Here is a 42,651-nt window from a genome sequence, read left to right as displayed (position 1 = left end):
ACCCACCCCCACCCGCCCCCCCCCACCCCCGACACCACCCCAGCCCCGCCGGCGTTTGAGGCGCCCGGGGACGGAGTCCCCGGCAACGGCGCCGCACCCATCCACCACGAACAGGAGTTCCACCATGGCCCCCACCCCGGAGGACGAAGTCCTCCACCGCTTCGAGAGCGGCGTCTCCTGGATCACCCTCAACCGCCCGGAGGCCATGAACGCCATCACCTGGGACCAACGCGAACGCGTCATCGCGCTGCTCGCCGAAGCCTCCGCCGACCCCGACGTCCGGGCCGTCGTCATCACCGCCACCGGCAAGGGCTTCTGCTCCGGCGCCGACCTCCGCGGAGCCGGAGCCGCCCCCACCGAGCGAGTCGTCGGCGACATAGCCCGCATGATCCGACTCAGCGCCCAGCGCGTGATCACGGCGGTGCTCGACTGCGAGAAGCCGGTCATCGCCGCAGTGAACGGCACCGCGGCCGGCATAGGCGCCCACCTCGCGCTCGCCTGCGACCTGGTCATCGCCGCCGAACCGGCCCGTTTCATCGAGGTGTTCGTCCGCCGCGGCCTGGTCCCCGACGGCGGAGGCGCGTACCTCCTCCCCCGCCTCCTCGGACCGCAGAAGGCGAAGGAGCTGATGTTCTTCGGCGACGCCGTCCCCGCGGCCGAGGCCGAGCGGCTCGGGCTGGTGAACAGGGTGGTGCCCGCAGAGGCCCTGCAGGACACCGCCCGGGAGTGGGCGGAGCGCCTCGCGCAGGGCCCCACCCGCGCCCTCGCGCTCACGAAGCAGCTGGTCAACGCCTCCCTGGACAGCGACCGCGCGACGGCGCTCGCCGCCGAGGCCACCGCCCAGGAGCTCAACATGAGCACGGCCGACGCGAACGAGGGGGTCGCCAGCTTCGTGGAGCGCCGCACCCCGAAGTACGTGGGGCGCTAAGCGGAACTACATCCGCGGGTCCGGCGTGAGCAGAGCGAACACCGCTCCCGTCGGGTCCGCCGTCCACGCCATCCGCCCGACGTCCGGAACATCGGCGGCGGGCATCAGCACCGAGCCCCCGCTGCCGCGGATCGCGGCGACGGTCGCGTCCACGTCGGCGACGTTGAAGTACGGCACCCAGCGCGGGCGTTCGTCGCCCACGCCGTCGCCCTGGGGCGCGACCCCGCCGAAGGAGCCGTCCTCCTGGTCCCCGTCGGCGATGCTCAGCACCCGGTAGGTCATCCCGGGTGCTTCCATTTCGGCGGAGCGCCACCCGAAGAGGCCGGCGTAGAACTCCACGGCCGCGACCGGGTCGGGTACGTGCAGTTCCGCCCAGACCAGGGTGTTCACCTCGGAGGCCCGCCCCAGCCCGGCGGTCTTCCCGGGCTGCCAGCACGCGAACTCCGCGCCCTGCGGGTCGGTGAACTGGGCCAGCCAGCCCTCCCCCATGACGTCCCCGGGCTCCATGCGGACCACTCCGCCGCCCGCCTTGACGGCCGCCGCCGTCTCCTGGATGTCGGGGGTGTCGAAGTGCAGCATCCAGGCCGGGGTGGCGCCCTCCTCGGTGAGCGGCCCGAGGGCGGCGACGGTCTTCCCGTCGACCTGGAAGAAGCCGTACCCGCCCGCCTCCGGGCCGAGGGAGAGGAACTCCCACCCGAAGACGCCGGTGTAGAACGAGATGGCCCCGTCGGTGTCGGGGCTCCCGAGGTCGAGCCAGTTGGGCGATCCCTTGCGGAATTCGGTGCCGAGCATGAGGTCCTCCTGTATGCGCTGCGCTGCTGCCTCCGGTCCCCCGCCACGATGCCGAGCCCGTACGGGACCCGCCCTCCGGGGAACACCGCACGGCGGTGGAACCACCCGTACGGCCGCACCCGTGTCCGTATCTGTGGGATACACGGCCCGATGGCCATGGCGGGAGGGTGCCCGGCAGCGAAAACTGGTGGTGATCCGCAGGAATCCCACGAGGGGACACCAGCCATGACAACAACGAGCACCACCGGCACCAGCACCACGACCACCACCACCCCGGTACCGGACTCCCGGCTGGCCAAGGAGGCCACCGAGCTCGCCCGGGACAGCCTGAGCGAGCTGCTCTACGACCACTCCCGCCGCGTGTACTTCTTCGGCCGCCTCCAGGGCCGCCGCCTCGGCATCGAGGCCGATCCCGAGCTGCTCTACGTAGCCGCGATGTTCCACGACCTCGGCCTGACCGAGCCCTTCCGCGCCAGTGGCCGCCGCTTCGAGGTGGACGGCGCCGACGAGGCCCGCCGGTTCCTGCGCGGCCACGGAGTCCCGGAGGACGCGGTGCGCCGGGTGTGGACGGCGATCGCCCTGCACACCACCCCGGGCATCCCGCGGTACATGGAGCCCGAGGTGGCGCTGGTGACGGCGGGCGTGGAGTACGACGTGCTCGGCATCGGCTACCACGACCTCTCCGAGGCGGACCGCGCGGCGGTCGTCGCCCTGCATCCGCGCCCGCGGTTCAAGGAGCGCATCCTGCGCGCCTTCGCCGACGGCGTGGCGCCCAAGCCCGAGACGGCCTTCGGCAACGTCAAGGCCGACGTGCTCGCGCACCACGTGCCCGGTTTCGAGCGCGGAGACTTCGTCCGCGTGATCCTGGACTCCCCGTGGGCCGAGTAGCCCCGCACGCCGCGGACCGGGCAGCCCCGCACCCCGCGGACCGGGCGGCCCCGCACCCCGTCGTCATCGTCGCCTTCGACGGCGTGCAGCTGCTCGATGTCACGGGCCCCGCCGAGGTGTTCGGCACCGCCAACCTCCACGGTGCCCGCTACGAGGTCCGGATCGTCTCCCCCGACGGGAGCGACGTACGTACCTCCTCGGGCGTACGCATCGGCGCGGACGGCGGCCCCGACAGCCTGCCGGCCCGCCCCGGGACGCTCGTCGTCCCCGGCCGGAGCGACTGGCGGCGGGCCGTGGCCGATCCGGCCCTGACGGGTCTGGTCGCCGAGCTCGTGCGCCGCTCCCGCCGGGTCGCCTCGGTGTGCGCCGGGGCCTTCGTCCTGGCGGAGACCGGGGTGCTCGACGGGCGGCGGGCGGTCACGCACTGGCGGCTGGCGGCGCAGCTCGCGGCGGCGTACCCGCGGGTGCGGGTGGAGGCTGATCCGCTCTTCGTCCAGGACGGGCACGTGGTGACCTCCGCCGGGGTGACCTCGGGCATCGACCTCGCGCTGTCCCTGGTCGAGGAGGACCACGGGCCGGCGATCGCCCGGGAGGTAGCGCGGGAGCTGGTCGTCTTCATGGCCAGGCCGGGCGGCCAGTCCCAGTACAGCGCCCGCCTGACCCCGCGCGAGGCGCGGCATCCGGTCCTGCGCACGGTCATGGACGGCATCGGGGCCGATCCCCGGCTGTCGCTCGACGACGCCGCCCGGGAGGCCGGGGTCAGCGGCCGCCACCTCGCCCGGCTCTTCCGCTCGGAGACCGGGATGACGCCGGGGCAGTACCTGGAATCCGTCCGCCTCGAAGCCGCCCGGGCCCTCCTGGAGGCGGGCGACGACCCGGTGGACACGGTGGCCGAGCAGGCGGGCTTCGGTTCCGCCGAGAGCCTGCGGCGCGCCTTCCAGCACGCCCTGGGCATCGCCCCGACCGCCTACCGCGCCCGCTTCCGCAGCACGCGCACGTCCCCGCCGTCGGGGTCTCCGATCAGCACGAACAGCTCCGGTTCCGCCACCGTGCCCGCCACCTCCCACGTCAGTGAGGCGCCCTCACCGCACTCCGCTACGGCGAGGACCACGCCCGCCCGGTAGTAGCCCTCGTCCGCCTCCCGGAACTTCCACGTGCCGGGGCCCGAGCAGCGGTCGACCAGCTCGAAGCCATTGTCCACCGGCAGCTTCTCCGCCATCGCCGTGCCCTGCGCGTCCAGTTCCAGGCGGATGCCGTCGCCGGTCCACACGCCGACGTAGTCGCCCTGCGACAGGACCGGCGGCCGGTACGGCCCGGACTTCGACGGCCAGGCCGAGCCGCCGATGAAGGACCCCACGACCGCGACCGCGGCCACCCCGAGCGCCCACCGCCGTACCGAGGACTTCGTCCACTGCCGCATCCGCGCGGACACGGCCACCGCCACCGGGAGCACCCCGGCGGCCGCGAGCCAGCCGCACGTGGCGGCGTACGGGGCGCTGGTCAGCAGGGCCACCGGGGCGGCGTAGGCGGCGCTGAGCGCGGCGAGGACCGGCAGGGCCCACCAGGGGGCGGGGATCCGGGTGCGCACACCGGCCGCGTTCGAGAGCCGCAGCACGGGGAGGGTGACGAGCGTGCTGTGCAGCCAGCCCAGCGCGAAGGCGAGCAGGGGCAGGACGAGGCAGAGGAAGACCAGCAGGAAGAGCGCGCCGATGCCGCCGCCGTAGCCCCGGCCGTAGGGGTCGTCCATCACCGCCGCGGTGGTGGCCATCTGCCAGAACACCCCGGCGGCCAGGAACTGCCCCGCGGCGACGGTCTCCGCGCCCGGTGCCAGGGCGCTCCATGCGCGGCCCTTCGGCTGCGCCACGACCACGCCGTTCCACGTGCCAGTCCCCACGGCGATCCCCCCGGATCTGTATTGAACACGTTCAACTCATGCCGGAGCCTACACTCCCCTTCCCATCTGACGCACCGTCAGCTTCAATCGGAGTTGTGATGGGACACGCAGGGATGGCGGCCACCGTCGTCCGATACCTCAGATCAGTCGGTTCCCTCCCCTCCGCCGCCGCGGAGCCCGGGGCCGAGCCCGTCGAAGCACTGCCCCGCCCCGATCTGCGGGCGGTCGGCGAACACGAGCGGGCGCCCGTCAGCCCCGCCGAATTCCGGGCCGTACTGGGGAACTTCGCCAGCGGGGTCACGATCATCACCTCCCCGCCCGGCGAGGGCGAGGAGGGTCCGGCCGGCTTCGCCTGCCAGTCCTTCGCCTCGCTCTCCCTCGACCCGCCGCTGGTCACCTTCATGGTGGCCCGTACGTCGACCACCTGGCCCCGCATCGCCCGCAGCGGGGTGTTCTGCGTGAACATCCTCGGCGCCGAACAGGGCGACCTGTGCCGGGCCTTCGCCGTCAGCGGCGCCGACAAGTTCGCCGGTGTCGCCCACACCCCGGCCCCCGCCACGGGCTCGCCGCAGCTCGACGCGGTGCCGGCCTGGATCGACTGCCGGATCCACGCCGTGCACACCGGCGGCGACCACCTCATCGTCGTCGGCAAGGTCGAGGCGATGGGCGCGGCCGGCGAGGGCGATCCGCTGCTCTTCCACAAGGGCCGCTTCGGCCGCTTCACCGACTGACGGCCCACGGTCCGAGCCCGCCCGCCCCGCCGCTGTCCTGCGGATCTCGAACGGGCGGGGCCATGGGACGCCGGTCGGCCACCGCGGGCGTGGCCGAGCACCCCTTCATGACCCGCGCTGCTCGGCTCCCCCGTCGCCGCCTTCTTCGGCCTGCTGGTCTTCGGCGTCGCGGCCGCCATCACCAAGTCGCACATGGACCGCCCGGACATGGTCAGGCGGCGGTACTGAAACCCGCCGCGGCCGGCCCCGCTCGGGGGAGCGGGGCCGGCCACCGGTCGGGCTGGCGGGCCGGCGGGGTCAGAACGTGAGGACGCCGCGCGCCACCCGCCCGTGGTGGGCGTCGTCCACGGCCTTGGCGAAGTCCTCGACCGGGTAGACCTCCGTGACGAGTTCGTCCAGCAGCAGCCTGCCCTGCCGGTAGAGCTCCGCGTAGAGCGCGATGTCCCGCTGCGGGCGCGAGGACCCGTACCGGCAGCCCATGATCGTCTTGTCCAGGTACATGGACGAGACCTGGAAGGCCGCCTCCTCCTTGAAGCCGGGCACGCCCAGCAGCACCGCCTGCCCGTGCCGGTCCAGGAGGTCGATGGCCTGCCGGATCAGCTTGACGTTGCCCACGCACTCGAAGGCGTGGTCCGCGCCCGTGGGCAGGATCTCCTTCACGGCCGCCGAGGAGTCCGCGACCGCCGAGGCGTCGATGAAGTGCGTGGCGCCGAACTGCCGGGCCACCGCCTCCTTCGCCGGGTTCGCGTCGATCGCCACGATGGTGGTGGCGCCCGCGATCCGTGCGCCCTGGAGCACGTTGAGGCCGATGCCGCCGGTGCCGATGACGACCACCGTCTCGCCGCGGTCCACCTTCGCCCGGTTCAGCACGGCGCCCACGCCCGTCAGGACCCCGCAGCCGATCAGGGCCGCCGAGGTCAGCGGGATGTCCTTGGGGATCTTCACCGCCTGCACGGCCCTGACGATCGTCCGCTCCGCGAAGGCCGAGTTGGACGCGAACTGGAAGAGCGGCTTGCCGCCCCGCGAGAACGGCTGCCCCGGCATCCCGATCGCCTTGCGGCACATCGTCGGCCGGCCGCGGTCGCAGTCCGCGCACGCCCCGCAGTTGGCGAGCGTGGACAGCGAGACGTGGTCGCCGGGCGCCACGTGCGTGACCCCGGAGCCGACCGCCTCCACCACGCCCGCACCCTCGTGCCCGAGCACCACCGGCGGCGGGAACGGGATCGTCCCGTCGATCACCGACAGATCGCTGTGGCACAGCCCGGCCGCCGATATCGCGACCAGCACCTCCCCCGGCCCCGGGTCCCGGATCTCCAGATCGTCGACCACCTGGGCCTGCTTGCCGTCGAATACGACGCCTCTCACCTGGACTCCTTAGGCAGGCCGAGCACGCGCTCGGCGATGATGTTGCGCTGGATCTCGTCCGAGCCGCCGTAGATGGTGTCGGCGCGGGTGAACAGGAACAACCGCTGCTCCTCGTCGAGTCCGAGTTCGTACGGGGTCCCGGACGACCAGGTCCCCGGCCCGGCCGTGGCCACCGCCCCCCGGACCTCCACGGCCAGCTCCCCGAGCCGCCGGTGCCAGCCGCCCCACAGCAGCTTGGCCACGCTGGGCGCACCGGGATCACTGCCGGAGCCGCCCGAGCCGCCCGGGCCGCCTGCGGCTCCCGCGTTCGCCGCTCCCAGCGTCCGCAGCGCGTTCCACCGCATCGTGCGCAGCTCGGCCCACTGCTTTACGAGGCGTTCGCGCAGGACCTGGTCGCCCGCACCGGCGGCCACGTACGCCCGGACCACCCGCTCCAGTTCGGCCGCGAAGCCGATCTGCTGGACGAGCGTGGAGACCCCGCGCTCCAGCGCGAGCAGTCCCATGGCCACGGACCAGCCGTTGCCCTCCCCGCCCACCACCTCGGCGGCCACGGCCCCGTCGAAGAACACCTCGTTGAACTCGGAGGTGCCCGACATCTGCCGGATCGGCCGGACCTCGACCCTGCCCGGCTGGTCCATGCGGACCAGGAGGAAGGACAGCCCGCGGTGCCGCCGGGACCCGGCTTCGGTGCGCGCCAGGACGAAGCACCAGTCGGCGTCCTGGGCCAGCGAGGTCCAGATCTTCTGCCCGGTGACCCTGAGCAGTCCGTCGGCAGCGTCCCGTACCGCCGTCGTACGGATTCCCGCGAGGTCGGAGCCGGCGCCCGGTTCGGAGTACCCCTGGCACCACAGCTCCTCGCCGCGGGCGATGCCGGGCAGGAAGCGGGCCCGCTGCTCCGGGGAGCCGTAGGCGATCAGGGTCGGCGCGAGGAGGTTCTCGCCGATGTGGCCGACCCGGGCCGGGGCGCGCGCAGCCGCGTACTCCTCGGCCCACACCACCTGCCCGGTGAGGGAGAGCCGCCGGTTGCCGTAGGCGTCGCCCGGCGCGGTCTCCCAGCCCTGGCCGATCCAGCCGGCGCGCCCCAGCTCGCGCTCCCAGGAGCGCCGGACCTCGACCCCCTCGTGCTCGCTGCCGGGGCCACCGAGGCCGACGGCCTCCTCGTACGGCCCCGTGAGGTGCTCCGCCAGCCACTCCCGGGCGTGGCTGCGCAGCTCCTCATCCTCCTCGTCGAAGGCGAAGTCCATGGTCGGTGCCCCCTCGGGTCCCTCGGGTCCTCTCCGGCCGCTGCGGCCGGGCTCTCGCGCCGTGGCACGCGTACGCGCCCCTCCACCGTGAACGACCGGCCGGGGCCTACGCGTTGGGGCGGTCCTTGGCGGCGGCTGCCTTGGCCATGGCTTCGAGCTGGGCGAGCATCGGCATCGGGTCGGTGCCGACGGTGCCGGGCAGGAAGTCGGCGATCTTCTCGGGGGTCCAGGACCCCTCGGCGTAGCCGGCGCGCAGTTCGCGGGGCTGGGCCCAGACGGCGATCTTCGGGCCGGCGATCGTGTAGACCTGCCCGGTGATCTTCTCGCCGCCGACGGCCACGGCCTTGTCGGAGAGCAGGTAGGTCACGAGCGCGGCCACGTCCTCGGGCTCGCCGATCTCCTTGAGCTCCATCGGCACGTTGGCCGACATCCGGGTGCGCGCGACGGGCGCCACGGCGTTGGAGGTAACTCCGTACTTGGCCAGCCCCAGGGCCGCCGACCGGACGAGCGAGATGATCCCGCCCTTGGCGGCGCTGTAGTTGGCCTGGGCCACCGAGCCCTGGTGGTTGCCGCTGGTGAAGCCGATCAGCGTGCCGGTGCCCTGGCGGCGCATGACGGCGGAGGCCGCGCGGAACACGGTGAAGGTGCCCTTGAGGTGGGTGGCGACCACCGGGTCCCACTCCTCCTCGGACATGTTGAACAGCATCCGCTCGCGCAGGATGCCGGCGACGCACACGACTCCGTCGATGCGTCCGTACTGGGCGAGCGCGGTGTCGACGATGCGCTGCCCGCCCGCCATGGTCGAGATGTCGTCGGCGACGGCGACGGCCTCGCCGCCCGCGGCGACGATCTCCTTCACCACCGCTTCGGCGATCTCACTGGTGGGCTCGTTGCCCTCCATGCCCACGCCGTAGTCGTTGACGACGACCCTGGCACCCTCGGCGGCCGCGGCGAGTGCCACGGCCCGTCCGATGCCCCGGCCGGCGCCTGTGACGGCGACGACTTTGCCTGCCAAGAAGTTCCCCACGTCCGGCCCCTTCCCGCGTTTTCTGACGGTCCGTTAGATTCTATGTTCAGTCAGATGCGGGAGCACAAGCCCCAGTTCGCCACCGCAGCCCATTTCCTCCTCAAGGAGCTGATGAGATCCATGGCCATGCCCGCCGAGTTCCACGACATCGCCAAGCGCGTCAACAACTGGGGCCGGTGGGGCGCCGAGGACGAGATCGGCACCCTCAACCTGATCACCGACAAGGTCGTCCGCGCGGCCGCGGCCGAGATCCGCACCGGGCGCCGCATCCCCCTGGCCCTCCCCCTCAAGGAGGACGGGGTGCAGTCCGGCATGATCCCCGGCCGGATCAACCCGCTGCACACGATGGTGCAGATCAACCAGGAGCTCTTCGGCCCGGGCACGGTGGCGTGCAGCGACGACGCGGTGACCTTCGGCCTCCAGGCCGGCACGCACTGGGACGCCCTGACACACGTCTCGCACTCGGGGAAGATCTACAACGGCCGCCCCGCCGGCACCATCACGGCCCACGGCCGCGCCGAGTTCAGCGGCATCGACAAGGCCGGGCACATCGTCTCGCGCGGGGTCCTGCTCGACGTGGCCCGCGCCAAGGGCCTGGACCGCCTCCCCGGCGGCCACGCCGTCACCCCCGAAGACCTCGACCAGGCAGCGGAGTTCGGCGGGGTCACCGTCCGCGCGGGCGACATCGTCCTGGTCCGCACCGGCCAGGTGCAGGTCTACCTGGCCGGCGACAAGCACGGCTACGGCTACCCGTCCCCCGGCCTGTCCGTCCGCACGCCCGAGTGGTTCCACGCCCGGGACGTGGCCGCCGTCGCGAACGACACCCTGACCTTCGAGATCTTCCCGCCGGAGATAGAGAACCTGTGGCTGCCGGTGCACGCCCTGGACCTGGTCGAGATGGGCATGCACCAGGGCCAGAACTGGAACCTCGAAAAGTTGTCCACAGCCTGTGCGGAAGAATCCCGCTACTCGTTCCTCCTCTCAGCCATGCCAGAACCCTTCGTCGGCGCAGTCGGCACCCCGGTGGCCCCGATCGCCATCCTCTGAGCGTTCAGGCGGCCCGCCCATGCCCGCACCTCGGCTAGGTGACTCGGGTGGAGACCCTTGTGAGGATCAGGCTGAACAAGCAGCGTGGGAAGGCCGCGGGCCATGCGTTCGGCGGCCCACGCGTGGTCGAGGGGGGTGAAGTCGTCGTCGATCCAGACGACCGGTTCGCTGCCGAGCCAGGGGGCAACGTGGTCACGCTTCCAGAGGTACCCGTCGGGATGGCTGGTGGTGATCTGTGGGCGGGGGAGGTCGAGGTAGGGGAAGTCCGGCAGTCCCAGGAGCGGCCCGATGATCGTGGTGGCGTCCTTGCGCCAGCTCGAGCACCAAACCGGGGTGACGAGGCCACTGGCCAGGAGATCGGCGAGCATCGGGCCATGGCTGGGGTCGAGCCCGATGGGGACGGGATCGTCGGGGTGCCGGCCAGTGGGCAGGACGGTGTGGCGGACGTGGGTGGGCGGGGTGCTGCCATCTGCCGCCGGGAACGGGATGAGGACGCCGTCGATGTCCAAGAGCAGGTAGGGCAGGGTCATCGGTGCCTCCGGGGTCAGCGTTTGCGGGCGGTGATCAGGAGGGTGGTCGGCCATGGGTCGCGGCGAGGGTGACGCAGCTCCAGTGCTGAGGTGATGCACAGGCCGTTACGCGAGAGGTGTGCGCCCCAGCGGCGGGCATCGAACTCCCATCGGGCGATGGGTAGTCGGGTGTGGTCGGACATGGTGACGTAGTCCTCGCGCGGACGGTCGTCCGTGGATGGATGTCTTCCGGCCCGTGCCGGGTGCGGGACGGAGAAAGCCAGCACTCCAGCTGGCTTGAGGCGGCGGGAGATCGCGGCGAGCAGGAGCTCGGGGGCGACGAGGCCGACAGCGCCGAAGACGGAGTAGATCGCGTCGAAGCTCTGGCCGGTGGCCTGCAGGTGGTGCAGCGCGTGCCCGGCGGCGAAGGTGGAGCCGTCGAGGTGGCCGTAGTGGGACCGGGCGCGGCGTATCTGGAGGCCGATGAGGTCCACGCCGGTGACGCGGGCCTGGTGGTGCTTGGCGAGGTGGGCCACGTTGTGGCCGGGGCCGCAGCCCAGCTCCAGAAGGCGCTTGCCGCGCAGGTCCCGTCCCAGAATCTCTGCTCCGGGACCGAGGCCCTCGTGGGTGCTCCACTCCATCCGGGCCGGTGCGGTGAGCGCACGGGCGGGGGAAGCGGCTATGCGCTGGGCGGCGTGGGTGTACCAGGGGGAGACATGGGCGAGCACCTAGACCTCCAGGAGTTGGACCACGTCATTCAGGTGGCGGCGGACGACAGGGATGTACGCGGGGTCCTTGGCCGGGTCGTTGATCCAGCGGACGGCCTGCTCCATGAACCACTCCACCGCCCACATGCGGTGCCAGCCCAGGGCCCACGCCTCGGCGGCCAGGCCGCCCCGGGCGGCGAGGGCGTCCTCGTGGCCGCCTGCGGCGACGTACTGCTCCAGGAACACGCGCAGGCGGACGGGGCTGGGCGCGTCCGTGGTGCCGTGGTAGGAGGCGAGGTCGATCAGGCCGGGGCCGGTGAAGGCGCGGGCGAAGTCGAGGAGGTGCCATCCGTTCTCCCCGACGTGGACGCTCGTGGGGTGGAACTCGGAGTGGACCCAGCCGAACGGGTCCAGCATCTCCTCAAGCAGCCCCACCACTGCGTCGACCTCGTCGAGGGTGCCCTGTCCCGCGGTCTCGGCCACGTCGACGGCCAGACCGAAGCCCTCCTCCACATCACCCACGCCCGCGCTTACGCCGCCACCGGCGAGAACCCTTCGGCCGCACGTGCCCTCCTCGCCGCCGAAGACGCCCTCCTACGCGAGGACGGGCCTCAGCCCAGCTTCTCCCGCGTCAGCGGCCCCGCGGCCGGCACCGTCACCAGCCACACGGCCCGCACCCTGACCGACCTCGCCGACCACGTCGGCACCGAGCAACAGCACCGCGACGCCCTCACCCGCTGGGACCCGGAGAAGTACAAGCGCGTCCACGCCCTCACCCACGCCGACCTGGGCGACAGTCTCGCCGCCCAGGCCCGCGCCGACGAAGCGGTCGCCGCCTGGGCCCAGGCCCTTGTCCTCATGGAGGGAATGACCTCCGACCGCACCCGCAAGGCGATCACCTCGATCCGCTCCACCCTCGCGGTCTACCAGCGCCGCCGCGTCCCCGGCGCCGCCGATCTCGCCCGCCGCACCCGAGAGGCCCTCGCCTAGCATGCCCAACAACCCGCCCGACGAAGGGAAACCCGTGCCCCAGCAGACCGACGACCGCTCCCAAGCCCTCAAACCGGCGCTCGACTCGATGACCCTGCTGGTCGCGGCCGTCATCGTCCACGACAAGGCCACCAACCGCGTCGTTCTCCTCCAACGCGGCGAGAACGCCAAGTTCGCCCAGGGGATGTGGGACCTCCCCGTCGGCAAGAGCGAACCGGGCGAGCCCATCACCGAAACCGCGGTCCGCGAGCTCTACGAGGAGACGGGCCTCACGGTGAATCCCGAGTCCCTCAAGGTCGCGCACATCATCCACGGCGCCTGGGGAGTCGAAGCCCCCAACGGCTTCCTCACGGTCGTCTTCGCCGCCCACGAATGGACCGGCGAACCCGAAAACCGCGAACCCCACAAGCACTCCCAAGTCTGCTGGGTCGACGCCGACGCAGTCCCCGACGCCTTCGTCGACACCACCGCCAGCGCCCTCAACCAGTACCTACGCAACGGAACGCCGGTCTCTCTGAGCGGGTGGTGACGCCCAGAGGAACCGTCCACTGCCTTCGCAGCCGGCCCGGTGGTCAGCCCTTCGCGCAGATGACGTCGTACGGGCGGCCCACCGCCATGGTGAGTTGCATCGGGTCGGTGGTGCCGGACGGGCACTCGGGCTTCGTCTTGACCAGGCCGAGGACCTTGTACGTGCCCGAGGCGCACGGGACTTCCTGGGCCTGGTCGGTGACGCAGTCGCCCTGTACCAGCTGGCCGCCGCCGGCGCCGGCGTCGCCGGGGTGGTCGCCGGAGAGGTTGCGGCCGCAGACGGTGTTGGTGGGGATGCCGCCCGACTTCGCGGAGCCGTAGGAGATGCTCACCTGGATCATCAGGTCGGTGCCGGGCGGGCACTGGATGGCCCCGGGCAGGATGCTGGCGTCCTTGATGTCGATCGCCTTGAAGGTGGCGCCGGACGCCGAGCACTTCTGCGGCCGGTAGCCGTCCGGCGGGTTCTTCGGGTCGGGGCCGCCGCAGTCGCCCACTGCCCACGTGCTCGACGTGTCGGAGGAGGACTCGGGGTTCCCCGGGTCCTTGGACGACTGCTGAGCGGAGGGCGAGGCGGAGGCCGAGGGCTTGGCGTCGTTCTCGTCGGCGTCCTTGCCGAGCCACTGGGAGGCTCCGTAGACGGCTGCGATGAGCAGCACGAGGACGAGGAGGCCGGGGAGCTTGCCCCCGCGGCGCCTCGGGGCGGGCGGAGGCGTCACCTCGTAGGGGTTTGCCATGCGCTTCTCCTGCGGTGAGGGTGGACCCGGACTTCCGGGTGGGACGACGCGCCCCGCACAGAGACACGTCATGGACACCTCATGGTTCCACGCCCACCAACCCTCATGCACAGGGCACTGGTTCGACCTCCGTGGGGCGGAAGGTGATCGTGAGGTCCGGGGCGTGGCGGACGAAGCGGGCCTCGTCCGCCGAGACGAGCACCATCGTGCCCGCCATGTACGGGTTCTGCCGGACGGCCCCGTCCAGGGCCTCCTCCGGCACCTCCGGATCGGCGTGCCACCAGCGGCCGGCGAACTTCGTGTACCGGATCCCGCAGTGCAGGTACAGGTCATGGGCGTACGGGACCCCGGGCGCCGGGTCCGTCTGAACCGCCGGCTCCGTCGCGGCCGGCTGTTCGCTCGGCGGTCCCGCGGTCGCGGCCGGCGGGGCCGGCATCCGGGACCCGTCGCCCGGCGACCACTGCGGGACGAGGAGGGCCAGCCCCGCAACGGCCACCACCAGCCCGGCCCCGGCGGCCCGCCGGCGCCCGCGGATCCGGGCCGCCGCCCGGACGGCGGCCTGCGGCGACGGCGCCGCCACCGGCACCGGCGGCCGGTCCGCCAGCGCGTGCAGGGCGCTGCGCAGCTCTTCTTCGGGGAACCCGTTCATCGCGCCTCCGCCTCGCTCGTGGTCGTACTCAGGTCGGGATGCGACCGCAAGCGGGTCAGTGCCCGTGCGGCCAGACTGGTCACCGTGCCGTTCGGGCAGCCGAGGATCTCCGCCGTCTGCTCGACGGTCAGGTCCTGGTAGTAGCGCAGGACCAGGACGGCCCGCTGGCGCCGCGGGAGGCCGAGCAGGGCGCGTTCGAGCAGGTCCGCGGCGGCGACCGCCTCGGCCGCGGGCTCGACGGAGCCGCCCGCCGCATCGGGCAGGGCGGCGTGGGGCAGCTCGTGGTGCCAGCGCCTTCGGCGCCAGGTGCAGTACGTGGTGACCATGACCTTGTGCGCGTAGCCGACCGGTGCGTCGTACCGGCCCGCGCGGGCCCAGCGGTCGTACACCTTGGCCAGGGTCACCTGGACCAGGTCCTGTCCCAGGTGCCAGTCGCCCGTCAGCAGCCGCGCGGTGCGGAGCAACGGGAGTCCTTGCGCGGCGACGAACTCCGCAAACGTTTCTTCGGATGGCTCCACCCGGCAACACCCCCTCACCCTCAAGACGACCCGGGGGTGCCATCGCATTGCACGGCGGCGGTACGAACACACCGGGAGGGCAATGGAAGGACGGCGGAAGGGTGCTGCGGGTGGCGGCGGCGCGCATGCACGCCCCGAGCGCGGCACGGCGGCCGCCACCCCACGACCCGCACTCGTCAAGGCAGGACTGACCCTTGGCGTCCCCTCGCGACGAATCGTTCAACACAAGAGTGATCACCAGTTGACGAACCGTCAACACCTCGTTAGAGGTACACGCGCGGTTCCCGGATCGCGCCCTGGATTTCCGGCCCGTCCGGGGATTCCCCGGCCGCCTGGTCCACGAGCCCCTCCGCGGTCTTCTCCTCGCGGTCGATCTCGCACCAGATCCGCTTCCCGGCGCCCTCGCGCTGCCAGCCCCAGCGGTCCGCCAGCCCGTCCACCAGCTCCAGCCCGCGGCCACCCGTGTCGTCGCCGGCGGCCTGCCGCGGGGACGGTGCCCGGTCGCTCGCGTCCGCGACCTCCACCCGCACCCCCGGCTCCCCGAAGAGCATGCGCAGCACGGCCGGACAGCCGGTGTGCACGACGGCGTTGGTGACCAGCTCGGAGATCAGCAGGATCAGCGTCTCGGCGAGCGGCTCGTCATCCCCTATGCCGCAGCCCGCGAGCCGGGAGCGGGCCCATCGGCGGGCCCGGCCGACCTCGGCGGGGTCCGGTCCTACCTCCAGCTGAACCTGAAGCACCTGCACCGCTCACACCATCCGAACCGGCGGACACTTCGCCTCGCGACAGGACGGGGTCACCGAGTGTGACCCCGTTGCGGAGCAGCATGGTTGACATACAGTCACCGCGACAAGCGCTTCGGGCATATTCCAGCGCGAAGGAGTAGGCGTGGTGCATACTGTGCGGCGCTCCCGCCGCTCAACCGCTCGCATTCCCGGGAGCGTACCGGAGCGGCCCCCCGCTTCCGGGCCGCAATGAGTCGGGCGAAGGACACAAACCGATATCAACTCTCTGTAATCGGACATGCGTCCCGCGCCGTCCCTCCCGCACCCCTCCGTCACAGCGAGCGAGCAGCCACAGCCCGGACGCCCCCTACTCCGCCCCCGCCAGCAGCTCCGCCGCCAGCGCCTCCTCCGCCTGCGCCGCCGTCCGCCACTGCTCCGCCCGCACCCAGGCCCGCTTCAGGTGCAGGTGCACGTCCGCCTCCCAGGTGAAGCCCATCCCGCCGTGCACCTGGAGGCAGTCCCGGGCATTGCGCACGGCCGCCTCGTCGGCCAGCAGCTTCGCCCCGGCCACCTCCGCCGGATCGGCCGTCACGGCGGCCGCGTAGACCGCCGTACGGGCCACCTCCGCCCGCACCAGCATCTGCGCGCACAGGTGCTTGACCGCCTGGAACGCCCCGATCGGCTGCCCGAACTGCTCGCGGTCCTTGGCGTAGCTCACCGCCAGCTCCACCGTACGCAGCGCGCTGCCGAGCTGGAGGGCCGCCGTCAGCAGCGCCCCCTCGTCGCGGTACCTGCCCGCCGCCACCGGCCGTGCCGGTACGGAGACCCGTGCCAGCGGGGTCAGCGGGTCCGCGGAGCGGACGGGCTCCCCGGCGTAGACCTCGACCGGTTCCCCGTCCGCACCGAGCACCGCGTCGGCCTCGCCGAGGTGGGTGACCAGCGGGCCCTCCAGGTCGAAGGCCGTCACCACCGCTTCGCCCTCCGCGGCCCCCGCGACCAGCCCGGCGGCCAGGTGGGTGGCGACCAGCGGGCCGGGCAGCAGGGCCCGCCCGGCCTCCTCGAAGACGAGGACGGCCTCCGGCAGCCCGAGCCCGACGCCGCCCTCGTCCTCCGGGAGCCGCAGCGCGAAGAACCCGGCCTCGCCGAGCTCCCGCCACAGGGCCCGGTCCACGGACCGGCCGGTGGCGGCCGCCCCGTCGACCGAGGCGCGCAGGGCCTCGCGGTCGTAGCGGCCCGCCAGGAGGTCCCGTACGCCCGCCCGCAGGTCCCGCTGGTCCTGCGTCGGCTGGAAGTCCACGGAATGCTCACCTGCCCTTCGGAAGGCCGAGGATCCGCTCGGCCACGATGTTCTGCTGGATCTGCGAGGTGCCCGCCGCGATCGTGTACGAGAGCGAGGAGAGCCGGTCCAGGGTCCACTCCTCCTCCAGCGAGAGGGACCCGGCCCCCAGCACCTCGGCGGCCGTGTCGTACAGCTCCTGGCGCGCGTGCGAGTACGCCAGCTTGAAGACGCTGCCGCCGATGCCCGGGACCCCGCCGGAGCGTTCCGACTCGCTGACGTTCCACTGGGTGAGCCGCCACAGGGCGCCGAACTCCCCGTACAGCCGGCCCAGCCGGCGCCGCAGCACCGGGTCGTCCCAGCGGCCGTTGGCCTTCGCGGTGCGCGCCAGCTCGCCGAGGGTGCGCCGGCAGGCGACGACCTCGCCGACGAAGGCGGTGCCGCGCTCGAAGGACAGGGTCACCATCGTGACCCGCCAGCCGTCGTTCTCGGCGCCGACCCGGTTGGCGACCGGGACCCGCACCTCGTCGAGGAACATCTCCGCGAACTCGGTGGACCCGGCCAGGGTGCGCAGCGGCCGGATCGTCACCCCGGGCGCGTCCATCGGCATGGCCAGCCAGGAGATCCCCCGGTGCTTGGGGGTCTCCGCGCTGATGGGGTCCGTGCGCACCAGCAGCTCGCACCAGTCGGCGATCTCCGCGTGCGAGGTCCATATCTTCGAGCCGGTGATCACGTACTCGTCCCCGTCGCGGACCGCGCGGGTGCGTAGCGAGGCCAGGTCGGAGCCCGCGTCCGGCTCGCTGAAGCCCTGGCACCACACCTCGTCGCCGCGCAGGACGGGCGGCAGCCAGCGCGCCCGCTGCTCCGCGGTGCCCTCGGCGGCGATGGTCGGGCCGGCGTGCAGCAGCCCGACGAAGTTCGCGCCGACGTACGGGGCGCCCGCGCGCTCGGTCTCCTCCAGGTAGATCAGGTGCTGCGTGGGGGTGGCGCCGCGGCCGCCGGCGTCCACCGGCCAGTGCAGTCCGGCGTACCCGGCGTCGTAGAGCCGGCGCTGCCAGCCCGCGTCGTAGGCGCGGCGGCCCGGCCAGTCGTCGGGCGAGGGCCTGGGCGGCAGCCCGGGGAGCACGTGCGCGAGCCAGGCGCGTAGCCGGGCCCGGAACTCGCGCTCCTCCTCGGTATAGGTGAGGTCCACTGCGCCTACCGCCCCGTCCGCCGGTCCTTGTCGAAGTCAAGTCCGAGCATACGGATGGCATTTCCGCGCATGAGCTTGTATACGGTTTCTTCGTCGAGGCCCTTGACGTGGTCGAGGGCGACCTCCTTGGTGTGCGGGAAGGTCGAGTCCACGTGCGGGTAGTCGGTCTCGAAGGTGGCGTTGTCGCGGCCGACGACGTCGAGCGAGGCGATGCCGTGCTTGTCGCGGAAGAAGCAGCAGAACATCTGCCGGTAGTAGTACGTGGACGGCGGCTCGGGGATCAGGTCCCTGACCCCGCCCCAGGCGCGGTGCTCCTGCCACACGTCGTCGGCGCGCTCCAGGGCGTACGGGATCCAGCCCATCTGGCCTTCGCTGTAGGCCAGTTTGAGCGTCGGGAACTTGACGAGCACCCCGCTGAACAGGAAGTCCATCATCGAGGCCATGGCGTTGTTGAAGCTGAGCGCGGCCTGTACGGCGGGCGGGGCGTCGGGAGAGGCGGCGGGCATCTGGGAGCTGGACCCGATGTGCATGTTGACGACGGTGCCGGTCTCCTGGCAGACGGCGAAGAAGGGGTCCCAGTAGCCGGTGTGGATGGACGGCAGGCCGAGGTAGGTGGGGATCTCGGAGAAGGTCACGGCCCGCACCCCGCGCGCGGCGTTGCGGCGGATCTCGGCGACGGCCAGGTCGATGTCCCAGAGCGGGATGATGCAGAGCGGGATGAGCCGGCCGCCGCTGTCCCCGCACCACTCCTCGACCATCCAGTCGTTGTAGGCGCGCACGCAGGCGAGTGCGACCTCCTTGTCCCTGGCCTCGGCGAAGGTCTGCCCGCAGAAGCGCGGGAAGGTCGGGAAGCACAGGGAGGCCTCGACGTGGTTGAGGTCCATGTCGAGCAGCCGCGCCTTGGGGTCCCAGCAGCCGCGCCGCATCTCCTCGCGGGTGATGCCCTCCAGGGTCATCTCGTCGCGGTCGAAGCCGACGGCGGCGATGTTGCGCTTGTACGGGAACTTCAGGTCCTCGTAGATCCACCAGTCGGTGGGCGGACCGTCGGGGTCCATGGTGATCACGTACTTGCCGCCGGTGTAGGCGAGCTCGCCGATGCCGGCGGTGAGCGCCTTGGGGCCGCGGTCGCGGTACTTGGCGGGCAGCCAGACGTCGAAGAGGTGGGCCGGTTCGATGACGTGGTCGTCGACGCTGATGATCCGAGGCAGTTCCATGATGTCCCCTCGCTGAAGCCATTGGGCCGTCGGGCCTGATCCGGCACTCCGAATCTGATGGAGCGTCAGAAATCTGGAACCAAGCTAGCTCCCCACCCCTGGACCGACAAGCGTCCGCGCTCTACGCTCTGCGCTTGATCTGACTATCCGTCAGGTCCATGTGGCGGCCAACGGGAGGCGGGTCCGGAATGACGGACAACAGCACCGCAGTCGAACTCAGCCGGTCCCGCACGCTCTGGGACCTGATCGCCCGCCGGGCCGCCATGACCCCCGACGCCCCCGTCCTCATCGAGGCCGCCGACGACCCGGCCGACGACCGGCGGCTGACCTTCGCCGAGCTGCGCGACCGCTCCGAGCAGGTCGCGGCCGGCCTGTACGGCATGGGCGTGCGCCCCGGCACCGTGGTCGCCTGGCAGCTCCCCACCCGCATCGAGACCGTGCTGCTCTCGGTCGCCCTCGCCCGCATCGGCGCCGTCCAGACCCCCGTCATCCCCTTCTACCGGGACCGCGAGGTCGGCTTCGCCCTGCGCGAGTCGAAGGCGGAGTTCTTCGCCGTACCCGGCGTCTGGCGCGGCTTCGACCACACGGCGATGGCGCACCGCCTCGGCGCGCACGGGATCTTCGAGGCCTACGACTCGCTCCCCACGGGCGACCCGGCGGTACTCCCCCCGCCCCCCTGGGAGGGCACGTCCGTCCGGTGGATCTACTGGACCTCGGGCACCACCTCGGACCCCAAGGGCGTCCTGCACACGGACCGCTCCCTCATCGCGGGCGGCTCCTGCCTGGCCCACGCCCTGCACCTGTCACCGGACGACGTCGGCTCGATGGCCTTCCCGTTCGCCCACATAGCCGGCCCCGACTACACGGTGATGCTGCTGCTGTACGGGTTCCCCGCGGTCCTCTTCGAGAAGTTCGCGATGCCGGGCGCCCTGGACGGCTACCGGCGCCACGGGGTCACGGTCGCCGGCGGCTCCACGGCCTTCTACTCGATGTTCCTCACCGAGCAGCGCAAGGACCCGTCCGCCAAGCTGATCCCCACCCTCCGCCTCCTCGCGGGCGGCGGCGCCCCGAAGCCCCCGGAGATCTACCACGCGGTCGTCCGCGAGCTGGGCTGCCAGCTCACCCACGGCTACGGCATGACCGAAGTCCCCATGATCACGATGGGCGCCCCGGACGACACCGCCGAGAACCTCGCCACCACGGAGGGCCGGCCCCCGCAAGGCATGTCCATCCGCATCACGACCCCGGAAGGCACCCTCCTCCCCCCGGACACCGACGGAGAGGTCCGCCTGCGCGGAGAAGCGGTCTGCCAGGGCTACCTCAACCGGGATCAGAACACCGGTGTCTTCGACGCCGACGGCTACCTGATCACCGGCGACCTCGGCCACCTCACGAAGGACGGCCACCTGGTCCTGACCGGCCGCAGCAAGGACGTCATCATCCGCAAGGGCGAGAACATCTCGGCGAAGGAGATCGAGGACCTGCTCCACGAGCTCCCCGCCGTGGCCGACGTCGCCGTCATCGGCCTGCCGGACCCGGAGCGCGGTGAACGCGTCTGCGCCGTCGTCGAACAGCCCCCGGGCGCGGCCCCGCTGACCCTGGCCGAGGTGACCGCGCACCTGCGCGCTCAGGGCCTCTCCACGCACAAGCTCCCGGAGCAGCTGGAGCTGGTCGAGGCCCTGCCCCGCAACGACGCCCTGCGCAAGGTCCTCAAGTACAAGCTCCGCGAACGCTTCGCGTAGTCCCCAGGCGCGAACTACCGCGCCCTCACCCATGGTTCATATCTCTGGCCACGGCTGGCATATGTCGGAAAGGGTGCGCTAGCGTCCCCGATCAACACGAACTCAATACAGTCAGGTGACCCCGGCGGTGCGCCAACACCCCGGGGCCCGACACCGAAGAGAACAAGGTCTTCAGTGCGCGTTCACATTAGCCCGCGAAAGCGTGCCTTCACCGTCCTCGGCAACGAACTCGTCCGGGACCGGCGCCTCAGCTTCACCGCACGGGGCATCCTCTGCTATCTGCTTTCCCTCCCCGACGGCGCCCGCGAGGACGTCCGTACGCTCGCCGACAATCACCCGGGAGTGGGGCGCCGGGGAGTCTCCAAAGCGGTCGACGAGCTGGTGCGGTACGGGTACTACGCCCGCCGCACCGTGCGCGACCCGGTGACCGGGCACGTCCACACGGAGACCTTCGTCTCCGACACCCCGCCCACGGAGGACCGGCCACAGCCACCCGGCGCAAGCCCGGACCCCACCCCGGGAACCGGTGAGGGGAAGACCGGAAGGGCGGGAGCGTCCCCCCAGGGGACGAAGTCCCCGGGAGAAGAACCCTCCCTCCCCGAAGCGCACGAGGCGCACGAGGCGCACGAAGGACACGAAGGGCACCAGGCGCTTGAAGCACTCGAAGCGCATGAAGCGCCCGAAGTGCCCGAGTCGCCGGAACCTCCCGGCACGCCGGGGGAATCCGCCGCCCAGGGCACCGCCCGCGGGGCCGCGCTGCTCGCGCGCATCACCGCGTACGATCCGCGGCTCAGGCTCGGCGTCACCGAGACGCTCGCACTCGCCCCGCTCGCCCAACGGTGGCTGGAGCACGGCGTGTCCGAGCTGGAGGCGCGTTCCCTGCTCACCGACGGCCTGCCGCGGTTCATCTACTCCGCCCGCGCCCTGCTGGCCGACCGCCTCATCCGCAAACTGCCCGCGCCACGGACTCCCAGGGACCCTGCGGCCCCCGCGGCGCCTCCTGCCGAATGCGGGGTCTGCCGCGACCCGCTGCCCGCCCCGGACGCTCACTGCGGCCGGTGCGCGGGAGACCGTACGGCCCCTCGGGGCGGACTGCCGTCTCCCGAGCAGGTGGCCTCCTTGGCCGACATCGCCCGCCGCGCCCTCCGCGGCCTGCCCGTGCTCGCCTGACGCGCGGCGATCCCGCGGACCGGGGCGTGGGCACACGGCCCACCGCCCCGCCCCGCCGGCGCCCGCGCGTGCGGCTCCTGCGGTCCGGCCACGCCTGCGGCTGCGCGTCCGGATCCGCCTGTGCCCGCGCCCGCGGCTACGCGTCCGGCGCCGCCACCCCGCAGTAGCCGGCGAAGGCCGCCAGGATCTCGTCCTCCGTGATGCGGCCGTCGCCGTCCTCGTCCAGCGCCGCCGCGACCGGGGCCGCCAGCTCCTCCGGGGTGCCCAGCACGCGCAGGACGCGCGCCGTCGCCTCCGGGGTCGCACCGAGGCCGTCCGAATCGGCCGCCGCGATCACCGCCCGCAGGAACGGCCGCGCGATCTCCGCGAACCGGTGCGGGTTGTCCCGCAGCCGCTTGGCCGCGCCCGTGACGAACTCCTCGCGGGACACCCGCTGGTCCCCGTCCACGTCCGCGATGCCGGCCATGCCCTGCCAGAAGGCCTCGGCCCCGGCGAAGACGGCCTGGCCCCTGTCGGACCTGGCAGCCACGGCGAATTCGGCCAGGACCGCCTTGGCCGCCGTACTGAAGTCCTCCCGGTCGATATACCCGGACCCGTCCTGGTCGAAGGTGGCGAAGCGGGCGGCGATCTTGCGCTCGTATTCTGCGCTGTCCATTTTCGGCGTTCCGCCTTCACGTGTGCGGTGGGGTGCAGTTCAAGACAGGACAGGAGCGTAAGGCCTACGTGGCCTGCGCGTTAAGCGAAGCGGTCAAGGAGGTGGCCGCATCGAACCAGCGCACGAGGAGCGCGGCGGGGCGCGTACGCCTGTACCCATCTCCGCGGCCCGACATCCGCGTTCACCCCGCGCGACGCCCGTATCACGCAGGGCGCACTTCCGGGACGAGGTTCCGGCAAAACAGGCGCACACCGCTGCATGGCGACTACATTCGAGTGGTCGACACACGGCTGCGAAACCGGGAATCCGGCTGGGGGCACGATGCCGAAGGACGCACCACCGCGCTGGGACCGCCGCATGCAACAGCGCCTGGCCCGCGGCGAGGCCGCCGCGCTCGGAGAGCTGTACGACCGCTTCGCCTCGCTCGTGCACAGCCTCGCCCACCGGGTCCTGAACGACGAGACGGCCGCCGACCGGGTCACCCGCGAGGTCTTCGGCTACATCTGGGAGAACCCGGACGCCTACGACCCCAAGCAGGGCTCCATGCGCTCCTGGGTCGCCCGCATCACCCAGGGACAGGCCGTGGCCCGCCTGCGCCAGGCCGAACTGGGCAACGGCTCCCGCGAGGAACTGGAACAGAAGGTGCGCAGCGCCAACGCGGCGGCCCGCGCCGACTTCATCGTCACCTCCATGCCCGCACCCCTGCGGGCCGCGCTCGAACTCGCCTACTTCAAGCGCCGCGACTACCGCCAGGCCGCCGCCGACCTGCAGATCAGCGAGGACGAGGCCCGGCGCCGGCTGCGCCTAGGCCTGCAACTCCTGTCCACGGCCAACGCCGTTCCGCGCGAAGACACCGTGCCGCCCGGGTACGGCCCCTCCGGATATGGATCCACCCGATGACGAGCCCCTTCGGCGAAGACGGCGAAGAGTACGAGCGGCACGAGCCGCCCCGGAACCCCGGCGGTCCGGCGCGGATACCGGGCCCGCGCGGGGCGGCCGACGACCTCGACCTCGCGGCGCCGCGGTACCTGCCGTCCGGGGAAGGGCCCCTGGACCCCGACGACCTCGACACCCTGGACGGCGACGACGACGGTGAGGGCATCGACGACATCGTCGACGCGCGGTACACCGAGTACCCGCAGGTCACCGACCACCCCGTCCCGCCCCCGCCCGCCGAGCCCGAGCCCGAGCCCGAGCCCGAGCCGGTCCCGGCCGCGCCGCCGCCCACCCACGCCGTACTGAAGTCCCTGCTCGGCGCATGGGCCCTGGCGGCCTGCTCCGCCGAGGAGACCCAGGCCGTCGAGGACCACCTCACCGAATGCGCGCGCTGCGCCGAGGAGGCGCTGCGGCTGCGCGACGCCGTGGGGCTGCTGCACCCGGAGGAGACCCTCGACCTCAAGCCGCTGCTGCGCTCGCGCGTGCTGGAGGACTGCCTCGGCAAGCGCCCGGCCCGCATCCCGGTCCCGCTGTGGGCGAGCCCGTACGACACCGAGACGGCCCGGCTCGACGCGCTGCTGCGGGACTTCGGGGACTCGGAGTGGCACACCCCGGTCCGGCTGAAGTGGTTCGAGGAGGAACGCCGCCAGACGCGCCGGACCACGGTGGCCGGGGTCATCGGGCACCTGCTGGCGGTGGACGGACTCGTGGCGGCCGCGCTGGGTCTGGACGACCCCCTGGGCCGGGAGCCGGCCACGGACACCCCGACCGGGCGCACGGAGCGGTTCTGGGAGGACTCCCCGTACCCGACCACCCGCCGGGTCCGCGAACCGTGGCGGGAGCAGGGTCACACCCTGGTGCGCACGGTGTCCTTCGCCGGCCGCGGCGTGGCCGAACTGGACGTGGACTACGGCGCCTTCGCGCTGCCCCTCGGGGACGCCTTCCTGGAGCGGGCCTTCGAGTGCTGGGTCCACGCCGTGGACATCGCGGAGGCGGTGGACTACCCGTACGACCCGCCGTCCGCACCCCACCTGAACCGGATGATCGACCTGGCGGCCCGGCTCCTGCCGGCGGCCCTGGCCGGGCGCCGGCGGGCGGGACTGGCGGCGCCGGCGCGCGGGCTGGTCGCGGCGGGGGCGCCGGGCCGGACCCTGCACCTGGAGATCGAGGGTGCGGGAGGCGGCGGCTGGGACATCGCCCTGGACTCCCCGGCGGCGAAGCCCTCACCGGACCACACGGTGGCCCGGATCGCCCTGGACGGCACGGAATTCTGCCAGCTCGCCGCGGGCCACATCTCCCCGGAGGACGCCGCGGTCGGCCAGACCGGCGACCGCGAAGCCATCCGTGACGTCCTCTTCGCGGCGGCCTCCCTGAGCCGGATGTAGCCGGATGTAGCCGGATACAGGAGGCTGCCGGAGGCTGCCGGGGCGGTTACGTGAAGACGACCGTCCGGGTCCCGTTCAGCAGGACCCGGTGCTCGCTGTGCCACTTCACGGCCCGCGCCAGCGCCTGGCACTCCACGTCCCGCCCGATCGCCACCAGCTGGTCGGGGGTGACCTCGTGCCCCACCCGCTCGACCTCCTGCTCGATGATCGGGCCCTCGTCCAGGTCGGCCGTCACGTAGTGCGCGGTCGCACCGATCAGCTTCACGCCCCGGGCGTGCGCCTGGTGGTACGGCTTCGCGCCCTTGAAGCTCGGCAGGAACGAGTGGTGGATGTTGATGATCCGCCCGCTCATCTCCTTGCACAGGGTGTCCGACAGCACCTGCATGTACCGCGCGAGGACCACGAGATCGACCTGTTCGGCGCGCACCAGCTCCAGCAGCTGCGCCTCGGCCGCCGCCTTCGTGTCCTTGGTCACCGGGATGTGCACGAACGGGACCCCGTAGGAGCCGACCAGTTCCTCGAAGTCGGTGTGGTTCGAGACGACCGCCGCGATGTCCACCGGCAGCGCGCCGATCCGGTGGCGGAAGAGCAGGTCGTTGAGGCAGTGCCCGAACTTCGACACCATGAGCACGATCCGCATGCGCTCGTCGGAGCGGTGGATCTGCCAGTCCATCCGGAAGCTGTCGCCGATCGCGGCGAAGCTGGCCCGCAGCTTCTCCACGGTCACCGGAGCGTCGGCCGCGAAGTGGACCCGCATGAAGAAGAGGCCGGTGTCGCGGTCGCCGAACTGCTGGCTGTCCTCGATGTTGCACCCGGTCATGAACAGATAGCTGGACACGGCGTGCACGATGCCCTGCTTGTCCGGGCATGAGAGGGTCAGTACGTACTGCTGCGTGGCCTGGGGCTGCGGGTCGTCGCTCATGACCCCACAGCCTTCCACATCACGCCGCGCGCGTGAGGATCCTCAGGACGTCCAGAGAGCGCGGCCGTGCGTCCGGGTCGTCCCCGTCCACCGTCGCCAGCCGTACGTGGGCCTCGCGCGCGGCCCGTACCGCCTCCGGCCAGGCATGGTGCTCCAGGTAGCCGGAGACCGGGGCGTCGGGGCCGATCTGGTGCATGATCCGCAGCACGCGCAGCACGGCGAGGTCCACCAGGGCCGCTTCCTGCGAGTCGCGGAAGATCGTGCCGACGTACTTCTCGGCGGACCAGCTGTCGAGCCAGGTGTCCTCGACGAGGCGGTACACGGCGTCGGTGACGTCCCCGTACCCCTCGGCGCCGGCCAGCCAGGTGTCCTCTTGGAACGCGGGGTCGGAGAGCATGTGCAGCGCCGAGCGCACGTTGCTGCGCCAGCGCCACCACGGCATGTCGTTGAGGGGCATGCCGCCCATGGTGGAGGAGCGGCCGCCGCGGCGGGAAGAGTTCTTCGAACCTTGGGCGAATGTCACGCTTTCGATCGTACGTTCCCGTCCGGCGTGATCTTGAGGCGCCCGGACCCGGCGGCCCGGACCCGCCCGGCGCTCACTCACCGTGTGCGCGCCACCCGTAATTCACCTGGGTGTCACCCGATGTTGTGCACACCTCACACTTCAGTTACCCGGGGCGCGGAATGGTGCATGCACATGACCACCCGGCGACGCGCATCAGCACTCTCCCGCACCTTTCTGGCCCGGACCACGGCCATGGCGATGGGCGCGTGTCTCGTCGCCGGCTGCGGGGCGCTCCCCGGAGGCTCGGGGGGCTCCGGGGGCGCCGACACCCTCACGGTCATGACCTTCGCCCCGGTGGACTCCAAGGCGACCAACATGCCCGGCATGCCGGGCATGGCCAAGGCCTACGAGCGCTGGGTCAACTCCAAGGGCGGCATCAACGGCCGCAAGCTCCGCGTCCTGACCTGCGACGAGCGCAATACGCCCACCGGCGCCGCGGACTGCGCCCGCAAGGCGGTCACCGAGAAGGCCGTCGCCGTCATCGGCTCCTACAGCCAGCACGGACGCGCCTTCCTGGCCCCGCTGGAAGCCGAGGGCATCCCGTTCATCGGCGGGTACGGGGTCTCCGCCGAGGAGTTCCAGTCCCCGCTCTCCTACCCCGTCAACGGCGGCCAGCCCGTCCTGGTGGCCGGCGCCGGCCACCAGCTGGGGCGCTCCTGCGCCAAGGTCGCCCTGGTCCGCCCCGACACCCTCGCCGGGGATTCCCTGCCCCTCCAGCTCAACTCCGGCCTCAAGGCCAACCAGATGGGCGAGGCCAGCGACATCCGGGCTGCCGAGGACTCCGCGGACCTCTCCGTCCAGGCCAACGAGGCGCTGGCCGCCTCCTCCCCCGGCGCCCCCGCGAAGGGCAGCGCCGGTGGGGCGAAGGACGGCTCGGGTTCCGGCTCGGGCTCGGGCTCCGCGAAGGACGGCAAGGAGAAGGGCTGTGTGGCCGCCGTGCTCGGCGCCCGTACCGAGACCTTCTTCGACGCCTTCCGGCGCGCCGACTCCCAGAACCGCAAGCCGCAGATCTCCTCGGTGCTCGGCTCGGTCAGCCAGGCCCTGGTCGACCGCACCGGTGGCAAGGAGAGCCCCTTCGAGGGCGCGTACGTCACGAGCTGGTACCCGGTCGCCTCCGACCCGCTGTGGACGCAGATGCGCAACGTGATCACCGACCACGCCTTCGGCGACAACGCCGTGGACCCCGACGACAGCGGAGCCCAGACCACCTGGATCGCGTACACGGTGTTCAGCGAGATGGTGAAGCGGTTCAAGGAGGACGAGGACCTCACCGGCCGCACCCTCACGCGCAAGCTCAACCAGTCCGACCCCGTCAAGACCGGCGGCCTGACCCCCGACCTCAGCTGGCGCTACCAGGACATGCGCGCCGTCTCCGGCTTCCCCCGCATGGTCAACGGCCGGGTCACCTTCCAGATCGTCCAGCAGGGCCGCCTGGTGGCGCAGCCGGGCGGCGAGCAGTCGCTGGACATGACCAAGACCCTGGAGCAGGCGCCCCGTTCCAGCTAGGGGGTGTCTTGCGGAGCCCGTCCTACAGCTGGCTCTTGTCGCGCTTGGTGAGGCCGTACTTGCCTGCGATGGCGTTCCACATCCCCGACGCGTTCTCCTTCGCCCGGGTGGCGTCGCCGCTCGCCTTGTTCCCGTCCGAGGCGTTGCCGGTCGACTTGGCCTTGCCGTCCTTGCACTTGTCGCCGTCCGACTTGAGGTCGTCCGCCCAGGACGCGTAGCTGTTGTCGGCCTCGGCGGAGGACTTCCACGCCTTGGTGAGGGCCGCGGTCAGCTTCGCGCTGTCCGGGAGCTTGTCCACCTTCAGCTCCTGGAGCCGGGTCACCAGCTCCTCGCGCTGGCGGGCCGCGTCGCGCAGGTCGACGGCCGCCTGGTCCAGGTTGCTGCAGCCCTTGATGTCCTCGACGGCCTTGATCACCGCGGCCCGGCTGTCGTTGCTGTCCGCGAGGAGCTTGTCGAGCTGGACCGCCTGCGGCTGCGCGGGGTCCAGCGGGGCCTCCCCCTTGTCCGCGGTGGAGCTGCCGGGGGCGGGGGTGGGGGCCACGGCGGCCGGGTCGTTGTTCTGCGCCTTGCCGTCGCTGAGCACGGCACCGACCCCGAGCCCGACGACGGCCAGGCCGATGACGACGGCGGCGATGATCGCGGGCGAGACCTTGCGGGAGGCGGGCGCCGGGTCCTGGTCCGGGCCCTGGTAGTGCGGCGGCGGCTGCTGCTGGAACTGCTGCTGCGGCGGCGGCGCGTACTGCTGTTGCGGATAAGGCTGTTGGTGCTGCTGCTGCGGATGGGGGCGCTGCGGCGGCGGCTGCCGGCGGAGCACCGGCTCCTGGACCGGCGGCAGTTGCTGCGTGTGCGGGACGTCCCCCCGGAACAGCCCGTCGAAGCCGGCCGCGGGATCGGCGGGTGCGGCCGGGACCGGCGGGATGTACTGCGTGGCGGCCTCCTCGTACGAGGGGGCGGCCGGGACCGGCGCGATGTACTGGGTGGCGGCCTCGCCGTGCGCGGGGGCCGCGGGCACCGGCGGTATGTACTGGGTGGCCGCCTCGCCGTACGCGGGGGCCGCCGGGACCGGCGCGATGTACTGGGTCGCCGCCTCCTCGTGCGCGGGGGCCGCGGGGACCGGCGGAATGTACTGGGTGGCCGCCTCCGGCAGCGGCGGGTAGCCGTAGCCGTGGGGGTCGCCGGGGCCCTCGTAGCCGGGGCCGACGACGTGGCCCTGCGGGTAGCCGTAGGCGGGGCCGCCGGGTGCGGGGTAGTCGTAGGAGGGCTGTCCGTACAGGTACTCCGGCTCGCCGCCGGGCTGCACGGGCGGCTGCGTCGGCGGCTGCGCGGGCACCGGCGCGCCCCACGGCTCGCCTCCCTGCGGGCTGCCGCCCTGTCCGCTCTCCGTCACCGGAACTCCCTCTCCGACCTGTCCGCGTCTACGGAACCGTCGGCTCACGCTACAGTTCCCCGCCGAGTTTGCCAGTGTCGGCCTCAGCGCCGCAGGCCGTAGCGGATCCCGTACAACCCCCGGGGCGGGTCGGCGGTCCAACCCGTGCAGTCGATCATGCGTACGCACGGGGAGATTCCGGTGAACAGCTTCAAGAGGACCATGACGGCCGTCGGTACGGCGGTCGTCATCGCGGCGGTGGGGGCGCTGGCGGCTCCCGCCGCGAGTGCCGCCGTTCCGGAGGCGCGGCATGCGGCCCTGGCGGCCGACCCGGGGGCGAAGTCCGCAGAGATGGCGCTGCCGGACGCCACCGTCCATCAGAACTGGAACGACCAGTTCATCGTCTTCGTCGACGCCGACGCGAGCGTTCCGAGCCGGGTGGAGGTGCGCCGGGCAGGCACCGACAAGGTCGTCGCCGTGGTCGACGACCTCACGTACAACAACCCGGGTCCCGACGAATCGGGCGGTCCCAGCGTCCGGTGGTACGAGGGTGACAAGCAGCCGCTCGTCCTCGACGACATGACGGACTACGAACTGGACGTGTACACCTCGGACGGCACCAGGGAAGTGAGCCGTCGCAACGCCGGACGGTTCACCTACGCGCTCGACGCCAGGGTCGAGGCGAAGTCCAGCCGGCAGGAGTTCTCGCTGGACGACCTCGACACGCAGGTCACCGGCTCGGTCACCGCGGTCCACCCGCGCACCGGGCAGCGGCTCCCGCTGGCGGGCGCACGCGTCCGTGCCCACCTGGGTAAGGGCTGGGGCGACGGGGTGTCCGACGCGCAGGGGAAGTTCGCCACCTCCGTCGCCGCCCTCGGTACCGAGCAGACCCTGACCCACACCGTGGCCCTGGCGAGCGGGGACACCGAGGCGGCCGCGACGGCCCCCTCGAAGATCCGGGCCCAGAAGTCCAAGCTGACGCTGGCCTCGACGGCGCCCCTGACCGCGCGGTACGGGACCGGCGTGCCCGTGCGCGGCAAGCTCACCCGCCTCGCGGACGACGGCACGGTCAAGCCCGCCGCCGGACGCGGCGTGGCCGCCACGGGAGTCGGGCAGGCAACGGCCACCACCGGAGCCGACGGGAGCTACACCCTGCTGCCCCCGGTCTTCAGGACCGGCTCCCTGAGCGTGCACGTCCAGGACGCCTGGCTGGTGGGTGACGGCGCGCGCACCGCGACCGTCGCGAAGGTCACCCACACGACGAAGGTCACCGAGGAGAAGCTGGTCTCCACCGACAAGTACGGCAAGCTCACCATCAGCGGCAAGGTCTCCGTCGACGGCATCACCGGCCAGCAGGCGCCGATCGAGGTCCAGTACCAGACCTCGCCGGGCAAGTGGGTCACCCGCCAGTCCTTCACCGTGCCCTACAACAAGACGTTCACCGTGACGGTCGGCACGCCGAGCGGCCAGCCGTCCGACGGATGGCGGGTCCGCACGCCGGGCACCTCCAACATCGGCCCCAGCACGGGCACCAAGGTGCTCCGCCAGACCCGCGCCGAAACCCAGATCAGCGGCGAGCGCTTCGGACCGAGCCCCGTCGCCAAGGGGAAGCAGCTCTCCGTCTCCGGAGTCCTGAGCAGGTACACGCCCACCGAGGGGTTCGTCGCGTACCCCGGCCAGAAGGTCCGCTACTACTTCCGGCCCGACGGCTCCACCACGTGGAAGGAGATGGGCACCTCCGTTTCCGCGGCCAACGGAGCCGTGAGCAAGAAGTTCACCGCCCAGAGCAGCGGCCACTGGCGCATCCGCTTCGTGGACGCCGATGCCAAGCACCTCTCCGACACCGGCCAGGAGGGCCGCATCGAGGTCAAGGGCTGATCCGGCGGACCGCCGCCCGGACACCCGGGCGGCGGGGTCAGCCGACCGGCTCCAGGCGGGCCGTGAACTCCCGGGCCGCCGGTTCCTCCCGGTAGGGGTCCAGGCGGGTGCGGAAGTCCTCCAGGTAGACCGTCCCGCGGTGGGAGCGCAGGCCCGACAGGAGTTCCGCCGCCTGCGTGGCCGTCTGGCAGGCGGCTTCCACCTCGCGCTGCTGCACCCGCGCCGCCGCCAGCAGGAGCAGACCGATCGCCCGGCGCCGCGCCTTGCCCGCCGGGAGGTCCCGCAGGGACTCCTCCGCGCGCTTCACCGCCGCGTCGGCCTGCCCCAGGTCCCGGTGGCAGTGCGCCAGTTCGTCCGCGAGGTACGCCCCGTCGAAGTGCCGGATCCACTCCGGGTCGTCCCCCGACTCCGGCTCCGCCCGCTCCAGCGCGGTCAGCGCCCGCGAGGACAGCACGGCCGTCGACCGTGCGTCACCGAGCAGGGCGTGGCCCCGCGCCTCCGCCGCGTAGAACATGGCCTCCACCCGCGGGGTGACCTGGCCCCGCGTCCCCTCCTGAGCGGCTCTCGCCAGCTGCGCGATCTCCCTCGGATTGCCCAGTTCGGCCGCGAGGTGACTCATCGAAGCCGCCAGTACGTAGCCCCCGTACGCCCGGTCGCCGGCCGCCTGGGCGAGCCGGAGCGCCTGGATGTAGTAGCGCTGGGCCAGGCCCGGCTGGCCGGTGTCCACCGCCATGTAGCCGGCCAGTTCCGTGAGGCGGGCGACCGCCGCGAACAGGGCCCGGCCGACCGGCTCCCGGTACGAGCCGCCGATCAGGCCGGAGACCACCGAGTTGAGGTAGTGCACGACCACCGGGCGCACGTGCCCGCTGCCGAAGCGGTGGTCGAGGTCCTTCAGCGCCTGCGTGGTGGCCCGTACCGCCTCCACGTCCGACATCCCCACCCGGGAGCCGCCGCTGCGCGCGACCTGCGCGTCGGCCCCGGTGATGAGCCAGTCGCGGCTCGGCTCGACCAGCGCCGAGGAGGCCACGCTCGACCCCGACAGGAAGTCGCGCCGGCCCACGTCGCTCCGCCACAACTCGCTGACCTGCTCGATCGCGCCGATGACGGTCGGGGAGAACTGCAGGCCGACGCCGGAGGCGAGGTTCTTTCCGTTGGCCATGCCGATCTCGTCGATGGTGACGGTCCGGCCGAGTTTGCGGCCCAGCGACTCGGCGATGATCCCGGGGGCCCGGCCGCGCGGCTGCTGGCCCCGCAGCCAGCGGGCCACGGAGGTCTTGTCGTAGCGGAGATCGAGGCCGTGCTCGGCCCCGCACATGTTGACGCGCCGGGCGAGCCCGGCATTGGAGCACCCGGCTTCCTGGATGAGCGCCTGCAGCCGTTCGTTCGGCTGGCGGGCGACGAGAGGCCTGGCTGCCATGAAAACCCCCAGAGACGCGGGTGATCGTTCGAATGATCACTTCCCGCCTGATGTGCGGGGAATCTTCCCCATTGCGTCCTGTCGTTACCCACCTCCGGCGCCCCGGCCTCCTACGCGCCCCCCGCGATGCACCGATGCGCCCCGCATGCAGGATCGATGCTCCCGAGCCCGGCCGGTTTACGCCCGTAACTACCGGTGACCGCAAGAGTTGTGTTGCACGTGGAAGAGACCATCGGAGTCACGGAGACCGCGCCCATCCCCCTCCAGCGCAGTGAGCCGCTGCTGGACCATGCCGTGCGGTACACGGAAGAACGGCACTGGGATGTCTTCGCCGGCACCTGGCTGGAGTCCGGCGACGGACGGGAACAGTGCTCGTGCGGTGCCGAGCAGTGCCCGGCGCCCGGCGCGCACGCGGCGGGGAAGGACTGGGCCTCCCAGGCCTCGGGCAGCGCCGTGCAGGTCAGGCGGCTCTGGGGGCGGAACCCGAAGGCCGCCATCCTGCTGCCCACCGGCCGCACCTTCGACGCCCTCGACGTCCCGGACGCGGCCGGTTTCCTCGCCCTGGCCCGGCTCCAGCGCATGCAGCGCACCCTCGGACCGGTGATCGCCAACCCGGCGGGGCGGATGCTGTTCTTCGTCCTGCCCGGCGCCGGGGCGAAGGTGCCCGACCTGCTGCGCAAGATCGGCTGGCAGCCGGCCCAGCTCGACCTGGTCGCGCGCGGTGAGGGCGAGTACGTGGCCGCGCCGCCGACCCGGATCGGCGGACGCGGCTCCGTGCAGTGGGCGCAGCCGCCGACGGCCGCGAACCGGTGGCTGCCGGACGTGGAGGAGCTGATCGACGCGCTGGCCTACGCCTGCGGGCGCGAGGCGGCCGCGGAACGGGCCCGGCGCACGCCCTGATCCGGGCCCGCTCGCCCTGACCAGCGGACATGCCCTGCCGGAAACTCATGACATAAGTAACTGCTCCGCCTCTTCCCCTCCTCCTATGGTGAGAAAAGCAGGACACGGGGAACAGGACGAGAGGCAGGCGCATGCCGGACCAGGGCGTTGCGACGGGCGGGACGGACGGAACGGGCGGCGGTGTGCGACCCGCACCGACCGCCGCACCCGCCGTGCGGGTCGAAGGTTTGTGGAAGCGGTTCGGCGAGCAGGTGGCCGTGTCCGGGATCGATCTCGAACTGCCCGCAGGGCAGTTCGTCGGCCTGGTCGGGCCGAACGGCGCGGGCAAGACCACCACGCTGTCCATGGTGACCGGGCTGCTGCGCCCGGACATGGGCCGGGTGATCGTCGCCGGGCACGACGTGTGGGCGGACCCGGTCGAGGTGAAGTCCCGGATCGGCGTGCTGCCGGAGGGGCTGCGCCTCTTCGAGCGGCTCTCCGGGCGGGAACTGCTCGGCTACATGGGCCGGTTGCGGGGGCTGCCGGGCCGGGAGACGGACAGCAGGGCCACGCAGCTGCTGGAGATCCTGGACCTGGCCGGTTCGCAGAACAAGCTGATCGTCGACTACTCGACGGGCATGCGGAAGAAGATCGGCCTGGCCGCCGCGCTGCTCCACAACCCCGAAGTGCTCTTCCTGGACGAGCCGTTCGAGGGGGTGGACCCGGTGTCCGCGCAGACCATCCGCGGAGTGCTGGAACGTTACACCTCCTCCGGAGCCACGGTCGTCTTCTCCTCCCACGTCATGGAGCTCGTCGAGTCGCTGTGCGACTGGGTGGCCGTCATGGCCGCCGGCCGGATCAGGGCCTCGGGCTCGCTGGCCGACGTACGGGGCGACGCACCCTCGCTGCAGGCCGCGTTCCTGGAACTGGTCGGGGCGCAGGGCCGGGCCACCGGCGAGTCCCTGGACTGGCTCGGCGGCGGGGCGGCGGCCAACGGCGGGAGCAACGGGGCGGGCGTCCGATGAGCACGCCCACGCCTACGCCTACGCCTACGACCACGCGCGCCCCGGCACCCGCGGCCGGGCCGGCCGCCTCCGCGGCCGCGTCCGTCAACATCACCCCGATCTTCGTCCGGCTCAAGCTGTCCCTCCTGCGCAACGGCCTCAAGGGCTCCTCGAAGCGCAAGGCCGCCTACTTCGGCGCCCTCGCCTTCGCCCTCGTCGTCGCCTTCTTCGCCACGCTCGGCCTCGCGCTGCTGCGCGGCAACGCGCACGCCGGCACGGTCGTCGTCCTGCTGGCGGCGGTCCTCGCCCTCGGCTGGACCTTCGTCCCGCTGTTCTTCCCGACCGGCGACGAAACCCTCGACCCGAGCCGGCTGGTCATGCTGCCGCTGCGCCCGCGGCCGCTCGTACGGGCCCTGCTGGCCTCCTCGCTCGTCGGCATCGGCCCCCTGTTCACGCTGTGCCTGGCCGTCGGCTCGGTGATCGCGATCGCGCGGGGCGCGGCGGGCGCGGTGGCGGCCGTCCTGGCCGTACCGCTGCTGCTGCTCGGCTGCGTCGCCCTGGCCCGGGCGGTGGCGACCGCCAACGTCCGGCTGCTGACCAGCCGCAAGGGGCGCGACCTCGCGCTGCTCAGCGGCCTGCTGATCGCGATCGGCGCGCAGGTGGCGAACATCGCCGGCCAGCGGCTGTTCCAGGCCGGCGGACTGGAGCAGCTGGAGCCGGCCGAGGCGGTCGTGCGCTGGCTGCCGCCCGCGACGGCCGTCGGGATGGTGGACTCCGCGAGCGAGGGCTCGTACGGGACCGCGGCCGCCCAGCTCCTGATCACGGTCGCGGCCCTCGGGCTGCTGCTCTGGTTCTGGGAGCGCAGTCTGACCAAGCTGATGGTCACCCCGGACGGTTCGACGGTCGCGGCCGCCAAGGAGAAGAAGCCGGCGAACGGCGCGGCCGGTGGCGGCTGGTCGCTGCTGCCGGACGACCGTACGGGCGCGGCGATCCAGCGTGCGCTGCGCTACATCGTGCGCGACCCGAAGACCAAGTCGGCGTGGGTGTCGGCCCTGGCGGTCGGCCTGATCATCCCCGTCGCCAACGCCTTCCAGGGCAACGGCTCGGTGTACCTGGCCTGCTTCGCCTCGGGCATGCTCGGCGTCCAGATGTACAACCAGTTCGGGCAGGACACCTCGGCCTTCTGGATGGTCGCGCAGACCATCGGCAGCGCCCGTGACGCGTACCTGGAACTGCGCGCCCGCGCCCTGGCCCTCGCGCTGGTCACCGTGCCCTGGACGGCCCTGGTCGCGGCGGTCACGGCCGCCCTGGTCGACAACTGGGCCGGTCTCCCCGGCGCCCTGGGCCTGGCACTGGCCCTGCTCGGCTCGATGCTGTGCACCGGAGCCCTCGCCTCGGCCCGCTTCCCGTACTCGATCCCGACGGACGGCGCCTTCAAGAACGTCGCCCCGGGGCAGGGCGGCCTGGCCTGGGCCGGGATCTTCGGCGGCATGCTCGCCTCGGCGCTGATCAGCTCCCCGGTGATCGTCCTGGCCATCTACTTCAACGTGGCCGACCAGCAGTCCCTGAGCTGGATCCTGCTCCCCCTGGGCGTGGCCTGGGGCACCCTGGCCACCTGGGCCGGCCTGCGCCTCGCGGCCCCGACGGTGGTGCGCAAGCTCCCCGAGATCCTGCTGGCGGTCAGCAAGGGCTGACCGGCGGGACCGGTCGGCGGGGCGGGTCGGCGGGGCGGGTCGGCGGGGCGGGTCGGCTCACCCGGCCAGGGCGGTGTCCGCCTCGGCGAGGGCCGACTCGCCCGCGCTCAGAGAGTCGTAGACGAAGTGGACGGTGGCCCCGTCGATCCCGCAGTACTCCGAGATCCCGACCCGCAGCAGGCGGTCCACCGGCCCGTCCCAGCCCAGCTCCTTGAACTTCGCCTCGGGGTAGCTCACCAGCGGGATCCACACCATCCGCTTGCCCTTCAGGAGGGGTTGGCGGCGCCCGTAGGCGAAGCCGTTGTTCCAGACCCGGTCGATCCAGCCCTTCAGGACGGCCGGCAGGCCGAACCACCAGAGGGGGAAGACCACCACGAGGATCTCGGCGGCGGCGATCCGGTCCATGTGGGCCCTGGTCTCGGCGGAGTACTCCTTGTCGGGGTCCGACCAGTCCGGCTCGTCCTCGGTGCCCATCCGGGGGTCGAAGCCCTCGGCGTGCAGATCGAGCAGGTCGACGGTGTGGCCGTCGGCCTCCAGCCGGGCCACGGCGCGGCGGGCCAGCTGGGCGGTCAGGGAATCGGCGCGGGGGTGGGCCAGGACGACCAGGGCGGCGCTCATCGGGCATCGGTGGCGGTGGCGGCGGTGGTGGCGGTGGCGGGGATCGCGGCCGGGGAGAGGCGGACCAGCATCTTGCCGGTGTTCGCGCCGCGCATCATGCCGAGGAAGGCCTCCGGGGCCCGCTCGATGCCGTCGACGACGGTCTCCTCCGTCCGCAGGCTGCCGTCCGCGAGCCAGCCCGCCGCCCGGCCGATCCACTCCGGGAACAGGTCGAAGTGGCTGGAGACGAGCATCCCGCGCAGGGTCACCTCGCGGGCCGCGGCCTGGAAGAGGTTGTCCGGACCCACCGCCGGAGCGGTGGAGTTGTAGCCGCTGATCGCACCGACCATGGCGATCCGCCCGCCCCGGCGCATCGCGCCGATGGCCGCCCGGAGGTGGTCGCCGCCGACCGCGTCGAGGTAGACGTCGATGCCCTCGGGGGCCGCCTCGGCGAGCTGGCCGGCCAGGTCGCCCTGGCGGTAGTCCACGGCCGCGTCGTAGCCGAAGCGGTCCAGGAGCCCCCGCGTCTTCAGCGGGCCGCCCGCCGAGCCGATCACCCGGGAGGCGCCGAGGCGCCGCGCCAGCTGCCCGGCAACGCTGCCGACCGCTCCCGCGGCGGCGGAGACGAAGACCACGTCACCCTCCTTGACCGGGGCCGTGCGGGTCAGCGCCGCGTACGCCGTCAGGCCGGTGGTGCCGAGCGCACCGAGGTACGCGGACTGCGGGGCGAGCGCGGGATCCACGACGGTCGCGGCGGCCGCGTCGAGTACCGCGTACTCCCGCCAGCCGAGGAAGTGCGAGACGGTCGCCCCGACCGGTACCGCCGCGGAGCGGGAGGCGACGACCTCGCCGATCGCGCTGCCTTCGAGGGCCGTGCCGAGGGCGAAGGGCGGGATGTAGGACGGGGCTTCGTCCATCCGGCCCCGCATGTACGGGTCCACGGACATCCAGGTGTTGCGGACGAGGATCTGGCCCTCGGCGGGCTCCGGGACCTCGGTGGCGACCAACTCGAAGTGGTGCGGGCCCGGTTCGCCGACGGGGCGGGAGGCGAGGCGGATCTCACGGGAGAGGGCGCTCGTGGTGGGGGTGCTCGTGGTGGGGGCGGCGGTCGTCATCTGACGTTTCCTTCCGGTGTGTTCGGCGGCCGCTCGGTCGCGGTCACAGGAACACCGTGTCCGGGGCCGCGCACGGGCCGCGCACGCGTCACGCACGGGGCCGCGTACGGGGTCGCGCACGGCCGCACCCGGCGGTCTGACGGGCAAGAAGTAACGTTGCGGCATGCGTTTCGAGGTGCTGGGGCCACTGACCGTCCGCACGGATGACGGGACGCCCGTGCCCGTTCCCGAGGCGAAGGTACGAGCCCTGCTCGCGGCCCTCCTCGTACGCGACGGCCGGCCCGTGCCGGTGGACCGGCTGATCGACGACCTGTGGGGCGGGGCGGGCGACGCCGCCCCCGGCAACCCGGGCAACACCCTCCAGACCAAGGTCTCCCAGCTCCGCCGGACCCTCGCCCGCGCGGAGGACGGCGCACGCGCCCTGGTCGCGTACGGTCCGGCGGGCTACGCCCTGCGCGCCCCCGCGCGGGCCGTGGACGCGGACCGCTTCGAGGAACTGACGACGGCCGCGCGCAAGGAGGCGCAGCCGCGGCCCCGGGCGGAGCTGCTGTCCCGGGCGCTCGGGCTGTGGCAGGGGGAGGCGTACGCCGACTTCCGGGACGCGGAGTTCACGCAGGCGGCGATCGCCCGGCTGGAGGAGCAGCGGATCACGGCGTACGAGGACCTGGCGGAGGCCCGCCTGGAACTCGGCGAACACCGCGAACTCGCCGACGAGTTGGCCGGGCCCGCCGCGGCCCACCCGCTGCGCCAGCGGCTGCGCGGCAGCCAGATGCGGGCCCTGTACCGGGCCGGCCGGCAGAGCGAGGCCCTCGCCGTCTACGCGCACCTGCGCGGGCTCTTCGCCGAGGAACTCGGCATCGACCCCGGTGCGGAGCTCGCCGCCCTGTACGAGGCCATCCTCCGCCAGGACCCGGCGCTGGCGGGCCCGGAGGCGGCCCCGGCTCCGGTGGTGGCCGCCGGCCCCGCGGCCGGGCCCCTCCCCGGGCCTTCCGCGCAGGGGGCCCGTGGGGGCCGGGCGTCCGGGGGCGGCGGCGGGAACCTGCCGACGCCCGTCAGCTCCCTCGTGGGCCGCGAGGAGGCCGTCGCCCGGGTCTGCGCGGCGCTCGGGGCCGGCCGGCTGGTGACGCTGTGCGGGCCCGGCGGCGTCGGCAAGACCCGGCTGGCGCTCGCCGCCGCGGCACGGCTGGAGGAGGCCCACCCCGACGGGGTGTGGTTCGTGGAACTCGCCGGCGCGCCCGGCACCTCGGTCGCCGAAGCGGTGGCCGCCGCGATCGGAATGCGCGAGGACGACGCGGGCGGCGGCTCCGTGGAGGAGCGGCTCGCCGAGGCGTTGCGGCGGCGGGCGGCCCTGCTCGTGCTCGACAACTGCGAACACCTCCTCCCGGCCGCCGCGGCCCTCACCGAACGGCTCCTGCGCCGCGCCCCCGGCCTGCGCATCCTCGCCACCAGCCAGGAACCGCTCGCGCTGTCGGGCGAGGTGATCGAGGCCGTCGCCCCGCTCGCGGAGGCGCAGGCCGTGGAACTGTTCGCGGCCCGCGCGGCCGCCGCCGCCCCCGGCTTCGCCCTCGGCCCCGACACCGCCGGGGCCGTGGCCCTGATCTGCCGCCGGCTGGACGGGATCCCGCTCGCACTGGAACTCGCCGCGACCCGGGTGCGGGTCCTGGGAGTGCAGGCCCTGGCGGATCGACTGCACGACCGGTTCCGCCTGCTCAACCAGGTGCGCCGGGACGCCCCGGCCCGCCAGCGCACGCTGCGCGCGATGATCGACTGGAGCTGGGAGCTCCTCTCCCCGCCGGAGGCGACGGTCCTGCGCCGGCTGTCGGTGTTCGCGGGCGGCTTCACCGTGGAGGCCGCCGAGGCGGTGTGCGCGGACGGGGGCGCGCGGGATGCGGGGGTCGCCCGTGAGGACGTGCTCGACCTGCTCACCCGGCTCGTGGACTGCTCGCTCGTGGTCTCGGCGTACGGGAACGGGGCGTACGAGGACGGGGCGTACGGGGACGCGCGCCTGCGGCTGCTGGAGTCGGTGGCGGCGTACGGGCTGGAGCGGCTCGACACCGCCGGGGAGACGGGCGCGACCCGGCAGCGGCACGCGGAGTACTACACGGAGCTCGCCGAGCGCGCGGCCGGGCGGCTGCACGGCCCCGAGCAGGGCGAGTGGCTGCGACGGCTCGACCGGGAGGGCCCCAACGCCCGGGCCGCCCTGGAGCACGCGGGCGCCGGGGAGTTGGGGCTGCGGCTGGTCGGCGGACAGTCCTGGTACTGGTTCCTGCGCGGCCGGATCCAGGAGGCCACCGAAGCCACCCGGGCGGCGGGGTCCACGGCCCTGCACGCCGCCTTCGCCCTGCTCGGAGGCGACGACCGCCACCTGGACGGCGACTTCTCCGGCGCCGGCCTCCGTGAACAGTGGCTGCTGGCCTACGCCCGGTGCGGCTTCGGCTCCGGCGTCCTGGAGGACGAACTCCTCCCCTTCCCCGCCCGGTTCCGCGAAAGCGGCGACCGCTGGGGCGAAGGGGTCGCCCTGCTCACCCTCTCCACGCGGGCCCTCTACGACGGCGACCTCGCGGAACTGCGCCGCAACGCGGAGGCAGCCGCCGCGGTGTTCACGGAACTCGGAGACCGCTGGGGCCAGTTGCAGACCTCGGAGCAGCTCGGCATCCTCGCCGAGGTGACCGGGGACTACGAGGCCGCGGCGCGGCTCCACGAGGACGGAGTACGGGACGCGCGGGAACTGGAGCTGTGGACGCACGCCTCCTTCCGGCTGGCCCGGCAGGGCCGCATCGCGCTGCTGACCGGCGACCTGGCCCGCGCGGCCGCCCTGCACGGGGAGGCCCTGCGGCTGGCGGAGGAGCAGTGCCACCGCCCGGCCGAGCAGTTCGCGGCGATCGGGCTCGCCCTGGGCGCACGGCGCGGCGGAGACCTCGACGGCGCGGAGGCCCGGCTGCGGCCGTGGCTCGACTGGAACCAGCGGCTCGGGGTGGACTCCGGGGCGGCGCTGATCCTGGCGGAGCTGGGGTACATAGCGGAGCTGCGCGCCGACCCCGCCACGGCGGAGTCCCTGCACCGGCAAGGCCTCGCGGCGGCCCTGCGCACCGGGGACCCCCGCGCGCTCGCCCTGGCCCTGGAAGGGCTGGCGGGCATCCTCCCGCCCGCCCGCGCCGCCTCCCTCCTGGGCACGGCGACGGCCCTGCGCGCCTCGGCGGGCACCCCCCGCCCGCCGGCGGAACGCACCGACACCGACCGCGCCACGACCCGAGCCCGCACAGCCCTGGGCCCGGCCGCCTTCACCACCGCCTTCACCCAGGGCGAAGCCCTCCCCCTACCGGCCCAACTCGCCCTCCTGGACGGCCCGTAACCGCCCCGGCGGCCCCACGAAGCGGCCCACAGGGCCCTGGAGGGCCCCATAGGGCGACAGAGGCGACCAGAGGGCGGAGGGCGCCCTCGCCCTGTCCTCAGGGCTCCACTGGGCCTCGTAGGCCCTCACAGGAGCGAGGGCGGGACAAGGCCCCGCGCCCAGCCCCCACCGAGCCCGACTCGGGGCCCCGCCCAGCCCTCCACCGGGCCCGCCCGATCCGCGCCAAGCCCCGCAGGGACCCGGAGGGACCGGCGACTTACGCCGAGGCCTTGATGCCCTCCAGGAACGGCTCCACCGCTGCGCGCCAGGCCGTGGGGTGGTCGTAGTGGAGGTAGTGGCCGGCGTCCGGGATCTCGGCGTACTGGCCGGCCGGCAGGACGCGGACCATTTCCTGGGCCTCCGCCCGGCCCAGTTCGCCGTCCAGGCCGCGGACGACCAGCGTCGGGCAGCGCACCTGGGCCAGTTCCTCCCAGTGCGCGTCGTGCACCCACGTCTCGCGCGCGGTCAGCATCTGGCGGCGCGAGAACAGCGGGCGCCAGCCGTCGTCCGCCTCGTGCATCACCTCCGCGAAGAACTCCCCGCGGCCGGGGTCCGGGCGCTCCACCCGCGGGTCGTCCTCGCCGAACCAGCGCCGTGCGGCGTCCTGCGTGGGGAACGGCAGCGGCCAGTGGCGGAACCATTCCTCCCACTCCTGCTGCGAGGCCTCCCCCAGCGCGGACGCCCGCATGTCGCAGATGACCAGGGCCGCCACGAGGTCGGGGCGGCGGGCCGCGAGCTGCCAGGCGGTGAGGGCGCCCATGGAATGGCCGATCAGGGTCACCGGCGCGAGGCCGAGCTGCTCGACGGCCGCTTCGGCGTCGGCCACGAAGGCCTCGCGTCCGTAGGCGATGGAGCTGCCGGGGCCGGTGGTCGGGGGGCGCTCGCTCTGGCCGTGGCCGCGCTGGTCGAGGGCCACGACGCGGCGGCTCGCACCGAGCCAGCGGGCGGTGCCCGCCCAGTGGAAGGCGCGGCCCATCAGGCCGTGCAGTAAGAGGGCCGCGGGCTCACCCGAAGGCGATGGAGAGGCAGGTGGAAGTGGAGACGGAGACGGGCGCGGTTCGGGCTCTCGCTCCGCGGCCGTCGCGCGGAACTCCCAGGCCGCCAGGCGTACGCCGTCGGCCCCCGTCACATCGAGGCGTCGTACCACCGCAGATGCACCCCCTTCGCTCCCGGCCACAGTATCGAACCCGTATTCGAAAACGGGGTTCTCGCCGACAACACCGCTCTTTCGAGTGACCTTGCTCAAGGATTGACCGCCGCTGCCGATGGAGATCCTTTCAACAGGGAGGCGGACCGCTCGGGGAAGACGGTCCGAAGGGATGACCTTGAGAGCTCGGGGCTCCAGGTCAAGCAGGGGAGGACCGGTCCCGGCGCCGGAAGGCGGCGGGCCCAGCCCAACAAAAACGCACCGGGCCACAACGGCCGACACCACCCCGCTTGGCGCGCACAGGCGACCAGGTGGAACCGACGA

Annotated in this window: 37 protein-coding genes and 2 pseudogenes; 17 read left to right on the top strand and 22 right to left on the bottom strand. The window is 72.9% G+C overall.

Going from position 1 to position 42,651, the window contains the following annotated elements; translation table 11 throughout:
• Nucleotides 1-124 precede the first annotated feature (124 nt).
• Nucleotides 125-928, top strand: a complete 804-nt coding sequence (locus tag ACFWNV_RS23655) for an enoyl-CoA hydratase/isomerase family protein (RefSeq protein WP_383950424.1) — start codon at nucleotides 125-127, stop codon at nucleotides 926-928.
• A 6-nt stretch (nucleotides 929-934) separates the two neighbouring features.
• Here ACFWNV_RS23655 and ACFWNV_RS23650 read toward each other — a convergent pair whose 3' ends face one another.
• The gene (locus ACFWNV_RS23650) at nucleotides 935-1,720 is read right to left on the bottom strand and encodes a VOC family protein (protein ID WP_383950422.1); all 786 of its coding nucleotides are present in this window, start codon (nucleotides 1,718-1,720) and stop codon (nucleotides 935-937) included.
• 225 nt (nucleotides 1,721-1,945) lie between these two features.
• Between ACFWNV_RS23650 and ACFWNV_RS23645 the strand changes: the two genes are divergently transcribed.
• From ACFWNV_RS23645 to ACFWNV_RS23635, 3 genes are all read left to right on the top strand, one after another.
• Nucleotides 1,946-2,608 (top strand): HD domain-containing protein, encoded by a 663-nt coding sequence (locus ACFWNV_RS23645; protein ID WP_383950420.1) that lies wholly within the window; start codon nucleotides 1,946-1,948, stop codon nucleotides 2,606-2,608.
• Nucleotides 2,609-2,673: 65 nt separating this feature from the next.
• Nucleotides 2,674-3,732, top strand: a complete 1,059-nt coding sequence (locus ACFWNV_RS23640; RefSeq protein ID WP_383950436.1) for a GlxA family transcriptional regulator — start codon at nucleotides 2,674-2,676, stop codon at nucleotides 3,730-3,732.
• 883 nt (nucleotides 3,733-4,615) lie between these two features.
• On the top strand, nucleotides 4,616-5,233 hold the full coding sequence (locus tag ACFWNV_RS23635; protein WP_383950433.1) for a flavin reductase family protein: 618 nt from the start codon (nucleotides 4,616-4,618) through the stop codon (nucleotides 5,231-5,233).
• Between the two features lie 297 nt (nucleotides 5,234-5,530).
• Here ACFWNV_RS23635 and ACFWNV_RS23630 read toward each other — a convergent pair whose 3' ends face one another.
• The 3 genes from ACFWNV_RS23630 to ACFWNV_RS23620 form a co-directional block, all read right to left on the bottom strand.
• Nucleotides 5,531-6,598 (bottom strand): Zn-dependent alcohol dehydrogenase, encoded by a 1,068-nt coding sequence (locus ACFWNV_RS23630; RefSeq protein ID WP_383950417.1) that lies wholly within the window; start codon nucleotides 6,596-6,598, stop codon nucleotides 5,531-5,533.
• Nucleotides 6,595-7,842 (bottom strand): acyl-CoA dehydrogenase family protein, encoded by a 1,248-nt coding sequence (locus ACFWNV_RS23625; RefSeq protein ID WP_383950414.1) that lies wholly within the window; start codon nucleotides 7,840-7,842, stop codon nucleotides 6,595-6,597. Before ACFWNV_RS23625 ends, ACFWNV_RS23630 begins: the two co-directional genes overlap by 4 nt.
• A gap of 106 nt (nucleotides 7,843-7,948) precedes the next feature.
• Nucleotides 7,949-8,869, bottom strand: a complete 921-nt coding sequence (locus tag ACFWNV_RS23620) for an SDR family NAD(P)-dependent oxidoreductase (protein ID WP_243339341.1) — start codon at nucleotides 8,867-8,869, stop codon at nucleotides 7,949-7,951.
• 120 nt (nucleotides 8,870-8,989) lie between these two features.
• Here ACFWNV_RS23620 and ACFWNV_RS23615 point away from each other — a divergent pair, with 120 nt between their 5' ends.
• Complete coding sequence (locus ACFWNV_RS23615; protein ID WP_383950430.1) at nucleotides 8,990-9,916, top strand: cyclase family protein; 927 nt, start codon at nucleotides 8,990-8,992, stop codon at nucleotides 9,914-9,916.
• On the opposite strand, the gene ACFWNV_RS23610 is transcribed toward ACFWNV_RS23615, so the two are convergent.
• From ACFWNV_RS23610 to ACFWNV_RS23600, 3 genes and pseudogenes are all read right to left on the bottom strand, one after another.
• Entirely contained in the window at nucleotides 9,835-10,446 is a 612-nt protein-coding gene (locus ACFWNV_RS23610; protein ID WP_383950411.1) for an HAD domain-containing protein, read from the bottom strand. The two genes, ACFWNV_RS23615 and ACFWNV_RS23610, sit on opposite strands and share 82 nt — an antisense overlap.
• A 14-nt stretch (nucleotides 10,447-10,460) precedes the next feature.
• Entirely contained in the window at nucleotides 10,461-11,153 is a 693-nt protein-coding gene (locus tag ACFWNV_RS23605; protein ID WP_383950409.1) for a class I SAM-dependent methyltransferase, read from the bottom strand.
• Nucleotides 11,154-11,546 (bottom strand): annotated as a pseudogene (locus ACFWNV_RS23600) (phosphotransferase); the annotation flags it as partial.
• 6 nt (nucleotides 11,547-11,552) lie between these two features.
• Here ACFWNV_RS23600 and ACFWNV_RS23595 point away from each other — a divergent pair.
• Together ACFWNV_RS23595 and ACFWNV_RS23590 are read left to right on the top strand one after the other, a co-directional pair.
• A pseudogene (locus ACFWNV_RS23595) lies at nucleotides 11,553-12,122 on the top strand (hypothetical protein); the annotation flags it as partial.
• Nucleotide 12,123: 1 nt separating this feature from the next.
• Nucleotides 12,124-12,651, top strand: coding sequence for an NUDIX domain-containing protein (locus tag ACFWNV_RS23590; protein ID WP_383950406.1), 528 nt, complete (start codon nucleotides 12,124-12,126; stop codon nucleotides 12,649-12,651).
• A 43-nt stretch (nucleotides 12,652-12,694) separates the two neighbouring features.
• Here the strand turns inward: ACFWNV_RS23590 and ACFWNV_RS23585 are convergent, their stop codons facing one another.
• From ACFWNV_RS23585 to ACFWNV_RS23555, 7 genes are all read right to left on the bottom strand, one after another.
• On the bottom strand, nucleotides 12,695-13,384 hold the full coding sequence (locus ACFWNV_RS23585; protein WP_383950404.1) for a hypothetical protein: 690 nt from the start codon (nucleotides 13,382-13,384) through the stop codon (nucleotides 12,695-12,697).
• A 103-nt stretch (nucleotides 13,385-13,487) separates the two neighbouring features.
• Nucleotides 13,488-14,033, bottom strand: a complete 546-nt coding sequence (locus tag ACFWNV_RS23580; RefSeq protein ID WP_383950401.1) for a hypothetical protein — start codon at nucleotides 14,031-14,033, stop codon at nucleotides 13,488-13,490.
• Nucleotides 14,030-14,599 carry a SigE family RNA polymerase sigma factor gene (locus ACFWNV_RS23575; protein WP_383950398.1) on the bottom strand — a complete coding sequence of 190 codons (570 nt, stop codon included), beginning with the start codon at nucleotides 14,597-14,599 and terminating at the stop codon, nucleotides 14,030-14,032. The genes ACFWNV_RS23580 and ACFWNV_RS23575 overlap by 4 nt, the downstream gene beginning before the upstream one ends.
• A 215-nt stretch (nucleotides 14,600-14,814) precedes the next feature.
• Entirely contained in the window at nucleotides 14,815-15,297 is a 483-nt protein-coding gene (locus ACFWNV_RS23570) for an ATP-binding protein (RefSeq protein WP_383950395.1), read from the bottom strand.
• A gap of 346 nt (nucleotides 15,298-15,643) precedes the next feature.
• Entirely contained in the window at nucleotides 15,644-16,573 is a 930-nt protein-coding gene (locus ACFWNV_RS23565; protein ID WP_383950393.1) for an acyl-CoA dehydrogenase family protein, read from the bottom strand.
• A 7-nt stretch (nucleotides 16,574-16,580) separates the two neighbouring features.
• Nucleotides 16,581-17,744, bottom strand: coding sequence for an acyl-CoA dehydrogenase (locus ACFWNV_RS23560; RefSeq protein ID WP_383950390.1), 1,164 nt, complete (start codon nucleotides 17,742-17,744; stop codon nucleotides 16,581-16,583).
• Between the two features lie 5 nt (nucleotides 17,745-17,749).
• Nucleotides 17,750-18,958, bottom strand: coding sequence for an amidohydrolase family protein (locus tag ACFWNV_RS23555; RefSeq protein WP_383950387.1), 1,209 nt, complete (start codon nucleotides 18,956-18,958; stop codon nucleotides 17,750-17,752).
• Nucleotides 18,959-19,146: 188 nt separating this feature from the next.
• Here ACFWNV_RS23555 and ACFWNV_RS23550 point away from each other — a divergent pair, with 188 nt between their 5' ends.
• Both ACFWNV_RS23550 and ACFWNV_RS23545 read left to right on the top strand, forming a co-directional pair.
• On the top strand, nucleotides 19,147-20,700 hold the full coding sequence (locus ACFWNV_RS23550) for an AMP-binding protein (RefSeq protein WP_383950384.1): 1,554 nt from the start codon (nucleotides 19,147-19,149) through the stop codon (nucleotides 20,698-20,700).
• A 174-nt stretch (nucleotides 20,701-20,874) separates the two neighbouring features.
• Nucleotides 20,875-21,870 carry a helix-turn-helix domain-containing protein gene (locus ACFWNV_RS23545; protein ID WP_383950381.1) on the top strand — a complete coding sequence of 332 codons (996 nt, stop codon included), beginning with the start codon at nucleotides 20,875-20,877 and terminating at the stop codon, nucleotides 21,868-21,870.
• Between the two features lie 136 nt (nucleotides 21,871-22,006).
• Here the strand turns inward: ACFWNV_RS23545 and ACFWNV_RS23540 are convergent, their stop codons facing one another.
• Nucleotides 22,007-22,525 (bottom strand): EF-hand domain-containing protein, encoded by a 519-nt coding sequence (locus tag ACFWNV_RS23540; protein ID WP_383950378.1) that lies wholly within the window; start codon nucleotides 22,523-22,525, stop codon nucleotides 22,007-22,009.
• A gap of 321 nt (nucleotides 22,526-22,846) precedes the next feature.
• Between ACFWNV_RS23540 and ACFWNV_RS23535 the strand changes: the two genes are divergently transcribed.
• Together ACFWNV_RS23535 and ACFWNV_RS23530 are read left to right on the top strand one after the other, a co-directional pair.
• Entirely contained in the window at nucleotides 22,847-23,425 is a 579-nt protein-coding gene (locus ACFWNV_RS23535; RefSeq protein WP_383950376.1) for a sigma-70 family RNA polymerase sigma factor, read from the top strand.
• The gene (locus ACFWNV_RS23530) at nucleotides 23,422-24,846 is read left to right on the top strand and encodes a maleylpyruvate isomerase N-terminal domain-containing protein (protein ID WP_383950374.1); all 1,425 of its coding nucleotides are present in this window, start codon (nucleotides 23,422-23,424) and stop codon (nucleotides 24,844-24,846) included. Before ACFWNV_RS23535 ends, ACFWNV_RS23530 begins: the two co-directional genes overlap by 4 nt.
• A 46-nt stretch (nucleotides 24,847-24,892) precedes the next feature.
• Here ACFWNV_RS23530 and purU read toward each other — a convergent pair whose 3' ends face one another.
• Complete coding sequence (gene purU / locus ACFWNV_RS23525; RefSeq protein ID WP_383950371.1) at nucleotides 24,893-25,768, bottom strand: formyltetrahydrofolate deformylase; 876 nt, start codon at nucleotides 25,766-25,768, stop codon at nucleotides 24,893-24,895.
• Nucleotides 25,769-25,787: 19 nt separating this feature from the next.
• Nucleotides 25,788-26,234, bottom strand: a complete 447-nt coding sequence (locus tag ACFWNV_RS23520) for a hypothetical protein (RefSeq protein ID WP_383950427.1) — start codon at nucleotides 26,232-26,234, stop codon at nucleotides 25,788-25,790.
• A gap of 231 nt (nucleotides 26,235-26,465) precedes the next feature.
• Between ACFWNV_RS23520 and ACFWNV_RS23515 the strand changes: the two genes are divergently transcribed.
• Nucleotides 26,466-27,839, top strand: coding sequence for an ABC transporter substrate-binding protein (locus tag ACFWNV_RS23515; RefSeq protein ID WP_383950369.1), 1,374 nt, complete (start codon nucleotides 26,466-26,468; stop codon nucleotides 27,837-27,839).
• Between the two features lie 22 nt (nucleotides 27,840-27,861).
• Here the strand turns inward: ACFWNV_RS23515 and ACFWNV_RS23510 are convergent, their stop codons facing one another.
• Nucleotides 27,862-29,226, bottom strand: a complete 1,365-nt coding sequence (locus tag ACFWNV_RS23510; RefSeq protein ID WP_383950366.1) for a hypothetical protein — start codon at nucleotides 29,224-29,226, stop codon at nucleotides 27,862-27,864.
• Between the two features lie 180 nt (nucleotides 29,227-29,406).
• Between ACFWNV_RS23510 and ACFWNV_RS23505 the strand changes: the two genes are divergently transcribed.
• Nucleotides 29,407-31,083 carry a hypothetical protein gene (locus tag ACFWNV_RS23505; protein WP_383950363.1) on the top strand — a complete coding sequence of 559 codons (1,677 nt, stop codon included), beginning with the start codon at nucleotides 29,407-29,409 and terminating at the stop codon, nucleotides 31,081-31,083.
• A gap of 37 nt (nucleotides 31,084-31,120) precedes the next feature.
• Here the strand turns inward: ACFWNV_RS23505 and ACFWNV_RS23500 are convergent, their stop codons facing one another.
• Nucleotides 31,121-32,500 carry a transcriptional regulator gene (locus ACFWNV_RS23500; protein WP_383950361.1) on the bottom strand — a complete coding sequence of 460 codons (1,380 nt, stop codon included), beginning with the start codon at nucleotides 32,498-32,500 and terminating at the stop codon, nucleotides 31,121-31,123.
• 219 nt (nucleotides 32,501-32,719) lie between these two features.
• Between ACFWNV_RS23500 and ACFWNV_RS23495 the strand changes: the two genes are divergently transcribed.
• The 3 genes from ACFWNV_RS23495 (at nucleotide 32,720) to ACFWNV_RS23485 (ending at nucleotide 36,077) form a co-directional block, all read left to right on the top strand.
• On the top strand, nucleotides 32,720-33,400 hold the full coding sequence (locus ACFWNV_RS23495; RefSeq protein WP_383950358.1) for a bifunctional DNA primase/polymerase: 681 nt from the start codon (nucleotides 32,720-32,722) through the stop codon (nucleotides 33,398-33,400).
• A gap of 131 nt (nucleotides 33,401-33,531) precedes the next feature.
• Nucleotides 33,532-34,404, top strand: coding sequence for an ABC transporter ATP-binding protein (locus ACFWNV_RS23490; protein ID WP_383950355.1), 873 nt, complete (start codon nucleotides 33,532-33,534; stop codon nucleotides 34,402-34,404).
• Complete coding sequence (locus ACFWNV_RS23485) at nucleotides 34,401-36,077, top strand: transporter (protein ID WP_383950352.1); 1,677 nt, start codon at nucleotides 34,401-34,403, stop codon at nucleotides 36,075-36,077. The genes ACFWNV_RS23490 and ACFWNV_RS23485 overlap by 4 nt, the downstream gene beginning before the upstream one ends.
• Nucleotides 36,078-36,134: 57 nt before the next feature.
• On the opposite strand, the gene ACFWNV_RS23480 is transcribed toward ACFWNV_RS23485, so the two are convergent.
• Nucleotides 36,135-36,695: an NAD(P)H oxidoreductase gene (locus ACFWNV_RS23480; RefSeq protein WP_383950350.1), complete on the bottom strand. Its 561-nt coding sequence runs from the start codon at nucleotides 36,693-36,695 to the stop codon at nucleotides 36,135-36,137.
• On the bottom strand, nucleotides 36,692-37,789 hold the full coding sequence (locus ACFWNV_RS23475; RefSeq protein WP_383950347.1) for an NADP-dependent oxidoreductase: 1,098 nt from the start codon (nucleotides 37,787-37,789) through the stop codon (nucleotides 36,692-36,694). Before ACFWNV_RS23475 ends, ACFWNV_RS23480 begins: the two co-directional genes overlap by 4 nt.
• 163 nt (nucleotides 37,790-37,952) lie before the next feature.
• Between ACFWNV_RS23475 and ACFWNV_RS23470 the strand changes: the two genes are divergently transcribed.
• Nucleotides 37,953-41,141: a BTAD domain-containing putative transcriptional regulator gene (locus tag ACFWNV_RS23470; protein ID WP_383950344.1), complete on the top strand. Its 3,189-nt coding sequence runs from the start codon at nucleotides 37,953-37,955 to the stop codon at nucleotides 41,139-41,141.
• Nucleotides 41,142-41,397: 256 nt separating this feature from the next.
• On the opposite strand, the gene ACFWNV_RS23465 is transcribed toward ACFWNV_RS23470, so the two are convergent.
• Complete coding sequence (locus ACFWNV_RS23465) at nucleotides 41,398-42,327, bottom strand: alpha/beta fold hydrolase (RefSeq protein WP_383950341.1); 930 nt, start codon at nucleotides 42,325-42,327, stop codon at nucleotides 41,398-41,400.
• Nucleotides 42,328-42,651 lie beyond the last annotated feature (324 nt).

The organism is Streptomyces sp. NPDC058401, from assembly GCF_042722885.1.
In the GTDB taxonomy this organism is placed as follows: domain Bacteria; phylum Actinomycetota; class Actinomycetes; order Streptomycetales; family Streptomycetaceae; genus Streptomyces.
The sequence above is the reverse complement of the archived record's forward strand: the minus strand, read 5'-3'. Positions and strand labels throughout refer to the sequence as shown.

Excerpts from the sequence above, each read along its gene's own strand:
- ACFWNV_RS23470 (WP_383950344.1), top strand. The coding sequence starts at position 37,953 with ATGCGTTTCGAGGTGCTGGGGCCACTGACCGTCCGCACGGATGACGGG.
- ACFWNV_RS23475 (WP_383950347.1), bottom strand. The coding sequence starts at position 37,789 with ATGACGACCGCCGCCCCCACCACGAGCACCCCCACCACGAGCGCCCTC.
- ACFWNV_RS23590 (WP_383950406.1), top strand. The coding sequence starts at position 12,124 with ATGCCCAACAACCCGCCCGACGAAGGGAAACCCGTGCCCCAGCAGACC.
- ACFWNV_RS23555 (WP_383950387.1), bottom strand. The coding sequence starts at position 18,958 with ATGGAACTGCCTCGGATCATCAGCGTCGACGACCACGTCATCGAACCG.
- ACFWNV_RS23580 (WP_383950401.1), bottom strand. The coding sequence starts at position 14,033 with ATGAACGGGTTCCCCGAAGAAGAGCTGCGCAGCGCCCTGCACGCGCTG.
- ACFWNV_RS23515 (WP_383950369.1), top strand. The coding sequence starts at position 26,466 with ATGACCACCCGGCGACGCGCATCAGCACTCTCCCGCACCTTTCTGGCC.
- ACFWNV_RS23615 (WP_383950430.1), top strand. The coding sequence starts at position 8,990 with ATGGCCATGCCCGCCGAGTTCCACGACATCGCCAAGCGCGTCAACAAC.
- ACFWNV_RS23500 (WP_383950361.1), bottom strand. The coding sequence starts at position 32,500 with ATGGCAGCCAGGCCTCTCGTCGCCCGCCAGCCGAACGAACGGCTGCAG.
- ACFWNV_RS23520 (WP_383950427.1), bottom strand. The coding sequence starts at position 26,234 with ATGGGCGGCATGCCCCTCAACGACATGCCGTGGTGGCGCTGGCGCAGC.
- ACFWNV_RS23530 (WP_383950374.1), top strand. The coding sequence starts at position 23,422 with ATGACGAGCCCCTTCGGCGAAGACGGCGAAGAGTACGAGCGGCACGAG.
- ACFWNV_RS23585 (WP_383950404.1), bottom strand. The coding sequence starts at position 13,384 with ATGGCAAACCCCTACGAGGTGACGCCTCCGCCCGCCCCGAGGCGCCGC.
- ACFWNV_RS23650 (WP_383950422.1), bottom strand. The coding sequence starts at position 1,720 with ATGCTCGGCACCGAATTCCGCAAGGGATCGCCCAACTGGCTCGACCTC.
- ACFWNV_RS23635 (WP_383950433.1), top strand. The coding sequence starts at position 4,616 with ATGGCGGCCACCGTCGTCCGATACCTCAGATCAGTCGGTTCCCTCCCC.
- ACFWNV_RS23485 (WP_383950352.1), top strand. The coding sequence starts at position 34,401 with ATGAGCACGCCCACGCCTACGCCTACGCCTACGACCACGCGCGCCCCG.
- ACFWNV_RS23625 (WP_383950414.1), bottom strand. The coding sequence starts at position 7,842 with ATGGACTTCGCCTTCGACGAGGAGGATGAGGAGCTGCGCAGCCACGCC.
- ACFWNV_RS23645 (WP_383950420.1), top strand. The coding sequence starts at position 1,946 with ATGACAACAACGAGCACCACCGGCACCAGCACCACGACCACCACCACC.
- ACFWNV_RS23655 (WP_383950424.1), top strand. The coding sequence starts at position 125 with ATGGCCCCCACCCCGGAGGACGAAGTCCTCCACCGCTTCGAGAGCGGC.
- ACFWNV_RS23490 (WP_383950355.1), top strand. The coding sequence starts at position 33,532 with ATGCCGGACCAGGGCGTTGCGACGGGCGGGACGGACGGAACGGGCGGC.
- purU (WP_383950371.1), bottom strand. The coding sequence starts at position 25,768 with ATGAGCGACGACCCGCAGCCCCAGGCCACGCAGCAGTACGTACTGACC.
- ACFWNV_RS23540 (WP_383950378.1), bottom strand. The coding sequence starts at position 22,525 with ATGGACAGCGCAGAATACGAGCGCAAGATCGCCGCCCGCTTCGCCACC.
- ACFWNV_RS23535 (WP_383950376.1), top strand. The coding sequence starts at position 22,847 with ATGCCGAAGGACGCACCACCGCGCTGGGACCGCCGCATGCAACAGCGC.
- ACFWNV_RS23610 (WP_383950411.1), bottom strand. The coding sequence starts at position 10,446 with ATGACCCTGCCCTACCTGCTCTTGGACATCGACGGCGTCCTCATCCCG.
- ACFWNV_RS23550 (WP_383950384.1), top strand. The coding sequence starts at position 19,147 with ATGACGGACAACAGCACCGCAGTCGAACTCAGCCGGTCCCGCACGCTC.
- ACFWNV_RS23480 (WP_383950350.1), bottom strand. The coding sequence starts at position 36,695 with ATGAGCGCCGCCCTGGTCGTCCTGGCCCACCCCCGCGCCGATTCCCTG.
- ACFWNV_RS23575 (WP_383950398.1), bottom strand. The coding sequence starts at position 14,599 with ATGCGATGGCACCCCCGGGTCGTCTTGAGGGTGAGGGGGTGTTGCCGG.